The organism is Pseudomonas sp. GLN_2 (genome assembly GCF_043106005.1).
Taxonomy (GTDB): domain Bacteria; phylum Pseudomonadota; class Gammaproteobacteria; order Pseudomonadales; family Pseudomonadaceae; genus Aquipseudomonas; species Aquipseudomonas alloputida.
Genome location: NZ_JBICMC010000039.1, coordinates 1 through 55482, shown reverse-complemented (window position 1 = coordinate 55482; position 55482 = coordinate 1). Strand labels below are relative to the sequence as shown.

Below are 55482 nucleotides of genomic sequence, written 5' to 3'. Positions count from 1 at the left end.
GTCGGAGCGGCCGATGGTGATCGCCGGCAGGTTCTTCAAGTCGATCTTCAGCACCGCCAGGTCGGTTTCCGGGTCGCTGCCGATCACGCGGGCCAGGGTTTCGCGGCCATCCTTCAGGGCTACGACGATCTGGTCGGCGCCGCTGGTAACATGGTTGTTGGTCAGCAGGTAGCCCTCTGGGCTCATGATTACCGCCGAACCCAGGCTTGATTCCCAGCGGCGCTGTTTGGGCAGGTTATCGCCGAAGAAGCGGCGGAACTGCGGGTCTTCGAACAGCGGGTGGGCGCTTTTGTTCACCACCTTGGTGGTGTACAGGTTGGCCACCGCCGGGGCGGCCAGGGTCACGGCGTCGGCGTACGACACCGGGCCTTGCATGATCCGCGTGGTCTGTGGCGCTTGCTGCAGGTTGACGTCCTGGCTGGGCAGCCCGACCCATTGCGGAAAACGCTGGATGATCAGCATGGCGATCAGTATGCCGGTAAGCAGGGGCCAGCCGAAGTAACGCAAAGCCTTGAACATGAACGAATCCTGGAAAGAGCAGGGGCCAGCGGCCTGGCAGTGGGGCATGAGCGCGGGCGATCATACACCGGTTCCCCCAGTGACAGCGACGGCCCATAATGGCCGGCATTATACGGGCGTTCGTCAGGCGTTGTGCCCGAGAAAAGCGCAGTTTTCGAGGAGATTTTCATGGCCGTCGCTCTAAACACCCTGGTCGAGGAAGCCGAGCGTTACCTGGGCAGCGCGAAGATCCAGGATTATTGCCCAAATGGCCTGCAGGTCGAAGGCCGGCCGCAGGTCAGCCGCATTGTCAGTGGTGTTACCGCCAGCCAGGCATTGCTGGATGCGGCCGTCGAGGCCGAGGCTGATCTGGTGCTGGTGCACCATGGTTATTTCTGGAAGGGCGAGAACCCGTGCATCACCGGCATTCGCCAGCGTCGCCTGAAGACCTTGCTGAATAACGATATAAGCCTGTTGGCGTTTCACCTGCCCTTGGACGTGCACCTGGAAGTAGGCAACAACGTGCAGCTGGCGCGGCGACTGAAGATCACTGTCGAAGGGCCGCTTGACCCGGAAAACCCCAAGGTGGTCGGCCTGGTCGGTTCGTTGGCCGAGCCGATGACCGCGCGCGATTTTGCCCGCCGGGTGCAACAGGTGCTGGGGCGTGAGCCGTTGCTGGTCGAAGGCAATCAAATGATCCGACGGGTGGGCTGGTGTACCGGCGGCGGGCAGGGCTATATCGACACGGCGATTGCTGCTGGGGTCGACCTGTACCTGACCGGCGAGGCGTCCGAGCAGACCTACCACAGTGCGCGCGAGAATGGCGTCAGCTTCATTGCGGCCGGGCACCATGCCACTGAACGCTACGGGGTGCAGGCACTGGGCGATTACCTGGTACGACGGTTTGCCGTGGAGCACCTGTTCATCGATTGCCCGAACCCTATCTGATAGCGGTGTCGCCCCCTTCGCGGGTGAACCCGCTCCTACGCGCGGGCCTCCTAGGAGCGGGTTCACCTGCGAAGAGGCCGGCCCTGCCAGCCCAAACCCCCAGTCATATCGTTAGACTTTTTCGATCTAGCCAGCCTCCTAAATAGAAGCAGCCGCTGTGATAAAGTGGCTCGCTCGAACACGGCCCGCAGGCCGTCCATAAGATCGTTTTTCGTGAGTAGCCATGGTCGACAAACTGACGCACTTGAAACAGCTGGAGGCGGAGAGCATCCACATCATCCGCGAGGTGGCCGCCGAGTTCGACAACCCGGTGATGCTGTACTCGATCGGCAAGGACTCCGCCGTGATGCTGCACCTGGCGCGCAAGGCCTTCTTCCCGGGCAAGCTGCCGTTCCCGGTGATGCACGTCGACACCCAGTGGAAATTCCAGGAGATGTACAGCTTCCGCGACAAGATGGTCGAGGAAATGGGCCTGGAGCTGATCACCCACGTCAACCCTGAGGGTGTGGCGCAAGGCATCAACCCGTTCACCCATGGCAGTTCCAAGCACACCGACATCATGAAGACCCAGGGCCTGAAGCAGGCGCTGGACAAGCATGGTTTCGACGCTGCCTTCGGTGGTGCGCGCCGCGACGAAGAGAAGTCGCGGGCCAAGGAGCGTGTGTACTCGTTCCGTGACAGCAAGCACCGCTGGGACCCGAAGAACCAGCGCCCCGAGCTGTGGAACGTGTACAACGGCAAGGTCAACAAGGGCGAGTCGATCCGCGTCTTCCCGCTGTCGAACTGGACCGAACTGGACATCTGGCAGTACATCTACCTTGAAGGCATCCCGATCGTGCCGCTGTACTTCGCCGCCGAGCGTGAAGTCATCGAGAAGAACGGCACCCTGATCATGATCGACGACGAACGCATCCTCGAGCACCTCTCTGAGGAAGAGAAAGCCCGCATCGTCAAGAAGAAGGTGCGTTTCCGTACCCTCGGCTGCTACCCGCTGACGGGCGCTGTCGAGTCGGAAGCCGAGACGCTCACCGACATCATTCAGGAAATGCTCCTGACGCGCACTTCCGAGCGCCAGGGCCGGGTCATCGACCACGATGGCGCCGGTTCCATGGAAGACAAAAAACGTCAGGGCTACTTCTAATTTTCAGGGTTACTCCATGTCGCACCAATCCGATTTGATCAGCGAAGATATCCTCGCTTATCTGGCTCAGCACGAGCGTAAAGAACTGCTGCGTTTCCTCACCTGCGGCAACGTGGATGACGGCAAGAGCACCCTGATCGGGCGCCTGCTGCACGACTCCAAGATGATCTACGAGGACCACCTCGAGGCCATCACCCGTGATTCGAAGAAAGTCGGCACCACCGGCGAAGAAGTCGACCTGGCGCTGCTGGTAGATGGCCTGCAGGCCGAGCGCGAGCAGGGCATCACCATCGATGTCGCCTACCGCTACTTCTCCACCGCCAAGCGCAAGTTCATCATCGCCGACACCCCGGGCCATGAGCAGTACACCCGCAACATGGCCACCGGTGCGTCCACCTGCGACCTGGCGATCATCCTGGTCGATGCCCGCTACGGCGTGCAGACCCAGACCCGCCGCCACAGCTACATCGCGTCGTTGCTGGGTATCAAGCACATCGTGGTCGCGGTCAACAAGATGGACCTGAAGGGCTTCGATGAAGGCGTCTTCGAGTCGATCAAGGCCGACTACCTGAAGTTTGCCGAAGCCATCAACCTGACCCCGAGCAGCCTGCACTTCGTGCCGATGTCGGCGCTCAAGGGTGACAACGTGGTCAACCACAGCGAGCAATCGCCGTGGTACGCCGGCCCGACGCTGATGGAAATCCTCGAAACCGTCGAGGTTTCGGCCGACCGCAACTTCACCGACCTGCGTTTCCCGGTGCAGTACGTCAACCGTCCCAACCTGAACTTCCGCGGCTTCGCGGGTACCATCGCCAGCGGCGTGGTGCACAAAGGTGACGAGATTGTCGTGCTGCCGTCGGGCAAGAGCAGCCGGGTCAAGTCCATCGTCACCTACGAAGGTGAACTGGAAAACGCTGGCCCAGGCCAGGCCGTGACCCTGACCATGGAAGACGAGATCGACATCTCCCGTGGCGACCTGCTGGTACATGCCGACAATGTCCCGCCGGTCACCGACCAGTTCGACGCCATGCTGGTGTGGATGGCCGAGGAGCCGATGCTCCCGGGCAAGAAATACGACATCAAGCGTGCCACCAGCTACGTGCCAGGTTCGATTGCCAGCATCACCCACAAGGTCGATGTGAACACCCTGGAGCAGGGCGCTGCCAGCGCGCTGCAACTGAACGAGATCGGCCGCGTCAAGGTAGCCCTGGACACCTCGATCGCCCTCGACGGTTACGACAGCAACCGCACCACCGGTGCGTTCATCGTCATCGACCGCCTGACCAACGGCACCGTTGGCGCCGGCATGATCATCGCCCCGCCCGTGTTGCCACACGGCAGCACCGGCCATCATGGCAAGCAGGCCCACGTGTCCACCGAAGAGCGCGCCCTGCGCTTCGGTCAGCAGCCAGCCACCGTGCTGTTCAGCGGCCTGTCGGGTGCTGGCAAGAGCACCTTGGCCTATGCCGTGGAGCGCAAGCTGTTCGACATGGGCCGTGCGGTGTACGTGCTCGACGGCCAGAACCTGCGTCACGACCTGAACAAGGGCCTGCCACAGGACCGCGCTGGCCGTACCGAGAACTGGCGCCGCGCCGCCCATGTGGCGCGCCAGTTCAACGAAGCCGGCATGCTCACCCTGGCTGCGTTCGTGGCCCCGGATGCCGAAGGCCGCGAACAGGCCAAGGCGCTGATCGGCAAGGAACGCCTGGTGACCGTTTACGTCCAGGCCTCGCCGCTGGTTTGCCGCGAGCGTGACCCGCAAGGCCTGTACGCTGCCGGTGGCGACAACATCCCGGGTGAGAGCTTCCCGTTCGATGTGCCGCTGGATGCTGATCTTGTGATCGACACCCAGGCCACCAGCGTGGACGAAGGCGTTAAACAGGTGCTGGACGTGCTGCGTCAGCGTGGCGCGATCTAAGCGATAGCCTGTAAGAAAAAACCCGCTTCGGCGGGTTTTTTTATACGCGTAATCCTGGTTTGTGCGGTGCCTGTAAGAGCAACTGCATTGCTGACAATCTGAAAGTTTTCACAATCAGTGTAGGAGAGGCTTTAGCCGCGAACACCGGCAAGGCCGGTGCCTTGCACCGCCGTTCCCAAAGGTTCTTCGCTAGCCTCAGAACTGTATCCAGACCCGGGCGGCTAGCTATCTTTAATTCTGAACACTGCAAGCCCCTTGGAGGCTCTCCATTCCATGATGCGCGCCATGACCTGCTCGGAGCATCTTCCCCGTCCCTTGTCGGGGCTATAGATAAGGTCGGCGCCATCAGGATGCTCAACCACATCGATAAAATGCTCCAGCAATCGGTCCTGCCAATCACGCGAGCCTGTCGCCTGAATCAACGCCCCAACAATCGATCGGAACTCACCGTGGGTGTAGTCGGTGAGGCTGTGCTTCAAGCTGATTACCATGTTGTCTCCGAAGAAAGCGCGTATTGCATAGCGCTCATGATCCGCAGGTTTTCAGCGTCGTACATCAGCCCACCCCACTCGGGCGGGTTCAGGTGGCATATCTGATACGAGCGCAGTCCCTTTGCCGTTTCATGGAATGGCGCGCGAGGGGGCCAGCCTTTCTTGAGGCGGTTGAGTTGGGCGGGGATGAATTGCTGGCTGTAGATCGGATCTTCTGCGATCGCCAGCCAGAAAGCTTGGGAGAAATGGTCGAAGCTGTGGAATGTTTGAGCTGCGAGTTTACGGATGATGAATTCTGGAAGAAGGCTGGCCATGAAGTCGTCCCTGGGTGAAAGGCAGGGAAAGTGTGCCCTGGGACCAGCTTTATGTATGTCAGGGGTAGGTTGTATGCCAGTAGGATCGTTCCTGGTGATTTGTAGGAATAGTCTTGGAGCCTGTTTATCCTCCACCGCTTTGGATGAAAAACTGCCGGGTAAATTTGCCAAATGACTCCGGGTGCGGTGCCAGCATTCTCAGCGGCGCGTCATGGCATCCGGATATGTTGAGATCCTGGGTGATCGAGATAATACGTGTTGTCCCGTGCCATGTAGGTTCTCCTGATCACTACATGGGCTAGGTTTACGTATATCGAATTTGCGGTATGTCAGCTGCAGCCTGTCAATCAGTAGGAAGCTTCGTGTTGCTCGGAAAGATCCGTCTCAGATATGTTTCTCCGACACCGGTATCACCCGTCTTTCCTTCACCGCTTTGTACGAAAAACTCGAATAGATCTCCTTCACCCCCGGCAACCGCTGCAGCACTTCCCGGGTAAATTCGCCAAACGACTCCAGGTCCCGTGCCAGGATCTCCAGCAGAAAGTCATAGCGACCGGAGATGTTGTGGCAGGCGACGATCTCGGGGATTTCCATCAGGCGCTGTTCAAACGCCAGCGCCATGTCCTTGGTGTGCGAGTCCATCATGATGCTGACGAACGCGGTCACACCAAACCCCAGCGACTTGGGCGAGAGGATGGCCTGGTAGCCGGTGATGTAGCCGTTTTCCTCCAGTAACTTGACCCGTCGCCAGCAGGGCGAGGTGGTCAGTGCCACCTGGTCGGCGAGTTCGGCAACGGTGAGACGGGCATTGTCCTGCAAGGCGGCGAGCAGGGCGCGGTCGGTGCGGTCGAGGCTTGAAGGCATTTTTTGCCCTCCTGGTCCGTTGATTATTGTTTTTGTTCCAGCAACCACGTGTATGCGTAGGCTACTTTGGAAAAAATCCGGCAGCTCGGTGGCATAAGCTTATAGCAAACCACAAGAGGCTGTTGCCATGCGCGACTCCCACCACAACACCGGTTTTTCCACGCGGGCCATTCATCATGGCTATGACCCGCTTTCCCATGGTGGCGCCCTGGTGCCACCGGTGTACCAGACGGCTACCTATGCCTTTCCCACTGTCGAGTACGGTGCTGCCTGCTTCGCCGGGGAGGAGCCTGGGCATTTCTACAGCCGCATTTCCAACCCCACGCTGGCCTTGCTGGAGCAGCGCATGGCTTCGCTGGAGGGCGGTGAAGCGGGGTTGGCGTTGGCCTCGGGGATGGGCGCCATTACCTCAACCCTCTGGACCCTGCTAAGGCCTGGGGATGAGCTGATTGTCGGACGCACCTTGTATGGCTGTACCTTCGCTTTTCTGCACCACGGTATTGGTGAGTTCGGGGTGAAAGTTCGCCATGTCGATCTCAACGATGCCAAGGCCCTGAAAGCGGCGATCAGCAGCAAAACACGGATGATCTACTTCGAAACACCGGCCAACCCCAACATGCAGCTTGTGGATATTGCGGCGGTTGTGGAGGCGGTGCGGGGGCATGATGTGCATGTGGTGGTCGATAACACCTACTGTACGCCGTACCTGCAGCGGCCACTGGAGTTGGGGGCGGATCTGGTGGTGCACTCGGCAACCAAGTACCTCAGTGGGCATGGCGATATCACTGCCGGGTTGGTGGTGGGGTGCAAGGCCTTGGTCGACCGTATCCGCCTGGAAGGGCTGAAGGATATGACCGGCGCGGTGCTGTCACCGCATGACGCGGCGTTGCTGATGCGCGGTATCAAGACCCTGGCCCTGCGCATGGACCGGCATTGCGCCAATGCCCAGCAGGTGGCCGAGTTTCTCGCTCGGCAACCGCAGGTGGAATTGATTCATTACCCGGGGCTACCGTCTTTTGCCCAGTACGCGTTGGCCAAGCGACAGATGCGTTTGCCTGGTGGGATGATTGCGTTTGAGCTCAAGGGTGGCATTGAGGCGGGGCGGCGCTTCATGAATGCGCTGCAGCTCTTTGCCCGGGCGGTGAGCCTGGGGGATGCCGAGTCGCTGGCGCAGCATCCGGCGAGCATGACGCATTCCAGCTATACGCCGCAGGAGCGGGCGCATCACGGGATATCGGAGGGGTTGGTGCGTCTGTCGGTGGGGCTGGAGGATGTGGAGGACCTGCTGGCAGATGTCGAACAGGCATTGCAGGCCTGCTGCTAGGTTGCCTGCACTGGCCCCTTCGCGGGCACGCCCGCACAGGTTCAGCGCACGCTCTGAAGCCCGCGCGGCCCCTGTAGGAGCGGGTTCACCCGCGAAGAGGCCGGCATAGTCAGCATCCACAAAAAAGGCCTCTTGCGAGGCCTTTTGCATGTTCAGCAGATCAACGCTTGAGCCCGTAGCTCTCATCCAGCATGCCCGGCGAGTTAGGCACTTTCGGCGCATAGTCGCGCGGCACTTCGGCGGTGTCTTTAGGTGGGGTCAGGCGGTCACGCGGGCCTTGCGGTGCATCGGAGTGCAGCGCAGCCAGCAGGCGTTGGCGGGTGACGTCATCGAGGGCCAGGCTGTTGGCGCCTTCAGCCAGGTGATCCTGTACGTCCTGATAGCTCTGGGTCAGTTTCTTGACCAGCATGGCGGTGCTGTTGAAGTGGGTGACCACTTCGTTCTGGTAGCTGTCGAAGCGCTTCTGGATGTCATCCAGCTGACGCTGGGTGTTGCTCGGGGCTGCATTGGGCAGCAGGCGGGCAACAATGAAACCGACTGCCACACCGATGACCAGGGCCAGGGTTGGCAACAACCAAACAAGGAGCGAGAGTTCCACGAGTCCTTCCTCTATAAACGGCTTTGCTTTACGTTAACGGCTCAGACCTGCGCTGTATACCGCGAGCGATCGCAAATCAGAACAGAATTTCACACCTAGACGAATCGACCCTTCTCGAGGTCACGGAGTAGTGCCTTGCTTGTCCGCGAAACCCCCTTGTTCATCGATGGCCCCAGCGGCCAGCTGGAAGCGTTGTACCTGGACGTGGCGCAAGCCCGTGGCGCGGTGCTGATCTGCCACCCTAACCCGGTCCAGGGCGGCACCATGCTCAACAAGGTTGTCTCGACCCTGCAGCGCACCGCACGTGATGCCGGTTATGTGACCCTGCGTTTCAACTACCGTGGCGTCGGCCAGAGCGCCGGCAGCCACGACATGGGCGCTGGCGAAGTGGCCGATGCCGAGGCCGCTGCAGCATGGCTGCGTGCCAGGCACCCCGGGCTACCGCTGGTGCTGATGGGCTTTTCGTTCGGTGGTTTCGTTGCCACCAGCCTGGCCGGGCGCCTTGAAACGGCAGGCGTCGAGTTGCAGCACCTGTTCATGATCGCCCCGGCGGTCATGCGCCTGACCGCCGAATTCCCGCTGCCGCAGCGCTGCCCGCTCACCGTGGTGCAGCCGGACGCCGATGAAGTCGTCGCGCCGCAACTGGTTTACGAATGGTCCGACAGCCTGTCGCGTCCCCATGAGCTGCTGAAAGTGGCAGAATGCGGACACTTCTTCCATGGCAAGCTGACCGATCTGAAGGATCTGCTGCTGCCGCGCCTTTCGAACTGAGCCAAGCCTGAATAAGCGAACACCCATGACCACGCGCATTCTTACCGGTATCACCACCACCGGCACTCCGCACCTGGGCAACTACGCCGGCGCCATCCGCCCGGCGATCCGTGCCAGCCAGCAGCCCGGTGTCGACTCGTTCTACTTCCTGGCCGACTACCACGCCCTGATCAAGTGCGACGACCCGCTGCGCATCCAGCGCTCGCGCCTGGAAATCGCCGCCACCTGGCTGGCCGGTGGCCTGGACCCGGACAAGGTGACCTTCTATCGCCAGTCCGACATCCCGGAAATCCCCGAGCTGACCTGGCTGCTGACCTGCGTTGCTGCCAAAGGCCTGCTGAACCGTGCGCATGCCTACAAGGCCTCGGTGGACAAGAACGTCGAGAACGGCGAAGACCCGGACGCCGGCGTGACGATGGGCCTGTTCAGCTACCCGGTGCTGATGGCCGCCGATATCCTGATGTTCAACGCCAACAAGGTGCCGGTCGGTCGTGACCAGATCCAGCACGTGGAAATGGCCCGCGATATCGGCCAGCGCTTCAACCACCTGTTCGGCCAGGGCAAGGACTTCTTCGCCTTGCCGGAGGCTGTGATCGAAGAAAGCGTGGCGACCCTGCCGGGCCTGGACGGGCGCAAGATGTCCAAGAGCTATGACAACACCATCCCGTTGTTCACCAGCGCCAAGGACATGAAAGACGCCATCTCGCGCATCGTCACCGATTCGCGCGCGCCCGGTGAGGCGAAAGACCCGGACAACGCGCACCTGTTCACCCTGTACCAGGCCTTCTCGACGCCTGAGCAGTGCGCCGGTTTCCGCGAAGAGCTGCTGCAGGGCCTGGGCTGGGGCGACGCCAAACAGCGCCTGTTCCAGCTGCTGGACGGCCAACTGGCCGAGAAGCGCGAGTACTATCACCAGCTGATCGCCCGGCCGGCGGACCTGGAAGACATCCTGCTGGCCGGCGCTGCCAAGGCCCGCAAGATCGCCACGCCGTTCCTCGAGCAGCTGCGCGAGGCCGTTGGCCTGCGTTCGTTCCGCAGCAGCGTGCAGGCCACCGCCGAAGTGAAGAAAAAAGCCACCAAGAGCGCGCGTTTTGTCAGCTTCCGTGATGAAGACGGCAGCTTCCGCTTCCGCCTGCTGGCCGCTGATGGCGAGCAACTGCTGTTGTCGCGCAGCTTCGCCGACGGCAAGAGTGCCGGCGCCGTGAGCAAGCAGCTGCAGCAAGGTGGCGAGGTTAATGTGCGCGTCGAAGGCCTGAGCTTCGGCCTGTGGCTCAATGGCGAGCAGGTTGCCGACGGGCCGCAGTTCGACAGCGTCGAAGCCCGTGATGCTGCCATTCAGAGCCTGAACGAAGCCTTGGCGCCTCAGCAGGACTGAGGCTGCCAAACGGTGGGAGCGGGCGTGCCCGCGAAACAGGCGCCGCGGTGCATGGCACCGGCTTTGCCGGTGTTCGCGGGCACGCCCGCTCCCACAGACTGATTGCCATTAAGCGGGCCTGTCGCTACAGTGACGGCCCGTTTTTTGTTGCCTCGCTAACGAATCATGACTCCCTTAGAACGCTATCAAGCAGATCTGAAACGTCCCGACTTCTTCCATGACGCGGCGCAGGAAACTGCGGTGCGTCACCTTCAGCGCCTGTACGACGACCTGGTGCACGCGCAGAACAACAAGCCGGGCGTGTTCGGCAAGCTGTTCGGCAAGAAGGAGCAGACCCCGGTCAAGGGCCTGTACTTCTGGGGTGGGGTGGGGCGAGGCAAGACCTACCTGGTTGATACCTTCTACGAAGCGCTGCCGTTCAAGCAGAAGATGCGTACGCACTTCCACCGCTTCATGAAGCGTGTGCACGAGGAGATGAAAACTCTCAAGGGCGAGAAGAACCCGCTGACCCTCATTGCCAAGCGCTTCAGCGAAGAAGCCAAGGTGATCTGCTTCGACGAATTCTTCGTGTCGGACATTACCGACGCCATGATCCTCGGCACCTTGATGGAAGAGCTGTTCAAGAACGGCGTGTCGCTGGTGGCCACCTCCAACATCGTGCCGGACGGCCTCTACAAGGACGGCCTGCAGCGTGCACGCTTCCTGCCGGCCATTGCCATGATCAAGCAGTACACCGACGTGGTGAACGTCGATAGCGGGGTCGACTACCGTCTGCGTCACCTGGAGCAGGCTGAACTGTTCCACTTCCCACTTGATGACGCGGCGCACCAGAGCATGCGCGCCAGCTTCAAGGCGCTCACCCCTGAGTGCACCCAGGCGATCGAAAACGACGTGCTGATGATCGAGAACCGCCCGATCAATGCCCTGCGTACTTGCGACGACGTCGCCTGGTTTGACTTCCGCGCCCTGTGCGACGGGCCGCGCAGCCAGAACGACTACATTGAGCTGGGCAAGATCTTCCACGCCGTATTGCTGAGCAACGTGGAGCAGATGGGCGTCACCACCGACGACATCGCCCGTCGTTTCATCAACATGGTGGACGAGTTCTACGATCGCAACGTCAAGCTGATCATCTCGGCCGAGGTGGAGTTGAAGGACCTGTATACCGGTGGGCGTCTGAGCTTCGAGTTCCAGCGTACCCTGAGCCGGTTGCTGGAGATGCAGTCGCACGAATTCCTGGCGCGCGCGCACAAGCCCTGACGCCCGCGGCAAGCGTCAGGCGACAGGCGACAAGGGAAATTTAGGGCAATGCGCGATCCGCTCTGGTTTTTCTTGTCGCTTGAAGCTCGAAACCTGCCGCTCTGGAAGCCTTTCAGGCTTCCTGCATGAACTGCTGCCGATACTGGTTCGGCGACAACTCGGTGTGCTGGCGGAACAGCCGCGCAAAGAAACTGGCATCGTCATACCCCACCTCGTAACTGATGGTCTTGATGCTCTTGCGCGTACTCGACAACAACCCCTTGGCTGTCTCGATGCGTAACCGTTGCAGGTAATGCAGCGGCTTGTCACCCGTTGCGCCCTGGAAGCGACGCATGAAGTTGCGGATGCTCATGCCGTGGTTGCGGGCCACATCCTCGAAGCGGAACTTGTCGGCGAAGTGCTCCTCCAGCCAGTGCTGGATCTGCAGGATGATCAGGTCCTGGTGCAGCTTCTGCCCGCCAAAGCCCATGCGCCCCGGGGTGTAGTTGCGTTGCACTTCGTAAAGGATATCGCGGGACACCGCACGGGCCACGTTGGCACCGCAGAAGCGTTCGATCAGGTAGATGTACAGGTCGCAGGCTGAAGTTGCACCGCCGGCGCAATAGATATTGTCGGCATCGGTCAGGTGCTTGTCCTGGTTCAGGCGGATCTGCGGGAAGCGTTCGGCAAAGCTGTTGAAGAAGCGCCAGTAGGTGGTCGCTTCCTTGCCATCGAGCAGGCCGGATTCGGCCAGCCAGAACACACCACTGGCCTCGGCGCACAGCACCGCGCCACGCGCGTGCTGTTCACGCAGCCACGGCAGCACCTGTGGGTAACGCTGCAGCAGGTTGTCGAAATCATCCCAGTAGGCCGGGAGGATGATCACATCGGCGTCGTCCAGGCCGCCGTCAACCGGTAACTGCACATTGCTGAAGCTGTCCACGGGCTGGCTGTCGGGGCTCACCAGGCGGATGTCGAACATGGGCTGCAAGCCCAGGCCCAGCTGCTTGCTATAGCGCAGGCTGGCGAGGTGGAAGAAGTCCTTGGCCTGCATCAAGGTCGAAGCGAACACCTTGTCAATGGCCAGGATGCTGACGCGCCGCAGCGACGCTGAGGGTTGGGTAAACATCATTGTCATTGTTCTTATAGGGTAGAGTGGTCAATCACCGGCTGGATCGTCTTATTTTTTGGCGATTGTGTCTACCCCATGTAACAGCGGCGCGAAGCGGGGCGCAGTGTTTGGCTCAAGGCGCCGGGTTGGGCTGCTCCTGATGAATGGCTTCGATCGCTGTCAGCAGATCGGCGCTCAGGTTCAGTTCAAGGCTGGCCAGGTTGCTGTCCAGCTGCTGCAGGCTGGTGGCACCTATGATGTTGCTGGTCACGAACGGCTGTCGGGTGACGAACGCCAGGGCCATTTGCGCCGGGTCCAGGCCGTGCTCGCGGGCCAGCTGCACGTAGCGGCTGCAGGCCGCCACGGTCTGTGGGTTGGAGTAACGGGCAAAGCGGCTGAACAGGGTCAGGCGTGCATTGTCCGGCCGTGCGCCGTTCTCGTACTTGCCCGAGAGCATGCCGAAGGCCAGCGGCGAATAGGCCAGCAGGCCACATTGCTCGCGTATGGCCACTTCTGCCAGGCCCACCTCGAAGCTGCGGTTGAGCAGGTTGTACGGGTTCTGGATCGATACCGCCCGCGGCCAGCCACGACTCTCGGCCAGTTGCAGGAACTTCATGGTGCCCCACGGCGTTTCGTTGGACAGGCCGATGTGGCGGATCTTGCCCGCACGCACCTGCTCGTCGAGCACTTCGAGGGTTTCTTCCAGTGGGGTGAAGTGATCCTGCGGCAGGTGCTGGTAGCCCAGCTTGCCGAAGAAGTTGGTGCTGCGCTCTGGCCAGTGCAACTGGTACAGGTCGATGCGGTCGGTCTGGAGGCGCTTGAGGCTTTCGTCCAGCGCCGCGACGATGTGCTGACGGTTGTGCTTGAGCTGCCCGTCACGGATATGGCTGATGCCGTTGCCCGGGCCAGCAACCTTGCTGGCCAGGACCCACGCGTCGCGGTCGCCATGGTCACGGAACCAGTTGCCGATGATGCGCTCGGTGGCCGCGTAGGTCTCCGGGCGGGGAGGGACCGGGTACATCTCGGCGGTGTCGATGAAGTTGACCCCGGCGGCCTTGGCCCGGGCAATTTGCTCGTAGGCCTCGGCCTGGATGTTCTGCTCGCCCCAGGTCATGGTGCCCAGGCACAGGGCGCTGACGTTGAGGTCGGTACGGCCGAGCTGGCGGTATTCCATCGGTTATTCACTCCTTGGCGATAGAAGCCAATCAAAGCAGGTTGAAATTTTTCGCGCAATCTGGATAATTCAGCCCCTCTCCGCGTGGCGGAAGTGATGCACCATCACGCAGGAAGAACCCCGTCGAACATTGGCGTGCCCGACCCGAGCCCCCAAAAGCGTCTGTGTTCGGCTGCGCGCTTGCCCTTGGCAAGCTGTGCACTATCCAGTAAGATTCGCCGTCTATTTTTCGCTGGGCGGCCTCTGAGGCTTTAGAGAATGAAAACTTTTACTGCTAAACCGGAAACAGTAAAGCGCGAGTGGTTCGTAGTCGACGCCGCTGGCCAGACCCTGGGTCGTCTGGCTACCGAAATCGCTACCCGTCTGCGTGGCAAACACAAACCAGAATACACCCCTCACGTTGACACCGGCGACTACATCGTCGTTATCAACGCCGAGCAGGTTCGTGTGACTGGTGCCAAGTCTTCCGACAAAATGTACTACTCCCACTCCGGTTTCCCAGGCGGTATCAAGGAAATCAACTTCGAGAAGTTGATCGCCAAGGCCCCTGAGCGTGTTATCGAAACTGCGGTCAAAGGCATGCTGCCTAAGAACCCGCTGGGTCGCGACATGTACCGCAAGCTGAAAGTGTACGCGGGTGCTGCTCACCCACACACTGCTCAGCAGCCTCAAGAACTGAAGATCTAACGGGATAGTTCATTATGTCGGCGACTCAAAATTACGGCACTGGCCGTCGCAAGACCGCAACCGCTCGCGTATTCCTGCGTCCGGGTACTGGTAACATTTCCATCAACAACCGTTCTCTGGACGTGTTCTTCGGTCGCGAAACCGCTCGCATGGTTGTTCGCCAGCCGCTCGAGCTGACTGAATCCGTTGAGAAATTCGACATCTACGTCACCGTTTCCGGTGGTGGTGTCAGCGGTCAGGCCGGTGCGATCCGTCACGGTATCACCCGCGCTCTGATGGAATACGACGAAACCCTGCGTGGCGCTCTGCGTCGTGCTGGCTACGTCACCCGCGACGCTCGTGAAGTTGAGCGTAAGAAAGTGGGTCTGCGTAAAGCGCGTAAGCGTCCTCAGTACTCCAAGCGTTAATACCGCTTCGGCAGTCGAAAAAAGCCCGGTTCCTTGGAACCGGGCTTTTTTTTTAGCCTTGAACTAACCTGTCAGCAGTCAGTGGCCGCTTGTCGCATAGACGTAGATCAAGCAAAGCGTGGGTTGTCGCCCTTGCCGGGGTAATCACCTTGTCAGTGTGTGGATTTGTTTCTTACCATGGCGGCCAATTTTTAGTGCCATTGACACAACCTAAGTACAGGCCAGGTCCAACTGGCCAAGCAAGCTGATGGGAGAGGACTGAATGAGCAATGACGGCGTCAACGCAGGCCGGCGCCGCTTCCTCGTAGCCGCGACATCCGTGGTCGGGGCGGCGGGGGCAGTGGGGGCTGCGGTACCGTTCGTGGGGTCATGGTTTCCCAGTGCCAAGGCGAAAGCCGCGGGTGCACCGGTGAAGGTCAACATCGCCAAGGTCGAGGCGGGGCAGCAGATGGTGGCCGAGTGGCGTGGCCAGCCCGTATTCATCGTGCGGCGAACGGAGGAAATCCTTGGCAATCTGAAAAAAATCACGGGTGATCTGTCCGACCCCGAGTCCAAGGCCTCGGTACAGCCAGCGTACGTCGACCCTGAGGTTCGCTCGATCAAGCCGGAAATTCTTATTCTCGTCGGCCTGTGCACGCACCTGGGCTGTTCGCCCACCTTCCGACCAGAAGTGGCGCCCGCCGACCTTGGGCCGAAGTGGGTAGGTGGTTACTTCTGCCCGTGCCACGGCTCTCACTATGACCTGGCTGGCCGTGTCTACAAGTCCCAGCCAGCGCCTCTCAACCTGCCCGTGCCACCGCACTCTTATGAGTCGGACGAGATCATCGTCATTGGCGTCGACCAGGAGAACGCATGATGAGCAAGTTCATGGACTGGATTGATGCTCGCTTCCCCGCCACCAAGATGTGGGAAGACCACCTCAGCAAGTATTACGCACCCAAGAACTTCAACTTCCTGTACTTCTTCGGCTCCCTGGCATTGCTGGTGCTGGTCAACCAGATCGTGACCGGCGTGTGGCTGACCATGAGCTTCACGCCGTCGGCGGAAGAGGCGTTCGCCTCGGTCGAGTACATCATGCGTGACGTGGAATACGGCTGGATCCTGCGCTACCTGCACTCCACGGGGGCGTCGGCGTTCTTCATCGTGGTCTACCTGCACATGTTCCGTGGCCTGCTTTATGGCTCCTATCAGAAGCCACGCGAGCTGGTCTGGCTGTTCGGCATGCTGATCTATCTGGCGCTGATGGCTGAAGCGTTCATGGGCTACCTGCTGCCATGGGGGCAGATGTCGTACTGGGGCGCCCAGGTGATCATCTCGCTGTTCGGTGCCATCCCGGTGATCGGTGATGACCTTACCCAGTGGATCCGTGGTGACTACCTGATCTCGGGCATTACCCTGAACCGCTTCTTCGCCCTGCATGTGGTTGCCCTGCCCATCGTGATTCTTGGCCTGGTGGTATTGCACATCCTCGCCCTGCACGAAGTGGGTTCGAACAACCCTGATGGCGTCGACATCAAGAAGAAAAAGGACGAAAACGGTATTCCGCTGGATGGTATTCCGTTCCACCCGTACTACACCGTCAAAGACATTGTCGGCGTGGTGGTGTTCCTGTTCGTGTTCTGCGCCGTGGTGTTCTTCTTCCCTGAAATGGGCGGTTACTTCCTGGAGAAACCTAACTTCGAGCAGGCCAACGCCTTCAAGACCCCAGAGCACATCGCGCCGGTGTGGTACTTCACACCGTTCTACGCAATCCTGCGTGCGGTGCCTGACAAACTGATGGGCGTCATTGCCATGGGGGCGGCCATCGCCGTGCTGTTCGTACTGCCCTGGCTCGACCGCAGCCCGGTGCGTTCCATGCGTTACAAGGGCTGGATCAGCAAGGTCTTCCTGCTGGTGTTCTGCGTGGCCTTCGTCATCCTCGGTGTGCTGGGCGTCCTGGCACCGACACCTGGGCGTACCTTGTTGTCGCAGGTGTGCACGGTGTTGTACTTCGCCTACTTCCTGCTGATGCCGTTCTACACAAGGCTTGAGAAGACCAAACCGGTTCCGGAAAGGGTGACTGGCTGATGAAAAAGTTGATTGCAGTATTTTTGCTGGCAGTGATGCCTGCCTTTTCCTTCGCTGCCGAAACTGGCCTGGAGCTGGACAAGGTCGATATCGACCTGACTGACAAGGCCGCCATGCAGGATGGTGCACGTACCTTCGCCAACTATTGCATGGGGTGTCACAGTGCCAAGTTCCAGCGTTACGAGCGTGTGGCTGATGACCTGGGTATCCCGCATGAGTTGATGCTCGAGAAGCTGGTGTTCACGGGCGCCAAGATTGGTGACCACATGCAGATCGGCATGAAGCCCAGCGACGCCAAGACCTGGTTTGGTGCTGCGCCGCCCGACCTGACCCTGGTCGCCCGCGTGCGCGGTACCGATTGGCTTTACACCTACCTGCGCAGCTTCTATGAGGACCCATCGCGCCCTTACGGGGTGAACAACAAGGTGTTCCCGAACGTCGGCATGCCTAACGTGCTGGTTGGTCTGCAAGGTAACCAGGTGGTGGGTTGCAAGCAGGTGCAGACGGTGGTCGAGGGCAAGAAGCAATTCGACCCGTTGACCGGCAGCCCGTTGACCCATGAAGCTTGCGATCAGCTGACCATCACGCCGAATTCCGGTACCCTGACGACTGAGCAGTTCGACGAGAAGGTCAAGAACCTTGTGACCTTCCTGGCCTATTCGGCCAACCCAGTCAAACTGGAAAGCCAGCGCATCGGCACCTATGTGTTGCTGTACCTGGCTTTCTTCTTCGTATTCGCCTACTTGCTCAAGCGTGAATATTGGAAGGACGTGCACTGATCACGCAGTAGTTTCTGGTTGTTGAACGCGCCCGGGGTGGCCTAGCAGTATTGCCAGGCCACCCCGGGCGCGTTTTCATTTAAAGTTGCACAAGCATCCGTGCGAGGAGCCGCTACATGGGCGCAACCAACAGGTTAGCCTGCTATTCCGATCCCGCTGATCACTATTCTCATCGGGTGCGCCTGGTTCTGGCCGAGAAGGGCGTCAGCGTGCAATTGATCGATGTCGATCCCGCCCGCCTGCCGCCGAAGCTGGCCGAGGTCAACCCTTATGGCAGCGTGCCGACCTTGGTCGACCGTGACCTGGCGTTGTATGAATCGACCGTGGTGATGGAATACCTCGAGGAGCGTTACCCGCACCCGCCGCTGATGCCGGTATACCCGGTTGCGCGTGGCAACAGCCGTCTGCTGATGCACCGCATCCAGCGCGACTGGTGTGCCTTGGCCGATACCGTGCTTGACCCGCGTAGCAGTGAAGCTGCCCGAACCGAAGCGCGCAAGGCCTTGCGCGAAAGCCTGACCGGGGTCTCGCCGTTGTTTGGCGAGTTCGCCTGCTTCATGAGTGATGAGCAAAGCCTGGTCGATTGCTGTCTATTGCCCATACTCTGGCGTTTGCCGGTGTTGGGTATCGAATTGCCGCGGCAAGCCAAGCCGCTGCTGGATTACATGGAGCGCCAGTTCGCCCGCGAGCCTTTTCAGGCGAGCCTGTCCTCCGTAGAACGTGAAATGCGCAAGCTTTAAGGAGCCGTTGATGAACTCCAGTCGCCCCTATCTGGTTCGAGCACTGTACGAGTGGATCGTCGACAACGATTGCACGCCCCATATGCTGGTCAATGCCGAATTCCCGAAAGTTCAGGTGCCGGATGGTTTCGCCAGTGATGGCCAGATCGTCTTGAATATCTCGCCAAGTGCCGTGCGTAGCCTGCACATGGACAATGACGCAGTCAGCTTCGAGGGCCGCTTCAGTGGCGTGGCTCACTCGCTGTTCGTGCCGGTTGGTGCAATCCTGGGTATCTACGCCCGCGAAAATGGCCAGGGTATGGTCTTCGAGCTGGAGCCGTCTTCGATGGATGGCGACGAGCTGGAAGACGATGATGTGCAGCCGGATGACGATGGCCCGCCAGACGATGGAGGGCAGCCGCCGCGTCCGACTGGCCGGCCAAGCCTGAAAGTGGTCAAGTAACAAAAAAGGCGATCCAGATGGATCGCCTTTTTTGTTTGGCCTTTCCAGGCAATCACTGAGTCAATCGATGTACTCGAACAGCTTGACGATCTTCTGCACGCCCGACACGCCCTGCACCACGGCAGTGGCCGAGTTGGCTTCTTGGCGGGTGACCAGACCCAGCAGATAGACGATGCCGTTTTCGGTAATCACCTTGATGCGCGAGCTGGGCACGGCGTTGTCGGTCAGCATCTGGGTCTTGATCTTGGTGGTCAGCCAGGCGTCGTTGTTGCGCGCCAGAATGGAGGAGGGCTGCATCACTTGCAGCTCATTGTGTACTTTCTTGACCCGTTGGACCTGGCTGGCCGTTTGCTCCGCGAGGCTCTTGAGGTCGGCGCGTGGGGTCTGCCCGGCCAGCAGGACGATACCGTTGTAGCTGCTGACAACGATGTGCGAGCCCTTGTCCAGGTCTGGGTTGGCTTTGGAAATGTTCACGGCAGCCTTGGTCTCGATCAGCGAGTCGTCGATCTTGCTGCCGATGGTGCGCGTGCCGCGATCGTCCTCGATCGGCGAATTGCGGGTAGAGGTGAGTACCGAGCTGCAACCAGTGACGCTCAGGCACAGGGTCAGGGCCATCAGGCCGAGGCGCATAGGGGTCATTCTTCACTCCCGAACAGTTGGCTGTCGATCAGATCGCACAGGCAGTGGATCGCCAGCAGGTGGACTTCCTGGATACGCGCGGTAACTGTCGAAGGCACGCGGATTTCCACGTCCTCGGGCAGCAGCAGCGAAGCCATGCCGCCGCCATCGCGACCCGTCAATGCTACGACAATCATTTCACGGTCATGTGCGGCCTGGATTGCCTGGATTACGTTGGCCGAATTGCCGCTGGTGGAGATCGCCAGCAGAACGTCACCGGGCTGGCCCAGGGCGCGGATCTGCTTGGAAAAGACTTCGTTGTAGCTGTAGTCGTTGGCGATCGAGGTCAGGGTCGAGCTGTCGGTGGTCAGCGCGATGGCTGGCAGGCTGGGACGCTCGCGCTCGAAGCGGTTGAGCAGCTCCGATGAAAAGTGCTGGGCATCGCCGGCCGAGCCGCCGTTGCCGCAGGCGAGCATCTTGCCCTCGTTGAGCAACGCATTGACCATGACCAGACTGGCCTGCTCGATGTGCGGTGCCAGGATGTCCATTGCCTGTTGCTTGGTTTCGATGCTGGCCTCGAACAGCCGGCGAATTCGGGATTGCATGTCCATCTGGTGACCTTAAATGGGGCGGTGGCCTTTGCTACGCGCAACAACGACCAGCCCGCGATACATAGAGCAAAAAAAACGAAGTGGGTTCAGCATTCGAAGGCGTTTTTCAGCCATTGAAGCGGTCTGCCTGCATGGTGGCTACCCTGCAGGGCGACTACGTCGAAGCGGCAGGGGTAGTTGCCCCAGTGGGCCTCCTTCTGCAGGAACAGGCTGGCGGCAAGCACCAACCGTTTCTGCTTGCGCCCGTCGATACTGTCGAGGGCGCCTCCGAAGCCCGCGTGCAACCGGTAGCGGACTTCGACGAATACTACTGTATCGGCGTCGAGCATGACCAGATCAAGCTCGCCGCCTTTGCATCGCCAGTTGCGCGCCAGCAACTGCAGCCCTTGCCCCTGAAGGTACTCAAGGGCTTGGGTTTCTGCCGCTTGCCCGGCACGGGTAGGCGATGCTGCGGCCATCAGCGCGCGGTATCAGGCAGGCGCTTGACTTGGCCGCCGCTAAACTCGGCCCATGGCAGCTGGCGCTCGACGCGCTGGTTGGCATTGATGCTCAGGCTGCCCGAAAGGCCCAGGATGCGGTTGTCTGGTAGCGCTTTCAGTTGGCCCAGGCGCGGCGCCAGGCTGTAGGCGTCGACGCCCATGGCATACAGGCGGCCGAGGCTGCCAGCGGCTTGCGGCCACTGCTGTACAACCTGTTGACGCAGGCTGTTGCTGGTGTCGAGCAGCCACGGTGTTTCGCAGAAGCGGATGCCGTTCATGTCATTGTACTGGTTGATGTCACCGCTGGCGCTGTACAGGTTCGAGGTGGCATAGACCGGCACATCACCGGCGTACTGGAAGTTCAGGGTCGGCTTGATCTGCTGCGCCTGTTGTGGGGTCGAGGCGAGGAAGATGAAGTCGATGTCCTGGCGGCGCGACGGTTGTGCAGCGATGCTGCCGCCCACCGTGCTTTGCAGGCTCTTGGCGCGGCCTTCGCTCTGGCGCAGCTGGAACAGGTCGGCAATCTGCTGGGCCAGGGCGACCGGTTGGGCGATGCGCTGGGCGGCGAGCAGGGTTCCGCCATTGCCTTCCCAGTCCTGGCGGAAGGCGGCCAGGACACGGTCACCCCATTCGCCGCTCGGCACCAGGGCTACGGCGCGGACCATGCCATCGGCGCGGGCGCGGCGGGCCACTTCACGGGCTTCGTCTTCGGCCGCCAGGCCGAACTGGAACAGTTGTGGCGGCGCTTTCTGGCCAGCGTCGGCGTAGTTCAGGGCCAGCGTGGTGATCGGCAGCTGGGGTTTGGCGGCCAGTTGTTTGACCAATGGTTTTTCAAGCGGGCCGATGACCAGTTGCACGCCGGCGGCTTGCGCCTGGCGATAGAAGTCGTCCAGCGAGCCGATACGCGAGCTGTCGAACACCTGCACCGCAGGCGCCGGCTGGCCGCTTTGCTGGGCCTGGAAGTGGGCGGCCATGAAGCCATCGCGCAGGGCGCGGGCTACACCGGCCAGCGGACCTTCCTGAGGCAGCAGCAGGGCGATCTTGGTCAGCGGCTGGCTGGCCAGTTCCTTGAGTTTGGTCAGGGCCAGCGGCAGTTGCTGGGCGGCAGGGTAGTCCGGGTGCTGTTTGACCCAGGCTTCGATGGCCGCTTGCTGCTGCTCCAGGGTGCCAGCGCTTTTCACGGCGAAGGCCAGGCTGGTCCAGCCAGCCAGGGTCTGATCGTTGGTTGGCTGCTGCAGTTGCTCTGCCGGAAGCGATGCAACCAAGGCCCAGATGGCGTCATTGTTGGTGCTGGCAGCCTGGCCGCCAAGCAGCGGGGCCAGTAGAGTGCGCTGCTGTGCGGCAGCCAGGGCCTGGCCGTCGGCTTCGAGCGCGGCGGCGTGCACGCTGTAGGTGCGCACTTGCTGTTCTGTCGGCAGCTCGGCAAGGCGCTGCAGGCTCGGGTGGGCCAGGGCGGTCAGCGCTGCTTTGGGCTGGTTGCGGCTCATGGCCAGTTCCGCCGCGAGGGTGCTGGCGAACACTTGCTGGGCCGGCTTGAGCGTGTCCAGCGGGACCTGCTCGAGAATGCGTGCGGCGCGTGGGAAGTCCTTCTGCTTGTAGGCCAGGTCGGCCGCGCTCAGGCGCAGCAGGGCGGCGTCTTCTGCAGACTTGCTGGAAGCGGCCTTTTCGAGCAGTTGCTCGATGCTGGCATCCGGGGTGCGTGGCAGTTCGCCCAGGCTGGATGAGGGCGAGCTGGCGCAGGCTGCCAGCAGGGCGGCGAGGCAGAGGGCTGTGAGCAGCCGCAGGCAAGCGATCATGTAAAGGTCCTGTTACTCGATCAAGTTGGCCGGCAATTGTACCCAAGCACTGGCCGGGGCGCGATGTTGCTGTGTCGATCCTTCACTATAGGTGGTGTGTTCCTGATCGCCGGCGAGTTTCTTTGCGCCCTGTTGCAGGCGCTCGGGCTACAATGGCGCCTTTGATCCGAATGACAGGTGTGCGCAGTGACTGATGTGGCAGGGGCTTCGAAATCCGCGGTGGGGACGCTGTATGTGGTGGCAACCCCCATCGGCAACCTCGACGACATGAGCGCCCGGGCGCTGAAGGTGCTGGCGGACGTGGCGCTGATCGCCGCCGAAGACACCCGTCATTCGATCCGTCTGCTGCAACACTTTGGCATTGATACGCCGTTGGCCGCTTGTCATGAGCACAACGAGCGTGACGAGGGCGGGCGTTTTCTCTCCAAGCTGCTGGCGGGTGAAAATGTGGCGCTCGTCTCTGATGCCGGCACGCCTCTGATTTCCGACCCGGGCTACCACTTGGTGCGTCAGGCGCGGGCCGCAGGGGTGAGCGTGGTGCCGGTGCCGGGCGCCTGTGCCTTGATCGCCGCGCTATCGGCGGCAGGCCTGCCATCGGACCGCTTCATCTTCGAAGGCTTCCTGCCGGCCAAGCAGGCAGGGCGCCGGGCGCGCCTGGAGCAGGTGAGGGAAGAACCGCGCACGTTGATCTTCTATGAAGCCCCGCATCGCATCCTGGAGTGTCTTGAAGACATGGAGGCGGTATTTGGTGGCGATCGTCCTGCGTTGCTGGCGCGCGAACTGACCAAGACCTTCGAGACCCTCAAGGGTTTGCCGCTGGCTGAGTTGCGTGCGTTCGTAGCCGGCGACAGCAATCAGCAGCGCGGTGAGTGCGTGGTGCTGGTCGGCGGTTGGAGTGCGCCGGAGGGCGAGCAGGCCATCAGTGCCGAAGCACAGCGCGTGCTCGACCTGCTGTTGGCTGAGTTGCCACTGAAGCGGGCGGCGGCGCTTGCAGCTGAAATTACCGGGGTGCGCAAGAACCTCTTGTATCAACTTGCCCTGGAAAAGCAGAAAGCCGAGTAGTGGCATTTTGATATAAATGTCGGTGGCGCTTGTTCTTGCGCGCGCGTGCCGGTAACCTTGGCGGCGGAGAGTCGATCGGACAGTCGCTGCCTGTTTTTGTTCCGCAACTTTTTGTTGTGTGAGCAGCAGGGGGAGGAAAGTCCGGGCTCCATAGGGCAGAGTGCCAGGTAACGCCTGGGAGGCGTGAGCCTACGGAAAGTGCCACAGAAAATAACCGCCTAAGCACTTCGGTGCCGGTAAGGGTGAAAAGGTGCGGTAAGAGCGCACCGCACGGCTGGCAACAGTTCGTGGCTAGGTAAACCCCACTCGGAGCAAGACCAAATAGGGTTCCATCAGGCGTGGCCCGCGTCGGAACCGGGTAGGTTGCTAGAGGCGTCCAGTGATGGCCGTCGTAGAGGAATGACTGTCCTCGACAAAACCCGGCTTACAGATCGACTCTCCACCTTTCTTTCCCTGCTTGAATCGATAGCAGATCCTCTCTGGTAATACCGAAAAAATCTTACTCTTAATAAATTACTTTAACTTCGAACTCCATTCGTTTGCGTGGGTTTGATTTTTCTCGTGTTTTTCTCTCGCTGGCAGTCCTTCCACATTCCCTTGTTGAGCTAAATCTCGGTCCTGTAAGGCTTTTCCTTATGAACGTGCCTTGACGGTGCTGCGGGCGGATTCCTATAGTGTGCGCAAGTGGCAGAAAGTGGGATGAAGTGGGTTTTCTGACACAAAAAAGCTAACATTGTGGGGAATCACAGCCGTGTTCCGCGGAGCCAACGCCGTCAGCCTCGATGCCAAGGGCCGTCTCGCCATGCCGAGTCGGTACCGTGACGAGCTCGACTCACGTTGCAATGGCCAACTGATCGTGACCATTGACGCCGTAGACCCCTGCTTGTGTGTTTATCCCCTCGATGAGTGGGAACAGATAGAAGCCAAGTTGCGTGCCTTGCCATCGTTGCGTGAGGAAAACCGCCGCCTGCAGCGTTTGCTGATTGGCAATGCGGTTGACCTGGAGCTCGATGGCAGTGGGCGCTTCCTGGTGCCGCCCCGCCTGCGTGAGTACGCCAAGCTCGACAAGAAGGCGATGCTGGTGGGGCAACTGAACAAATTCCAGCTGTGGGATGAAGATGCCTGGAACGCGGTTTCGGCAGCTGACCTTGCAGCTATTCAACAACCGGGCGCCATGCCCGACGAATTGCGTGACCTGATCCTGTGACCATAGATAGCGGCTTCAACCACATCACCGTCCTGCTCGACGAAGCTGTCGAGGCATTGGCCCTGCGCGCCGACGGTTGCTATCTGGACGGCACTTTCGGCCGTGGCGGACACAGCCGTCTGATTCTCAGCAAGCTCGGGCCGCAAGGGCGGCTCTTGGGCTTCGACAAAGATCCACAGGCGATTGCCACGGGGCAAGCGCTGGCGGCCGAAGACGGCCGCTTTGTCATTGTGCAGCGCAGTTTTGCCGAGCTGGGTGCGGAAGTCGCAGCGCGCGGCCTGCACGGCAAGGTCAGTGGTGTGTTGCTGGACCTGGGCGTGTCCTCGCCGCAGCTGGATGACCCAGAGCGTGGCTTCAGCTTCCTCAATGATGGCCCGCTGGACATGCGCATGAACCCGGACCAGGGCATCAGTGCCGCCGAGTTCATCGCCACTGCGCCCGTGGAAGAAATCGCCCGTGTCTTCAAGGAGTACGGCGAAGAACGCTTTGCCGGGCGCATGGCGCGTGCAGTGGTCGAGCGCCGTGAAAAACAGCCCTTCACCCGTACCGCCGACCTGGCGGAGGTGCTCAAAGTGGCCAACCCGGCATGGGAAAAGGGCAAGAACCCGGCTACCCGTGCCTTCCAGGGCCTTCGCATTCACGTCAACAACGAACTGGGCGACCTGGAGGCCGGCCTTGAGGCTGCGCTCGATGCGCTCGAAGTCGGTGGTCGCTTGGCGGTGATCAGTTTCCACTCGCTGGAAGATCGTATCGTCAAACTGTTCATGCGCAAGCTGGTGAAGGGTGAGGCTGACAATCTGCCACGCAACCTGCCGGTTCAGCACAAGGTCTTCGAGCCGAAAATCAAGCTCATCGGCAAGGCTCAGTTCGCCTCCGAGGCTGAGCTCAAGGCCAACCCGCGGTCGCGTAGCGCCGTGATGCGCGTGGCGGAGAAGCTGCGGTGAGCAGGCTACTTGCCAAACCCTTGCCAGGCGGAAGCTTCCTGATGCTTCTGCTGTTTGTCGGCGTGCTGGTTTCGGCCATTGCCGTGTCCTACAGTGCGCACTGGAACCGTCAACTGCTCAACACCTTGTACGGTGAATTGAACGAGCGCGACAAGGCTCAGGCCGAATGGGGCCGGCTGATTCTTGAGCAGAGTACCTGGACTGCTGCCAGCCGCATCGAGAGCCTGGCCTCCGAGCAGTTGAAGATGCGCGTGCCATCAGCTGACGAAGTCCGGATGGTGGCGCCATGATGAAGCTCGAAGGCGCACTCTACCCGTGGCGCTTCCGCGTAGTGATCGGCTTGCTGGCGATCATGGTCGGCGCCATTTGCTGGCGCATCATCGACCTCCAGGTGGTTGACCGTGACTTCCTCAAGGGCCAGGGCGATGCACGCAGCCTGCGTCACATCCCCATCCCGGCGCACCGCGGCTTGATTACCGACCGCAACGGTGAGCCGTTGGCCGTGAGTACCCCGGTCACCACCTTGTGGGCCAACCCCAAAGAGATGCAGGCCTCCAGGGAGCGCTGGCCGCAATTGGCCGCTGCGCTGGGGCAAAACCCGCAGCAGTTGATCGAGCGCCTGACCCAGCAGGCCAACAAAGAGTTCATCTACCTGGTCCGGGGGCTGACCCCCGAGCAGGGCCAGCACGTGCTCGACCTTAAAGTGCCTGGTGTGTACGGCCTGGAAGAATTCCGCCGCTTCTATCCGGCCGGTGATGTGACTGCACACATGGTCGGCTTTACCGACCTCGACGACCACGGTCGTGAAGGGGTGGAGCTGGCCTATGACGAGTGGCTGGCCGGTGTGCCCGGCAAGCGCCAGGTGATCAAGGACCGGCGCGGCCGGCTGATCAAGGACATTCAGGTAACCAAGAACGCCAAGGCCGGGAAGACCTTGGCGTTGTCGATAGACCTGCGCCTGCAATACCTGGCTACCCGCGAGCTGCGCAATGCCATTGCCGAACAGGACGCCAAGGCCGGCAGCCTGGTGATCATGGACGTCAAGACCGGTGAGGTCCTGGCCATGGTCAACCAGCCGACCTACAACCCCAACAACCGCCGTAGCATGTTCCCGGCGGCCATGCGCAACCGGGCGATCATCGACGTGTTCGAGCCGGGCTCCACGGTCAAGCCGATCTCCATGAGCGCGGCGTTGCAGAGCGGCCGCTGGAAGCCTACCGACAAGGTCGAGGTGTACCCCGGCAGCCTGCAGATCGGTCGCTACACCATCAAGGACGTGTCGCGCAGCGAGGGCCCGATTCTTGATTTGACCGGCATCCTGATCAACTCCAGTAACGTTGGCATGAGCAAGATCGCGTTCGACATCGGCGGCGAAGCCATCTACCGGGTCATGTCCCAGGTCGGCCTGGGCCAGTACACCGGTCTTGGCTTCCCGGGTGAGCGTGTCGGCAACCTGCCCAACCACCGTGAGTGGCGCAAGGCCGAGACCGCAACCCTGTCCTATGGCTACGGCGTATCGGTGACTGCCCTGCAGCTGGTGCATGCCTACGCGGCGCTCGCCAACGACGGCAAGATGGTGCCGCTGTCGATCATCAAGGTCGACAAGGCGCCGGAAGCCGTGCAGGCCATTCCGAAGGATGTCGCCGAAACCGTTCAAGGCATGCTGCAGCAGGTGATCGAAGCGCCGCGCGGCGTCTTCCGTGCCCAGGTGCCGTTCTATCACGTGGCCGGCAAGTCCGGCACCGCGCGTAAGGCCACCGTGGGTGCCAAGGGATACACCGAAAACGCCTACCGCTCGCTGTTCGCCGGCTTCGGGCCAATGAGCGACCCGCGCTACGCCATCGTTGTGGTCATCGACGAGCCGGGCAAGGGCGGCTACTTCGGTGGTCTGGTATCGGCGCCTGTATTCAGCAAGGTCATGTCCGGCACCCTGCGCCTGATGAACGTGCCGCCAGACAACCTGCCGCCACCTGCACCTGCACCCGCCGTGCAATCGCAAGTCAATGCAGCAGCCGCCAAGGGAGGGCGTGGATGATGACAATGCCATTAAGCAAACTTTTCGCCCACGCCAGCCGTGATCCATTGATTCGTGAGCTGACCCTGGACAGTCGTAATGTGCGCCCGGGTGACTTGTTCCTGGCGGTGCCGGGTGCCAAGGTCGATGGCCGCGAGCATATCGCCGATGCCCTGGCCCGTGGCGCTGCCGCCGTGGCCTACGAAGAGCAGGGCGCCAACGTGCTGCCGCTGACCGATGCGCCACTGATTCCGGTCAAAGGCCTGATCGCTCAGCTGTCAGATATCGCCGGGCGCTTCTACGGTGAACCGAGCCGCCAGTTGAATCTGGTCGGCGTGACCGGCACCAACGGCAAGACAAGCGTGACCCAACTGGTAGCCCAGGCGCTCGACCTGCTTGGCCAGCGCTGCGGTCTGATTGGCACCCTGGGGACCGGTTTCTACGGCGAGTTGCAGAGCGGCCGCCTGACCACGCCCGACCCGATTGCCGTGCAATCGACCCTCAACGACCTCAAGAAAGGCGGCGCCAAGGCCGTGGCCATGGAAGTGTCTTCCCATGCCCTGGAGCAAGGCCGGGTTGCCGCACTGGAATTCGACATCGCGGTGATGACCAACCTGTCCCGCGATCACCTCGACTATCACGGCAGCATGGAAGCCTATGAGGCCGCCAAGGCCAAGCTGTTCGCCTGGCCGAGCCTGCGTTGCCAGGTGGTCAACCTGGATGACGACTTTGGTCGTCGTCTGGCGGCCGACTTCGCGCGTCGCCCAAGTGTCGACCATATCGAAACCCGGCTGCTGAGCTACAGCCTGGAAAACCCGGAAGCCTCGCTGTTCTGCCGCGAAGCCGTATTCAGTGACGATGGCGTGCGCGCCACCCTCGTCACCGCCCAAGGTGAGCGTATCTTGCGCAGCCAACTGCTGGGTCGCTTCAACCTGAGCAACATGCTTGCCGCTGTGGCGACCCTGCTGGCGCTGGACTATGCGCTGGACGAGATCCTCAAGGTCACGCCGCAACTGCAGGGGCCGGTAGGCCGCATGCAGCGCCTGGGTGGCGGCGACAAGCCGCTGGTGGTGGTCGACTATGCACACACGCCGGATGCACTTGAAAAAGTACTCGAGGCCCTGCGCCCGCACGCTCATGGCAAGCTGTTGTGCCTGTTCGGCTGCGGCGGGGACCGTGATCGCGGCAAGCGCCCGCTGATGGCCGAAGTGGCCGAGCGCCTGGCCGACCGCGTACTGGTCACCGACGACAACCCGCGTACTGAAGATCCGTCGCGCATCTTCGATGACATTCGCCCCGGTTTCACCAAGCCTGACGACGTCGAGTTCGTCGCCGGGCGTGGCGAAGCCATTGCGCACCTGATTGCCACCGCCGCAGCCAACGATGTGATCGTGCTGGCCGGCAAGGGGCACGAGGATTACCAGGAGATCAATGGCGAGCGCCATGATTTCTCCGATTTGACCGAAGCCGAAAAGGCACTTGCAGCCTGGGAGGCTCCACATGCTTAAGCCGTTGTCACTCAGCCAGCTGACCACAGCACTGAAGGGTCAGCACATCGGTGGCGACGCCACGTTCACCGGCGTCAGCATCGATAGCCGCAGTGTCAGCGCCGGGCAACTGTTCGTCGCCCTGGCCGGCCCGCGTTTCGATGGTCATGACTACCTGGCGGATGTGAAAGCCAAAGGCGCAGTGGCTGCCCTGGTCGAGCGTGAAGTGGCCGGTGTCGACCTGCCGCAGTTGCTGGTCAAGGATTGCCGTGTAGCACTGGGTCAGCTCGGCGCCCTGAACCGCGCGGCTTTCGACAAATCTGTAGTGGCCATTACCGGTTCCAGCGGCAAGACCACGGTCAAGGAAATGCTCGCCAGCATCCTGCGTACCCGTGGCCTGGTGCACGCTACCCGCGGCAACTTGAACAATGATCTCGGTGCGCCGCTGACACTGCTGGAGATCGCACCGGAGCACAGCGCAGCAGTGATCGAGCTGGGCGCTTCGCGCATTGGCGAAATCCGCTACACCGTGGGCCTGACGCAACCGCAGGTGGTCATTATCAACAATGCCGGTACTGCCCACGTTGGTGAATTCGGCGGCCCGGAAAAGATCGTCGAAGCCAAGGGCGAGATTCTCGAGGGCCTGGGCGAAGGCGGTATTGCCATTCTCAACCTGGACGACAAAGCCTTTGATATCTGGAAGGCGCGTGCCGGTGCGCACAAGGTTGTCAGTTTCGCACGCAGCAACCCGAAGGCCGATTTCCACGCGTCAGACATTGGTCGCGATGCCCGTGGCTGCCCGTCCTTCACCCTGCATGGCGCCGGTGAAACGGTAGACGTGCAACTCAATGTGCTGGGTGAACACAACGTCAGCAATGCCTTGGCCGCCGCCGCCGCTGCACATGCCGTTGGTCTGAGCCTGAGCGGCATTGCCGCCGGCCTGGCTGCGGTGCAACCGGTCAAGGGGCGTACCGTGGCGCAGATCGCGCCGAACGGGGTACGGGTAATCGACGACAGTTACAACGCAAATCCCACCTCTATGTGCGCAGCCATTGATATACTCGCCGGCTTTTCCGGACGCACCGTTCTGGTGCTTGGGGATATCGGCGAATTGGGGCAATGGGCGGAAGAAGGCCACCGTCAGGTGGGTGACTACGCGCGTGGCAAGGTCGACGCCCTGTACGCAGTGGGTTCCAACATGACACATGCGGTCAAGGCGTTCGGCGCCAATGGCCGCCATTTCGCGACTCAAGCTGAGCTGATCGATGCAGTTAGCGCCGAGAATGCCAGTGACACCACTATCTTGATCAAGGGCTCGCGCAGCGCTGCGATGGAAAACGTCGTGGCGGCATTGTGCGGTGCCAGCGGGGAGAAACATTAATGCTGCTGCTGTTGGCCGAGTATCTGCAACAGTTCCACAAAGGCTTTGCGGTCTTTCAGTACCTGTCCCTGCGCGGGATTCTTGGCGTACTGACCGCATTGTCCCTGGCGCTGTGGCTGGGCCCCTGGATGATCCGTACCCTGCAAATTCGCCAGATCGGCCAGGCCGTGCGTAACGACGGCCCGCAATCGCACTTGTCCAAGTCCGGCACCCCGACCATGGGTGGTGCGCTGATCCTGTCGGCCATCGCCGTCAGCACCTTGCTGTGGGCCGACCTGAGCAATCGCTATGTTTGGGTTGTGCTGATCGTCACCCTGGCGTTCGGTGCCATTGGCTGGGTCGATGACTACCGCAAGGTGATCGAAAAGAACTCGCGTGGCCTTCCGAGCCGCTGGAAGTACTTCTGGCAGTCGGTGTTCGGCCTGGCGGCGGCGGTGTTCCTGTACAAGACGGCGCCAACCAGCGTCGAGACCACGCTGATCCTGCCGTTCATCAAGGATGTCACCATTCCGCTGGGCGTCGGCTTCGTCGTACTGACCTACTTCGTCATTGTCGGCTCGAGCAACGCGGTCAACCTCACCGATGGCCTTGACGGCCTGGCAATCATGCCGACGGTGATGGTCGGCGGCGCGCTGGGCATCTTCTGCTACCTGTCGGGTAACGTGAAGTTCGCCGAGTACCTGCTGATCCCCTACGTGCCGGGCTCGGGCGAGCTGATCGTGTTCTGCGGCGCGCTGATCGGTGCCGGCCTGGGCTTCCTGTGGTTCAACACATACCCGGCGCAAGTGTTCATGGGTGACGTCGGCGCGCTGGCGCTGGGCGCCGCGCTGGGCACCATCGCCGTCATCGTGCGCCAGGAAATCGTGCTGTTCATCATGGGCGGCATCTTCGTGGTGGAAACCCTGTCGGTGGTCATCCAGGTCGCTTCCTTCAAGCTGACCGGCAAGCGCGTGTTCCGCATGGCGCCGATCCACCACCACTTTGAACTCAAGGGCTGGCCAGAGCCCCGGGTGATCGTCCGATTCTGGATCATCACCGTGATCCTGGTACTGATTGGCCTTGCAACCCTGAAACTGAGGTAGATGAGCGTGTCTTTGATCGCTTCCGACCAATTCCGCATCGTTGTCGGCCTCGGCAAGAGCGGCATGTCCCTGGTTCGCTTCCTGGCGAGCCGGGGCATTGCCTTTGCGGTCGCCGATACCCGCGAGCAACCGCCGGAACTGGAAACCCTGCGCCGTGATTACCCGCAGGTGGAAGTGCGCTGTGGTGAACTGGATGTGGACTTCCTGTGCCGCGCCAACGAGTTGTACGTGAGCCCCGGTCTGGCCTTGGCCACGCCGGCCTTGCAGCAGGCGGCCGCGCGTGGCGTGAAGCTGTCTGGCGACATAGAGCTGTTTGCTCGCCATGCCAAGGCGCCGATCGTTGCCATCAGCGGTTCCAACGCCAAGAGCACCGTCACGACGCTGGTCGGTGAAATGGCCACCAAGGCCGGCAAACGCGTGGCCGTGGGCGGTAACCTCGGTACCCCGGCACTCGACCTGCTGGCCGATGACATCGAGCTGTACGTGCTGGAGCTTTCCAGCTTCCAGCTGGAAACGACTGACCAGCTCAACGCCGAAGTGGCGACTGTTCTGAACATCAGCGAAGACCACATGGACCGCTATAGCGGCCTTCCGGCCTACCACCTGGCCAAGCACCGGATTTTCCGCGGTGCCCGCCAGGTGGTGGTCAACCGCCAGGACGCCCTGAGCCGGCCGCTGCCGGTGGAAGGCCGACCATGCTGGACCTTCGGCCTCAACTCGCCCGACTTCAAAGCGTTTGGCCTGCGTGAAGTGGACGGTGAAAAATACCTGGCGTTTGAGTTCCAGACGCTGATGCCGGCGCGTGAACTGAAGGTTCGCGGTGCTCACAACCAGAGCAACGCCCTGGCGGCGCTGGCCCTGGGGCATGCTGCCGGCCTGCCGTTCGAGCCCATGCTTGCGGCCCTGCGCGAGTTCGGTGGCCTGGCCCACCGGTGCCAGTGGGTACGCGAGCGTAATGGCGTGAACTGGTACGACGATTCCAAGGCCACCAACGTCGGTGCTGCCCTGGCCGCCATCGAAGGCCTGGGCGCCGATATCGAAGGCAAGTTGGTGCTGATCGCCGGTGGTGACGGCAAAGGTGCTGAATTCACTGCGCTGCGCGAGCCGGTCAAGCGTTTCTGCCGCGCCGTGGTATTGCTCGGCCGTGATGCCGAGCGCCTGGCCGAGGCCTTGGGCGATGCCGTGCCACTGGTTCGGGTCAAGACGCTTGACGATGCCGTACAGCAGTGTGCCGAGCTGGCCCAGGCCGGCGATGCCGTGCTGCTGTCGCCAGCATGCGCCAGCCTCGACATGTTCAAGAACTTCGAGGAACGGGGGCGTCTGTTCGCCCAGGCAGCGGGAGGTCTTGCATGATCTTCGGCATCTTCAAACCTTACCCGTCGCCGCTGATCAGCGGCCGTGGCGTCGACCTGGACTTCCCGATGCTCGCCGGTTGCCTGGCCTTGCTGGGCCTGGGCCTGGTGATGATCACTTCGGCCTCTTCGGAAGTGGCTGCTGTACAGTCCGGCAACCCGCTGTATCACATGTTCCGCCACCTGGTGTACGTGTTCCTCGGCCTGGTGGCCTGCGGTGCAACCATGCTGGTGCCGATCGCCACCTGGCAGCGCATGGGCTTCATGATGCTGCTTGGCGCCTTCGGCCTGCTGGTACTGGTACTGGTGCCGGGTATCGGCCGTGAGGTTAACGGCTCCATGCGCTGGATCGGTTTCAGCTTCTTCAACGTGCAGCCTTCGGAAATCGCCAAGGTGTTCGTGGTCATCTACCTGGCCGGCTACCTGGTACGCCGACAGACCGAGGTGCGCGAAACCTGGATGGGCTTCTTCAAGCCGTTCATCGTACTGCTGCCCATGGCCGCCTTGCTGCTGATGGAACCGGACTTTGGCGCCACGGTGGTGATGATGGGCGCGGCGGCGGCCATGTTGTTTCTGGGTGGGGTGGGGCTGTTCCGCTTCAGCCTGATGGTGGTGCTGGCGGTGCTGGCGGTATTTGTCCTGGTCCAGGCGCAGCCCTACCGGATGGCGCGCCTTATTACGTTCACCGACCCCTGGGCCGATCAGTTCGGCTCCGGCTACCAGCTGACCCAGGCACTGATCGCCTTCGGCCGTGGCGAGTGGCTGGGCGTTGGCCTGGGCAACAGCGTGCAGAAGCAGTTCTACCTGCCTGAAGCGCACACCGACTTCGTGTTCTCCGTCCTGGCGGAAGAACTGGGCGTGGTCGGCTCGCTGCTGACCGTTGCGCTGTTTGTGTTCGTCACCGTGCGCGCCCTGTACATCGGCCTGTGGGCCGAGAAGGCCAAACAGTTCTTTGCCGCCTACATGGCGTTCGGCCTGGCTTTCCTGTGGATTGGCCAGTTCCTGATCAACATCGGTGTGAACGTCGGCCTGCTGCCGACCAAGGGCCTGACCCTGCCGTTTCTCAGTTACGGGGGGAGCTCGCTGGTGATCTGCTGCGCCTGCGTAGGCCTGTTGCTGCGCATCGAGTGGGAAAGTCGCACGCATCTGGGCAGTGAGGAGCACGAATTCAGCGAAAGCGATTTTGCCGAGGAGACCAGTCATGGCCGCTGAAGGCAAAAATGTATTGATCATGGCCGGCGGCACCGGGGGGCACGTATTCCCGGCGCTGGCCTGCGCCCGTGAGTTCCAGAAGCGCGGTTACAGCGTGCACTGGTTGGGCACCCCGCGTGGCATCGAGAACGAGTTGGTGCCACAGGCAGGTTTGCCATTGCATCTGATTCAGGTCAGCGGCTTGCGCGGCAAGGGCAAGCTGTCGTTGCTCAAGGCGCCTTTCACGTTGGTCAAGGCCGTGCTGCAGGCACGGCGCATCATTCGCCAGCTCAAGCCCGTATGTGTCCTGGGCTTTGGCGGCTATGTGACCGGCCCCGGCGGCGTGGCCGCGCGGCTGTGCGGCGTGCCACTGGTAATCCATGAGCAGAACGCCAGGGCCGGTACCGCCAATCGGTTGCTGGTGCCACTCTCGGCGCGGGTCTGCGAAGCTTTCCCGAACACCTTCGAGGCCAGCGACAAGCGTCGCACCACCGGCAACCCGGTGCGCCCGGAACTCTTCATGGACGCGCAACGCGTGCCCTTGGGCGAGCGCCGCGCACGCCTGTTGGTGCTCGGTGGCAGCCTGGGTGCGGAACCATTGAACAAATTGTTGCCTAAGGCCCTGTCTGAAGTGCCCGCGGCGCTGCGGCCAGAGGTGTTCCACCAGGCTGGCAAGCAGCACGCACCGATCACCGCCGAGCGTTATCACGAGGTGGGCGTCGAGGCTCAGGTAGAGCCCTTCATCAACGACATGGCCCAGGCCTATGGCTGGGCCGACCTGGTGGTGTGCCGAGCCGGTGCCCTGACTGTCAGCGAACTGGCGGCAGCAGGCCTGCCTTCGATGCTGGTGCCTTTGCCCCACGCGATCGACGATCACCAGACCCACAACGCCCAATATCTGGCCCGCGAAGGCGCTGCCTTCCTGATGCCACAAGCGACAACTGGCGCAGCGCAACTCGCTGAACGCCTGAACGAGGTGCTGATGCAACCCGAGAAACTCAACGTCATGGCTGGCACCGCACGGCGCCTGGCCAAACCTGCTGCAACCAGCACCGTGGTCGATATCTGCCTGGAGGTGGCCCATGGTTGAGAGCCAGAAAGCCATGCCCCAGCCGAAGATGGGCCGTATTCGCCGCATTCATTTCGTCGGCATCGGCGGCGTGGGCATGTGCGGTATTGCCGAAGTGTTGCTGAACCTGGGCTATGAAGTGTCCGGCTCGGACCTTAAAGCCTCGCCGGTGACCGAGCGCCTGGAGTCCTTTGGCGCTGAGATCTTCGTCGGCCACCGCGCCGAGAACGCTGCCACCGCCGATGTGTTGGTGGTGTCCAGCGCCATCAACCCGGCCAACCCGGAAGTTGCCACCGCCCTGGAGCGGCGCATTCCGGTGGTGCCGCGTGCCGAGATGCTCGCCGAGCTGATGCGTTACCGCCATGGCGTGGCCGTTGCCGGTACTCACGGCAAGACCACCACGACCAGCCTGCTGGCTTCAGTGTTCGCCGCCGGTGGCCTGGACCCAACCTTCGTTATCGGTGGCCGCCTTACCGCTGCCGGTACCAATGCGCAGCTGGGCACCAGCCGCTACCTGATCGCTGAAGCAGACGAAAGCGATGCCAGCTTCCTGCACCTGCAGCCGATGGTCGCGGTTGTCACCAACATCGACGCCGACCACATGGCGACCTACGAAGGTGACTTCAACAAGCTGAAGAAAACCTTCGTCGAGTTCCTGCACAACCTGCCGTTCTATGGGCTGGCGGTGATGTGCCTGGACGACCCGGTGGTTCGCGAAATCCTGCCGCAGGTCAAGCGTCCTACCGTGACCTACGGCTTCAGCGAAGAGGCCGACATCCGCGCCATCAATGTGCGTCAGCAGGGCATGCAGACCCACTTCACCGTGCTGCGCCGTGACCGCGAGCCGTTGGAGGTTTCGGTGAACATGCCGGGCAACCACAACGTGCTCAACGCCCTGGCGACCATCGCCATCGCCACTGACGAAGGCATTACTGACGAGGCCATCGTTCAGGGCCTGTCCGGCTTCCAGGGTGTCGGTCGTCGCTTCCAGGTATACGGCGAGCTGCCGGTCGAGGGCGGCAGTGTGATGCTGGTCGACGACTACGGCCATCACCCCACCGAAGTGGCGGCGGTGATCAAGGCTGTGCGCGGTGGCTGGCCAAGCCGCCGCCTGGTGATCGTCTACCAGCCGCACCGCTACAGCCGCACCCGCGACCTGTACGACGATTTCGTCCAGGTGCTGGGCGATGCCAACGTGCTGCTGCTGATGGAGGTCTACCCGGCCGGCGAAGAGCCGATCCCCGGTGCCGACAGCCGTCAGCTGTGTCACAGCATCCGCCAGCGCGGCAAGCTGGACCCGATCTACATCGAGCGCGGCGCCGAGCTGGCACCGCTGGTCAAGCCACTGCTGCGCGCTGGCGACATCCTGCTCTGCCAGGGTGCCGGTGATGTCGGCGGCCTGGCCCCCCAGTTGATGAAAAGCCCGCTGTTTGCAGGCGCCAAGCAGGAGAAGTCGAAATGACCAGCGCCTACGACAAGCTGCACTCGACCCTGGACGTCAAGGCGTTCGGCCGCGTCGCCGTACTGTACGGTGGCAAGAGCGCCGAGCGTGAAGTGTCGCTGAAATCCGGCGCGGCAGTGATCGATGCGCTGAGCACTGCCGGTGTCGACGTGGTTGCCATCGACGTCGGTGACGACCTGCTCGCACGCCTGCAGAGCGAAAAGATTGACCGCGCCTTCATCATCCTCCACGGCCGTGGCGGTGAAGACGGGAGCATGCAAGGTTTGCTGGAGTGCCTGGGCATCCCCTACACCGGCAGCGGCATCCTGGCTTCGGCGCTGGCGATGGACAAGCTGCGCACCAAGCAGGTGTGGCAGAGCCTGGGCATTCCCACGCCACGCCACGCGGTGCTGGCGAGCGAAAGCGATTGTTTGCAGGCCAGTACGGAACTGGGCTTCCCGCTTATCGTCAAACCCGCCCATGAAGGCTCTAGCATCGGCATGGCCAAGGTGAACAGCGCCCAGGAACTGGTCGCCGCCTGGCAGGACGCCGCCAAATACGATTCCCAGGTACTGGTGGAGCAGTGGATCCACGGTCCGGAGTTCACCATCGCGGTACTGCGCGGCCAGGTGCTGCCGCCGATCGCCCTGGGTACGCCGCACGTGTTCTACGACTACGACGCCAAGTACATCGCCAACGATACCCAGTACCGCATCCCGTGCGGGCTGGATAGCGTCAAGGAACAGGAACTGATCGACCTGACCGCGCGCGCCTGCGATGCCATTGGCATCGAAGGCTGGGGGCGGTTGGACGTGATGCAGGACGAGCAGGGCCAGTTCTGGCTGCTCGAAGTCAACACCGCACCAGGCATGACAGATCATAGCCTGGTGCCCATGGCGGCCCGCGCGGCTGGCCTGGACTTCCAGCAACTGGTGCTGGCAATCCTGGCCGAAAGCGTGGCGACGCGAGGTTAATAACCATGCAAGGCGCGATGATACGTCAGCAGCAACCCGTTACCGGCCGTAGCAAGCCGGTGCCGCGTGGTGCCAGCCGGCTGGTGGCCGACGAGCCCGTATCGGCGCGCCTGCCCCGGCCAAGCCTGGGCGGCCTCAAGCGCTTGCTGTGGCCGGTGTTGCTGGTGGCGGCCGGCTTTGGTGCCTACGAGGGCGCCATTCGCCTGATGCCGTACGCCGACCGCCCGATCACCAAGATCGATGTGCAGGGCGACCTCAGCTACATCAGTCAGCAGTCGGTGCAGCAGCGTATCGCGCCCTACGTGGCGGCGAGCTTCTTCAGCGTCGACCTGCCGGCGATGCGCGCCGAGCTCGAGCAGATGCCGTGGATCGCCCATGCCGAAGTGCGCCGGGTGTGGCCCGACGAGGTGGTGATCCGCCTTGAAGAGCAGCTGCCGGTGGCACGCTGGGGGGACGCAGCCCTGCTCAACAACCAGGGTCAGGCTTTCACCCCGCGCGAGCTGGCCAACTATGAGCACCTGCCGCAGCTGGCCGGGCCGCAGCGTGCTCAGCAACAAGTCATGCAGCAGTATCAGGTATTGAGCCAGATGCTGCGCCCCCTGGGCTTTTCCATCGCTCGCCTGGAGCTGCGCGAGCGAGGCAGCTGGTTCCTGACCACCGGTGCGAGCAGTGCCGGGCCAGGCATCGAGTTGCTGCTGGGGCGCGATCATCTGGTGGAGAAGATGCGCCGTTTCATCGCCATTTACGACAAGACACTCAAAGACCAGATCACCACTATCGCCCGCATTGATCTGCGTTATTCCAACGGACTTGCCGTTGGTTGGCGGGAACCGATTGCACCGACGACGGCCCAACCCGCCGTTGCGAAGAATTAGAGAGAGGCAGGACCATGGCAAACGCGCATAGCGGCAAAATGATCGTCGGGCTGGACATTGGCACCTCCAAGGTGGTGGCGCTGGTGGGCGAAGTGGGCGAAGACGGCACCCTGGAAATCGTCGGGATCGGCACCCATCCGTCCCGTGGCCTGAAAAAAGGCGTGGTGGTGAACATCGAGTCCACCGTGCAGTCGATCCAGCGCGCCGTGGAAGAGGCGCAGCTGATGGCCGGCTGCCGTATCCACTCGGCGTTCGTCGGTGTGGCCGGTAATCACATCCGCAGCCTGAACTCCCACGGCATCGTTGCCATCCGTGACCGCGAGGTCAGCCTGGCCGACCTGGAGCGCGTACTCGACGCCGCCCAGGCCGTGGCGATTCCGGCCGACCAGCGCGTGCTGCACACCTTGCCGCAGGACTATGTGATCGACAACCAGGAAGGCGTGCGCGAGCCGCTGGGCATGTCTGGCGTGCGTCTGGAAGCCAAGGTTCACGTGGTCACTTGCGCCGTCAACGCCGCCCAGAACATCGAGAAGTGTGTGCGCCGCTGCGGCCTGGAAATCGACGACATCATCCTCGAACAGCTGGCTTCGGCCTACTCGGTGCTGACCGATGATGAAAAAGAACTGGGCGTGTGCCTGGTGGACATCGGTGGCGGCACCACCGACATCGCCATCTTCACCGAGGGTGCCATCCGCCACACGGCGGTCATCCCGATTGCCGGCGACCAGGTGACCAACGACATCGCCATGGCCCTGCGTACACCGACCCAGTACGCCGAAGAAATCAAGATCCGCTACGCCTGTGCCTTGGCCAAACTGGCTGGCGCTGGCGAGACCATCAAGGTGCCAAGCGTGGGCGATCGCCCACCGCGCGAGCTGTCGCGCCAGGCCCTGGCCGAGGTGGTGGAGCCACGTTACGACGAGCTCTTCACCCTGATCCAGGCCGAACTGCGCCGCAGCGGCTACGAAGACCTGGTGCCCGCCGGCATCGTCCTCACTGGCGGCACCGCGAAGATGGAAGGCGCCGTGGAACTGGCCGAGGAAATCTTCCACATGCCGGTACGCCTGGGCGTGCCGCACAGCGTTCGGGGGCTGAGCGACGTGGTGCGCAACCCGATCTATTCCACCGGTGTGGGCTTGCTCACCTACGGCCTGCTGAAGCAGTCCGAGGACTTGGCCCTGACCGGTAACAGCAACAGCAGCAGCAACAGCTATGGCGATGAACCGAAGGCCCCAGTGCTTGAACGCTTCAAGAAGTGGGTCCAGGGCAACTTCTAAGTTTCAAAGCAGTAGTGGTAGGCGCAACAACTAGAGAACTGTAAGGAGAGGGAAAATGTTCGAGCTCGTAGACAACGTCCCGCAAAGTCCGGTCATCAAAGTGATCGGCGTAGGTGGTGGTGGCGGCAACGCCGTCAATCACATGGTCAAGAGCAGCATCGAAGGCGTGGAATTCATCTGCGCCAACACCGATGCCCAGGCGCTGAAAAACATTGGCGCGCGCACCATCCTGCAATTGGGCACGGGTGTGACCAAGGGCCTGGGTGCTGGTGCCAATCCGGAAGTCGGCCGTCAGGCCGCGCTGGAAGACCGTGAGCGCATCGCTGAAGTGCTGCAGGGCACCAACATGGTGTTCATCACCACCGGCATGGGTGGCGGTACCGGTACCGGTGCAGCGCCAATCATTGCCGAAGTGGCCAAGGAAATGGGTATCCTCACCGTTGCAGTGGTGACCCGTCCGTTCCCGTTCGAAGGCCGCAAGCGCATGCAGATCGCCGATGAAGGCATCCGCATGCTGGCTGAAAGCGTCGACTCGTTGATCACCATCCCCAACGAGAAGCTGCTGACCATCCTGGGCAAGGATGCCAGCCTGCTGTCCGCCTTCGCCAAGGCTGACGATGTACTGGCCGGTGCCGTACGCGGTATCTCCGACATCATCAAGCGCCCAGGCATGATCAACGTCGACTTCGCCGACGTGCGCACCGTGATGGGTGAAATGGGCATGGCCATGATGGGTACTGGCTGCGCCAGCGGCCCGAACCGTGCACGTGAAGCCACCGAGGCAGCTATCCGTAACCCGCTGCTGGAAGACGTCAACCTGCAGGGCGCCCGCGGTATCCTGGTGAACATCACCGCAGGCCCGGACCTGTCGCTGGGTGAGTACTCCGACGTGGGTAGCATCATCGAAGCCTTCGCCTCCGACCACGCGATGGTCAAGGTCGGCACCGTGATCGACCCGGACATGCGTGACGAACTGCACGTGACCGTGGTGGCCACTGGTCTGGGCGCACGCATCGAGAAGCCTGTGAAGGTGGTCGACAATACCCTGCAGACTGCCCAGCAGGCGTACGAAGCGTCCAATCCTGCGCCGGTGCGCCAGGAGCAGCCAGCGGTCAACTACCGCGACCTGGAGCGCCCGACCGTCATGCGCAACCAGGCGCATGCAGGTGCTGCCGCAGCCGCTAAACTGAACCCTCAGGATGACCTGGACTACCTCGATATCCCGGCATTCCTGCGTCGTCAGGCTGATTAATGGAATTTATCAGGGGTATAAAGGTGATTGGTATTCATCAAAGGTTGGGTCTGTTATCATCCCCAGCCTTTGTTGATACCTGTTCGCAATTTGCGCTGAAGCGGCCAATGCCATGATTAAACAACGCACCCTGAAGAATACCATCCGTGCCACAGGTGTCGGTCTGCACTCCGGGGAGAAGGTTTACCTGACCCTCAAGCCTGCACCTGTTGACACCGGCATCGTCTTCCGCCGCGCCGACCTCGACCCTGTGGTCGAGATCCCTGCGCGTGCGGCCAACGTCGGCGAGACAACCATGTCGACGACGTTGGTCAACGGTGACGTCAAGGTCGATACGGTCGAGCACCTGCTCTCCGCCATGGCGGGCCTGGGCATCGATAACGCCTACGTCGAGCTCTCCGCCTCGGAAGTGCCGATCATGGATGGCAGCGCCGGTCCTTTTGTATTCCTGATTCAGTCTGCCGGCCTGGAAGAACAGGACGCAGCCAAGAAGTTCATCCGCATCCTGCGTGAGGTAACCGTGGAAGAGGGCGACAAGCGCGCCACGTTCCTGCCTTTCGAAGGTTTCAAGGTGAGCTTCGAGATCGATTTCGATCACCCGGTGCTTCGCAACCGGACCCAGAGCGCCAGCGTCGACTTTTCCAGCACGTCGTTCGTGAAGGAAGTCAGCCGCGCGCGTACTTTTGGCTTCATGCGTGACATCGAGTACCTGCGCAAGCACAACCTTGCGTTGGGTGGCAGTGTCGAGAACGCCATCGTGGTCGATGAGGACGGCGTGCTCAACGAAGACGGCCTTCGTTACGAAGACGAATTCGTCAAGCACAAGATCCTCGACGCCATCGGCGATCTGTACCTGCTGGGCAACAGCCTGATCGGCGAGTTCAAGGGCTTCAAGTCCGGCCACGCGCTGAACAACCAGCTGTTGCGCAAGCTGATTGCTGAAACCGATGCCTGGGAAGTGGTCACTTTCGAAGATGCCAGCACGGCACCGATCTCGTACATGCGCCCTGTTGCGGCCGTGTAAGTTCGAACACTCTCTAGTTCATTAAGGCCACCTTCGGGTGGCCTTTTTTATGGCTTGCCCTGAGCGTGGGCAGCCAACCGTTCCAGTGCGGCGCGCAGTTTGGGGTCGGTAATGCCCTCGGCGGTGTCGCGCAGGCTCTCGGCCGCGCTGTTCGAAAGCTCGGCCGCATGCCCGCCACGCTTGGCCGGTACCAGCGGCGGCTGTACCTTGTACAGGATGCGCCTGAGGTTGCCGAATGCTTCCATGGCCTGCAGGGCCGCCAACAAGCGCTTCTGCTGGTAGCGCAGGCGGGTTGCCCAATGGCCGTCGGTAACCACCAGCAACAAAGTACCATCGCGCCAGGACGCCACATGGCAGTGCTCGCGGGCAGCCGGTTGCAACTGGCTTTCCAGCAGCCGCTGCAAGTGCTCCAGGCGCTCGGCCTGGTTCAGCAGCAGGCGCAGCGGGCGCACCTGGCGCAGCAGGGCGGAAGGTGGCTGGGCGGGGGAGGGTTTGTAGGCCATGGGGGTACGCGTGAGGTGACGTGGGCACAGTCTAACATCTCCGTTGCCTGTGCCGGCCTCTTCGCGGGTGAACCCGCTCCTGCCAGGGTTGTCGGTATCTTGTAGGAGCGGGTTCACCCGCGAAGAGGCCGGCACAGGCAGCCAAAGACAAGACTGGTTCTCGATAGCTTTCATGTTGCCAAGCCTTGAACTCAGTGAAAATGCCCCTATCTAAAACAGGCCCCTGCCAAAACGCTGTATCAGCATCGTGGAAATCCACCACTTTCCTCACCATCGTTTCCGGGTAGAATGCTCGTTCGCATGCGGCCTATGGGCTGCACGGGCGACTCATGGGGCCGCCCTCCATCCCTACGTGTGGAAGATCCTGCCGATATGTTTGCGCCTTTGTTAAAAAAACTTTTTGGAAGCAAGAACGAGCGTGAAGTCAAACGCATGCTCAAGACGGTGAGTATCGTCAATGCCTTCGAAGAGAAGATGGTGGCCCTCTCCGACGAGCAACTGCGGGGCAAGACTGCAGAGTTCAAGGAACGCCTGGCCAAAGGCGAGACACTGGACCAATTGCTGCCCGAAGCCTTCGCCGTGGCCCGCGAGGCCGGCAAGCGTGTAATGGGCATGCGCCATTTCGATGTGCAGTTGATCGGCGGCATGACCCTGCACGAGGGTATGATCGCAGAAATGCGCACCGGTGAAGGCAAGACCTTGGTCGGTACCCTGGCCGTCTACCTCAACGCATTGTCCGGCAAGGGCGTGCATGTGGTCACCGTCAACGACTACCTGGCGCGCCGTGACGCCAACTGGATGCGCCCGCTGTACGAGTTCCTCGGGCTGTCGGTCGGTATCGTCTCGGCCTTCCAGCCGCCGGAAGAAAAGCGCGCCGCCTATGCAGCCGACATCACCTACGGCACCAACAACGAATTCGGGTTCGACTACCTGCGCGACAACATGGCGTTCAGCCAGGACGAGAAGTTCCAGCGTGAACTGAACTTCGCCGTGATCGACGAAGTCGACTCCATCCTCATCGACGAAGCGCGTACCCCGCTGATCATTTCCGGTCAGGCCGAGGACAGCTCCAAGCTGTACATCGAGATCAACCGCCTGATCCCGCGCCTCACCCAGCACATCGAAGAGGTCGAAGGCCAGGTCACCCAGGAAGGCCACTTCACCATCGACGAGAAGAGTCGCCAGGTGGAGCTGAACGAAGCCGGTCACCAGTTCATCGAAGAGATGCTGGCCCAGGCGGGCCTGCTGGCTGAGGGCGAGAGCCTGTACTCCGCGCACAACCTGGGCTTGCTGACACACGTCTACGCCGGTCTTCGTGCACACAAGCTGTTCCACCGCAACGTCGAGTACATCGTCCAGGACGGCCAGGTTCTGCTGATCGACGAACACACCGGCCGTACCATGCCGGGCCGTCGCCTGTCCGAGGGCCTGCACCAGGCCATCGAGGCCAAAGAGAACCTGAACATCCAGGCCGAGAGCCAGACCCTGGCTTCGACCACCTTCCAGAACTACTTCCGCCTGTACACCAAGCTGTCCGGCATGACCGGTACCGCCGACACCGAAGCATTCGAGTTCCAGTCGATCTACGGCCTGAACGTGATGGTCATTCCGCCGAACAAGCCACTGGCGCGTAAGGACTACAACGACCTGGTGTACCTGACCGCTGACGAGAAATACGCCGCGATCATCGCCGACATCAAGGAAAGCATGAAGCTGGGCCGTCCGGTGCTGGTAGGTACCGCGACCATTGAAACTTCCGAGCACATGTCCAACCTCCTGAAAAAGGAAGGGATCGACCACAAGGTGCTCAACGCCAAGTATCACGAGAAGGAAGCCGAGATCATCGCGCAAGCAGGCGCGCCAGGTGCACTGACCATCGCCACCAACATGGCTGGCCGTGGTACCGACATCCTGCTGGGCGGTAACTGGGAAGCCGAAGTGGCTGCCCTGGAAAACCCGACAGCCGAGCAGATCGCCCAGATCAAGGCCGACTGGCAGAAGCGTCACCAGCAAGTGATCGAGACGGGTGGCCTGCATGTAATCGCTTCCGAGCGCCACGAATCGCGCCGTATCGACAACCAGCTGCGTGGCCGCTCCGGTCGTCAGGGCGACCCGGGTTCCAGCCGCTTCTACCTGTCGCTGGAAGACAGCCTGATGCGCATCTTCGCCTCTGACCGGGTGAAGAACTTCATGAAGGCACTGGGCATGCAATCGGGCGAGGCCATCGAGCACCGCATGGTCACCAACGCTATCGAGAAAGCCCAGCGCAAGGTCGAAGGCCGCAACTTCGACATTCGTAAGCAATTGCTCGAATATGACGACGTCGCCAACGAGCAGCGCAAGGTGATCTACCACATGCGCAACAGCCTGCTGGCGGCCGAGAACATTGGCGACACCATCGTCGAATTCCGCAAGGAAGTACTGGACGCTACCATCAGCCAGCACATTCCGCCGCAGTCGCTGCCAGAGCAGTGGGACGTAGCCGGCCTGGAGGCTTCGCTGGCCAGCGATTTCGCCATCAAGTTGCCGATTCAGCAATGGCTCGACGAGGATGATCACCTCTACGAAGAGACCTTGCGCGAGAAGCTGCTGAACGAGATCACCACTGCCTACACCGAGAAGGAAGACCAGGCCGGTCTCGACGCCCTGCGAACCTTCGAGAAGCAGATTCTGCTGCGCGTACTGGACGACCTGTGGAAAGACCACCTGTCGACCATGGACCACCTGCGTCACGGTATTCACCTGCGTGGTTATGCGCAGAAGAACCCGAAGCAGGAGTACAAGCGCGAGTCGTTCAGCCTGTTCCAGGAGCTGTTGGAGTCGATCAAGCGCGACACCATCCGCGTGCTGTCGCACGTACAGGTTCGCCGCGAAGACCCGGCCGAAGAAGAAGCCCGCCTGCGCCGCGAAGCCGAAGAGCTGGCGAGTCGCATGCAATTCCAGCACGCCGCTGCACCGGGCCTGGAAAGTGAGCAACTGAGCGAGGAGGGTGCCGAAGTAGCGGTAGCCTCGGCGCCAGTACGCAATGACCAGAAGCTGGGCCGCAACGAGCCGTGCTGGTGCGGTTCGGGCAAGAAGTTCAAGCATTGCCATGGTCAGATCGAGTGATCTGAACCTTACGTTGTACAAGCCTGGGGCCGCTTTGCGGCCCTTTCGCGACACAAGGCCGCTCCCACAGGTACCGCGCTCGTCCATGAACGGGCGCGATCCTTGTGGGGGCGGCCTTGTGTCGCGATGGGGCGCGAAGCGGCCCCTTTTTCGACATCATCGTTTTTTCTAGGAGCGCTCTAATGGCTGTTGGTCTTGGTCCTTTGCCCACCCTGCACCCGGTTCCGGGTTTTGAACTCGGTATCGCTTCTGCCGGTATCAAGCGCCCGGGGCGCAAGGATGTGGTGGTCATGCGCTGTGCCGAAGGCTCCAGCGTGGCTGGCGTGTTCACCCTCAACGCCTTCTGCGCAGCGCCGGTGATCCTGTCCAAGCAGCGTGTACAGGGCACCGTGCGCTACCTGCTGACCAACACGGGTAACGCCAACGCCGGCACCGGCGCGCCAGGCCTGGCCGCCGCCGAGCGCACCTGCGCCAAGCTGGCCGAACTGGCTGGCGTACCGGCAGAGTCGGTACTGCCGTTCTCCACCGGCGTGATTGGCGAGCCGCTGCCGGTCGAAAAGATCGAAGGCGCGCTGCAGGCCGCCCTCGACAACCTGTCGGAAAACAACTGGGCTGAGGCCGCTACCGGCATCATGACCACCGACACCCTGCCCAAGGGGGCCAGCCGCCAGTTCCAGCACGATGGCGTGACCGTTACCGTCACCGGTATCAGCAAGGGTGCAGGCATGATCCGCCCGAACATGGCGACCATGCTGGGCTACATCGCTACCGACGCCAAGGTGGCGCCCAGCGTCCTCAAGGACCTGATGCTGGACGGCGCCAACAAGTCGTTCAACCGCATCACGATCGATGGTGACACTTCGACCAACGATTGCTGCATGCTGATCGCTACCGGCAAGGCCGACCTGCCGGAAGTGACCGAAGCCAGCGGCGCGCTTTTCGAAGCGCTGAAAAAGGCCGTGTTCGAAGTGTGCATGGAAGTGGCCCAGGCCATCGTCCGTGACGGCGAAGGTGCGACCAAGTTCGTGACCGTGCAGGTCAACGGTGGTGGCAACCACCAGGAGTGCCTGGACGTCGGCTACGCCGTGGCCCACTCGCCGCTGATCAAGACCGCGCTGTTCGCTTCCGACCCGAACTGGGGCCGTATCCTCGCTGCCGTAGGTCGTGCCGGTGTACCGGAGCTGGATGTGAGCCTGATCGATGTTTACCTGGACAGCGTTTGCATTGCGAGCAAAGGCGGCCGCAGCCCGAGCTATACCGAAGCGCAGGGTTCGGCAGTGATGGCCCAGGAAGAGATCACCATCCGAATCGAACTGGGCCGTGGCCAGTGCAGCGAAACCATCTGGACGACCGACCTGTCCCACGAGTACGTGAAGATCAACGCCGAGTACCGTACCTGATCTACTGATCCGAAGGCCTCTTCGCGGGCACGCCCGCTCCCACAGGTGTTGCAATGCCTGCAGGAGTGGTGCGGTCCCTGTAGGAGCGGGCTTGCCCGCGAAAGGCCGCGCAGCGGCCTGCGGGTTTTGCAAGACAAACCTGATGGAGCCGAACCATGAGCTATCACCTGATCATCGGCGACAAGCTGTACTCCTCCTGGTCGCTGCGTGGCGCCCTGGCCCTCGAGCTGGCTGGCGTGCCCTACGAAGAAACCCTGATCAAGCTGAACCAGCCTGATACCCGCCAGCGCATCCTCGCTTTCTCCTCCACCGGCAAGGTGCCGCTGCTCAAGAGCGAGCACGGTGTGATCGCTGACTCGCTGGCCATTGCCGAATACCTCAACGAACGCCACCCCGAAGCCCAGCTGTGGCCTGCCGATGTGGCGGCGCGTGCCCAGGCCCGTTCGGCCTGTGCGCAGATGCATAGCGGCTTCCTTGCCCTGCGCGGCGCCATGCCGTTCGACTTGTCGCGCGACCAGGCGCTGGACAGCGTGCCGCTGGACGTGCAAATCGACATCGACCGCATCGTTGCGCTGTGGTCCGAATGCCGTCTGGTGGCCAAGGACAGCGGCCCGTTCCTGTTCGGCAAGGCAAGCCTGGCCGATGCCTTCTTTGCCCCGGTAGCCGTGCGCCTGCGCACCTACCGCGTAGAAGTCCCCGCCGAGGCGGCAGCCTACATCGAGACCATTTATCAATGGCCAGCCTTCCAGGCATGGCAACAGGCAGGCCTGGAGGAGCGTGAAGCGTGAAACGGATTCATGTAGTAGCTGCCGTGATTCGCGGCGCTGATGGCCGTATTCTGATCGCACGTCGTGCCGATACCCAGCACCAGGGCGGCTTGTGGGAGTTCCCCGGTGGCAAGGTGGAAGAAGGCGAAAGCGTCGAAGCGGCGCTTGCCCGCGAGTTGCGCGAGGAGCTGGGCATCGAGGTAAGCCATTCGCGTGCGCTGATCAAGGTCAGCCATGACTACCCGGACAAGCAGGTGCTGCTGGAGGTGCGCGAGGTCGAAGTGTTCACTGGCGAACCGCATGGTGCCGAAGGCCAGCCGCTGGAGTGGGTTGCCCCGCGCGATTTGCCGCAGTACGAATTCCCCGAGGCCAACAAGCCGATCGTCGCCGCTGCGCGCCTGCCGGACCAGTACCTGATCACCCCGGACGGCCTGGAAGTGCCGCAGCTGCTCAAGGGTATCCAGAAGGCGGTGGCCAATGGTATTCGCCTGATCCAGTTGCGTGCCCCGGACATGTACGACCCCAAGTACCGCGACGTGGCGGTGGATGCGGTCGGGCTGTGTGCGGGCAAGGCGCAGCTGATGCTTAAAGGTCCACTGGAATGGCTGGGTGATTTCCCGGCGGCCGGTTGGCACCTGACGGCCGCGCAGCTGCGCAAGTACGCCGCCAGGGGCCGGCCGTTCCCCAAGGAGCGCTGGTTGGCGGCATCCTGCCACAGTGCCGAAGAGCTGGCGCTGGCTGAGCAGATGGGCGTGGACTTTGTCACCCTGTCGCCAGTGCAGGCGACCCAGACTCACCCAGAGGCGGTGCCGTTGGGATGGGATGAGGCGCAGCGGTTGATTGCCGGGTTCAACAAGCCGGTTTACCTGCTGGGTGGGGTAGGGCCGGGTGAGCGCGAGCAGGCCTGGGAAGCCGGGGCACAGGGTGTAGCCGGGATCCGGGCGTTCTGGCCCGAGGTTTGAGTCCCCTGTAACAGTGGCCGCTGCGGGGCCCATTCGCGGGGCCCGCTCCCACAGGAAACTCACGCGCTTCAAGCCTGCTCGAAACCTGTGGGAGCGGGCAAGCCCGCGACTGGGCTGCAAAGCAGCCCCAGAAGTATCAGCCTTTGGGTTTCTCGGCGGGCTGCCACAAAACCTCAGCCACCCCCTGGCGCCGCCCGATGATCCGCGCCGCCACGAACAATAGATCGGAAAGCCGGTTGATATACGCCAAACCAACGCCTTCCAGCGGCTCCATGGCATTCAACTGCTGGCACCGGCGCTCTGCGCTGCGCGCCAGACTGCGGCACACGTGCGCCTGCGCCACCAGCGCCGAACCACTGGGCAGAATGAAGTTCTTCAGCGGCCCCAGCTCTTCGTTCCACACATCGATGGCCGCCTCCAGGCGTTCCACTTCCGCCAGGTTCAATGCCTGGTAACTGGGCATCGCCAGCTCGCCACCCAGGTCGAACAAGCGGTGCTGACACGGCGCCAGCACTGTGGTCACTTCGTTCAGCCCCTGCTCGGCGAGCCCCGCCAGCAGCAACCCCAACTGGCTGTTCAGGCTGTCCACCTCGCCAATCGCTTCGATCCGCGGGTGGTCCTTGGGCACCCGACGGCCGTCGCCCAGGCCGGTTTCGCCTTTGTCGCCGGTGCGGGTATAGATCTTCGAAAGGCGGTAGCCCATGTCATTGCTCCGTTCTGGCCGGCACCGCCGCTGCCGGCTGGGTGAGGGGCAGGCGTAGGGTAAAGCAGGTGCCTTGGCCTGGCGTGGATTGCACTTCCATCTGCCCCTTGTGGTTGTTGGTGATGATGAAGTAGGAGACCGACAGGCCCAGCCCGGTACCCTGGCCGATTTCCTTGGTGGTGAAGAACGGCTCGAAGGTGCGCTTGCGCACCGCCTCGGGCATACCGACGCCGTTGTCCTCGACCTGGATTTCTGCCCATGGCGGGTTTAGCCGGGTGCGCAGTGTGATGCGTCCGGGCTCGCTGGGTTGCGGGCGTTGGTGGATGGCCTGGGCTGCATTCTTCAGCAAGTTGAGCAGTACTTGTTCCAGCTCGTTGGCGGTGCATGGCACCGGCCCCAGGTCGGGGTCGAACTGGCGCACGATGGCTTGCCCCTTGAAGTCGAAGCCGATGGCCAGATCGAAGTCATTGCCGGCAATTTCAAGCGCCTGATCGATCAGTGCCGGCAGCTCGCATGGCACCAGCTGGCGGTTACTGCGGCGGCTGAAGCTGAGCATGTGGGTGACGATCTTCGCCGCCCGGGCGCCGGCCTGCTGAATGCCGTCGAGCAGTTGCGGCACCTCGCGGCTGTCCAGGTAGCGGTTGATCGTGGCCAGGTCGATGCCCAGCTCTTCGGCCTGTTCCTGGTTGCGCGGCAGGTCGGACGACAGGCGCCGGCGAATGTTCTGCACGTTGTGCAGGATAGCGCCCAGCGGGTTGTTGATTTCGTGCGCCATGCCGGCAGCCAGCCCCCCGACCGAGAGCATTTTTTCTGACTGCACCATCATCTCTTCCAATGACAGACGCTGGGTGATGTCGTCGATACGAATGACCACGCCGCGCCCGCCGCCGCCCGTCAGTGGGTAGAAGGTCAGGGCGTAGTGGCGCAGGTCGTCGCCTTTGGGCCAGGTTACCCGCTCGATCTTCGCCACTCGATGTTTTTCCACGGTTTCCTTCAGTTGCGGGAGGAACGGCTTCAGCGGCTCGAACGCAATGAACACCGGCTGGTTGAGTGCCTCGTCCAGTGGCGTGCCGGAAAGCACCGTGGCTTCGTGGTTCCATTGGGTCACGTAGAGCTGTTCGTCGAGGGCGATCAGTGCCGAGGGCATCGAGTCGATGATGCTGTTGAGGTAGTTCTGAAAACCGGTGAGCTTTTTCTCGATCTTGCTGCGTACCTGTACTTCCAGTTCCAGCTTGCGGTTGGTGTGGCGGGTTTCTTCGGCAAGGCCCTGAGCCTGGTCGTAGGCACTCTGGAACTCGTCGCGGGCGCTCTTGAGCTGCTGCTCGCGGGCCTCGATGCGCGACAGCATGGTGTTGAAGGCCTCGGCCAGGCTGCCGATTTCATCGTCATTGCCGCGCTGGGCACGCAAGGCGTAGCTCTCTTCGCGGGTAACCTGGCGGCTGAGCTCCTCAAGCTGGTTGATCGGCTGGGTGATCAGGCGTTTGATCTGCCGGGCGATGACGATCCATAGCAGGACACTGAACACCAGGATGCCCAGGCTGGCGCTGAGTGTGCCGGTGTAGAAGGCCGTGGGCAGTTCGCTGCTGGCTACCAGCAGCAAATGTGCCGGTGGGTTGGCATCGCGGGGGATGCGGATCAACTGAGTGCTGCGAAACTCCATCAGGCGCCAGCCGTCAATGTTGCGAAAACGCTTGGGCAGGGCCAGCGGCTCGCCATGCTGCAACTGCGCCAGCATTCGGCCGTCGCCACCGTAGATGGCGGCGGCGCGCAGCGGTGTGTAACTGTCCAGCTCCTTGAGCAGGGCACGGGCCGTGTCCGGGGTGTCGCCGGCGCGGGCTGCAAGCTGTGGATTGGCCACCAGCCGGCCGATGGTGTGCATAGCCTGCGGCGCCATGCTTTCCTGGGTGATCCAGTAGGCGGCGCTGATGAAGGTGAGGTTGGCCATCAGCAAGATGGTCACCAGCAGTACCAGCAGGGCCGCCAGCAGCTTCTGCCCGACCGGGAGGTTTTCCAGGCGTTGGCGCAAGGTCATGGGCAAGGCAATGTCCGTATCCGGTGGAAGGGCCGCGTCAGTCGCAAGGCAAGCCACGCACGCGCAGGTTTTCGACCAAGCGCTGCAGCAGGTGTTCCAGCTGCGGCAGTTGCAGGCCATGACGGCCCGCAGCGCGGCAAGCATGGCCGAGCAGGTAGTGCAACTCGGTGCGCCGTCCTGCATGCACGTCCTGGTACATGGAAGAGTAGTTGGCTGCGGTGGCGAGGATTACCCGCTGAACTTCTTCGTCCAGCCCCTCGGCTGCTTGCGGCTGGCCGCAACGGCGCAGCAGTCGGGCCAGTTCGACGCACAGGGCTTGCACTTCACCCAGGTGCCCCAGCAGCCCGCCATTCTGGCAATCGTGAAGCACGGTCAGCGGGTTGATGGCGCAATTGAGCGCCAACTTGCGCCACAGGCGGGTCAGTATGTCTACTGTCCACTCAGCGGGGATACCGGCCTCGTGCAGGTCACCGAACCAGGCGGGGAGCAGGGGGCTTCGAGGGTCGCCTAGCCAGTTGAAGCCATGGCCGGCAAAACGCACTTGCCAGTCCCCCTCGCGGAAGGCGCCTTCGGTGCTGGAGGCGAAGATGCAGCGAGCGTGCGGCACCAGGTCGGCGACTTCATCCTGGCTGCCCAGGCCATTCTGCAACAGCAGCACTTCGGCGCTCTCGGCCAGCCGAGGCGCTAGACCGGCAATCGCGGGGGCAGCGTCATAGGCCTTGCAGGCCACCAGCAGCCGGTGGATCGGGCCTTGCGCTTGCGCCGTTTCGGCCGGTATGGCGTAGCGCCGGGTTTGGTCCTGCTCGACCAGGGTCAGGCCACCGGCCTGCTGATAGGCCTGCAGCCGTTGCCCGTCACGCAGGATCAGGCGCACAGCCTTGCCGGCGCGTGCCAGCCGGCAGGCCCACAGACTGCCAAGGCTACCGGCGCCGAGAATATGCCAGGTGCTGCTCATATGCGTTTCGCAACCCGTTATAATGAGCCCGCATTTTAACCTTCAAACCCAGCGCGCTCCATCTTCAGCCTGAGCGCGCTTTTATTTTGGGAGAACAACCATGCCTTCGTTCGACGTGGTATCGGAACTGGACAAGCACGAAGTGCAGAACGCGGTCGACAACGCCATCAAGGAACTGGACCGCCGCTACGACCTCAAGGGCAAAGGCACCTTCGAGTTCAAGGACAAAGAGCAGACCGTGATGCTCACTGCTGAGGAAGAGTTCCAGCTCGAGGCGATGCTGGAGATCCTGCGCCTTGCACTGGTCAAGCGCAAGATCGACGTGAAGTGCCTGGAAACCAAGGACCCCTACGCCTCCGGCAAGGAAAAGAAACAGGAAGCCAAGTTCCGCGAAGGCATCGACAAGGACCTGGCAAAAAAGATCGTTGCCACCATCAAGGATGGCAAGCTGAAAGTACAGGCCGCCATCCAGGGTGAGCAGGTACGGGTAACCGGCAAGAAACGTGACGATCTGCAGGAAGCGATTGCCCTGCTGCGCACCAAGGAATTCGACATGCCGCTGCAGTTCAACAACTTCCGCGACTGATGCGGGGGGGCCGGAACCCCGATGGCCAAATGATGTCCATGGGGGCCGGGGTTGCGTAATAACACGCGCGGCCTGTTCTACCGTGTACTTGCCACTCGGCATCAGGAGATGAATATGGATTTGAACGCTGAGGTCGACCAGCTCGTCCGCCAATCCCAGACGTGGATCCCTTTGATCATGGAATACGGCAGCCGTGTGCTGCTGGCACTGCTGACCTTGGCGGTTGGCTGGTGGATCATCAACAAGGTCAGCGCCCGCCTCGGCAAGCTGGTTGGCCTGCGCAACGCCGACCTGGCGCTGCAGGGCTTCATCAGCACCCTGGCGAACATTGTGCTGAAGGTGCTGCTGTTGGTCAGCGTGGCCTCGATGATCGGCATCGAGACCACCTCGTTCGTCGCCGCCATCGGTGCCGCAGGCCTGGCCATCGGCCTTGCCTTGCAGGGCAGCCTGGCGAACTTCGCCGGTGGTGTGCTGATCCTGATGTTCCGCCCGTTCCGTATCGGTGACTGGATCGAGGCGCAGGGCGTTGCCGGCACCGTCGACAGTATCCAGATCTTCCACACCGTGCTGCGCACCGGTGACAACAAGACGGTCATCATGCCCAATGGCAGCCTGTCCAACGGCATCATTACCAACACCAACCGCCAGCCGACGCGCAAGGTGGTGTTCGATGTGGGCGTTGACTACGAGGCGGACCTGCAGAAGGCCCGCAATGTGCTGCTGGAGCTGGCAAAGGACCCGCGTGTTCTGCAAGACCCTGCACCGCAGGCGGTCGTGTCAACGCTGGGCGACAGCTCGATCACCGTATCGCTGCGCTTGTGGACCAAGACCTCCGATTACTGGGATGTGATGTTCATGCTCAACGAGTACGCGCGTGACCGGTTGAAAGCCGAAGGGATCGACATTCCGTTTCCGCAGCGGGTTATTCGCGTGGTGCAGGAGACTGCAACGCAGTAATACCGCGTTGAAGCCGGGGCCGCTTTGCGCCCCTTCGCGGGCAAGCCCGCTCCTACACAGGACACGCATGTCCTCGGAGGGGCGGGCTTGCCCGTGAAGGGGCGCAAAGCGGCCCCAGCTTTTTCCTACCCTGATTACACTTGCTCACAGCAATTTCCAACAATTTCTGGCATATAGCGTGATCCCGCCTGTCACACCCGATACGCCATCATGAAACCACTGCTGTATGTCACCCCTCTGCGTGCCTTGCTGTTCGGCCTGACCTTGGCCCTGTTCGAACTGCTGACCTACCTGGCCAGCGACGCGGTCATGCCGGCGATGCCGGTCGTGGTCAGTGACCTCGACGCCAGTCCCGAATACATACCCCATGCCCTCAACCTGTACCTGCTGGGCGGCGTGGTACTGCAATGGCTGATCGGCCCGTTGGCCGACCGTTATGGACGGCGCCCGCTGCTGCTGGTCGGTTGCGCATTCTTTGGCCTGGCCTGCCTGGCGACCTTCTGGGTCCAGGACATCGGCCTGTTCAACCTGTTGCGCCTGTTGCAGGGCATTGGCCTGGGCTTTGTGGTCACCGTCAGCTACCCGGCCCTGAACGAGGCTTTCAGCGAGGCTGATGCTGTACGCATGATGGCCCTGTTGGCCAACATCGCCTTGCTGTCGCCCCTGCTCGGGCCGCTGGTGGGCACCTTGCTGCTGCAATGGCTGGACTGGCGCTGGCTGTTCGTGGCGTTCGCCATCGGCGCGGTGCTGGCCTGGCTGCTGCTGTACCGGCTGATGCCGGAAACCCTGGGCGTGGAGCGCCGTGACGGCTCGCGGCTGGCGTTCACGCCGATTCACCTGCTGCCACTGTTGGCGGGCTATGGCCAACTGCTGGGCAACCGCCGCTTCGTTGCAGGCAGCGCCGCCCTTGGGTTGGTCGGATTGCCGCTGATTGGCTGGATTGGCCTGTCGCCGGTGCTGCTGATTCACGATGAGGGATTGAGCACCCTGGAGTATGCCTTGTGGCAGTTGCCGGTCTTTGGCGGGCTGATTCTCGGTAACCTGATCATCAACCGTATTGCCGATCGCTACCCGCTGCCAGCCCTGGTGCGTGGCGCGCTCTGGCCATACCTGGCGGGCCTGTGCCTGATGGTGCTGGCGACCTGGTACCGGCCGAGTGTGACCAGTGTGGTGGCTGGCATGTCGCTGTATGCGCTGGGGTTGGGCGTGGCCAATGCGGTGCTGTACCGCCTGACGCTGTTCTCCAGTGAGCAGAGCAAGGGGCTGGTTTCGGCCATGCTGGGGATGATCACTATCGCCTTGCTGGGGCTCGGCGGTGCGCTGCTGGCGATGATTGGCGCCGGTGCCAGCTTGCTGCATTTTGCCCTCGCGGCGGGTGTGGCGGGGGCGTTGGCGCTGTGGCCGCTGTGGTTTGTGGTGGGTGGGCGGCCTGGGGAAGGGGCTGTTGCTTGATAAGCGGTATTGCCTGTGCCGGCCTCTTCGCGG

The 55482-nt window shown here is 62.0% G+C and carries 53 protein-coding genes and 1 other RNA gene (1 of these 54 only partly in view); 39 read left to right on the top strand and 15 right to left on the bottom strand.

Annotation, left to right across the window (positions count from 1 at the left end):
• Positions 1-519, bottom strand: the 5' end (the start) of a protein-coding gene (algW, locus tag ACF8Q6_RS10425) for a Do family serine endopeptidase AlgW (RefSeq protein WP_003251794.1). The gene continues 642 nt to the left of window position 1, outside the view; the window shows 519 of its 1161 coding nt (coding positions 1-519); the start codon lies at positions 517-519; the stop codon falls past the left edge of the window.
• A gap of 168 nt (positions 520-687) precedes the next feature.
• Between algW and ACF8Q6_RS10420 the strand changes: the two genes are divergently transcribed.
• From ACF8Q6_RS10420 to cysN, 3 genes are all read left to right on the top strand, one after another.
• Positions 688-1446 (top strand): Nif3-like dinuclear metal center hexameric protein, encoded by a 759-nt coding sequence (locus ACF8Q6_RS10420; RefSeq protein ID WP_392493757.1) that lies wholly within the window; start codon positions 688-690, stop codon positions 1444-1446.
• A gap of 223 nt (positions 1447-1669) precedes the next feature.
• A complete protein-coding gene (gene cysD / locus ACF8Q6_RS10415; RefSeq protein ID WP_003251799.1) occupies positions 1670-2587 on the top strand; it encodes a sulfate adenylyltransferase subunit CysD in 918 nt (305 codons plus the stop codon).
• Between the two features lie 16 nt (positions 2588-2603).
• On the top strand, positions 2604-4505 hold the full coding sequence (gene cysN, locus ACF8Q6_RS10410; RefSeq protein ID WP_003251801.1) for a sulfate adenylyltransferase subunit CysN: 1902 nt from the start codon (positions 2604-2606) through the stop codon (positions 4503-4505).
• A gap of 221 nt (positions 4506-4726) precedes the next feature.
• Here the strand turns inward: cysN and ACF8Q6_RS10405 are convergent, their stop codons facing one another.
• The 3 genes from ACF8Q6_RS10405 to ACF8Q6_RS10395 all read right to left on the bottom strand — a co-directional run bounded on the left by ACF8Q6_RS10405 (position 4727) and on the right by ACF8Q6_RS10395 (position 6174).
• Positions 4727-4996 carry a bacteriocin immunity protein gene (locus ACF8Q6_RS10405; RefSeq protein ID WP_392493756.1) on the bottom strand — a complete coding sequence of 90 codons (270 nt, stop codon included), beginning with the start codon at positions 4994-4996 and terminating at the stop codon, positions 4727-4729.
• Positions 4990-5310 (bottom strand): S-type pyocin, encoded by a 321-nt coding sequence (locus ACF8Q6_RS10400; RefSeq protein ID WP_392493755.1) that lies wholly within the window; start codon positions 5308-5310, stop codon positions 4990-4992. The genes ACF8Q6_RS10405 and ACF8Q6_RS10400 overlap by 7 nt, the downstream gene beginning before the upstream one ends.
• 384 nt (positions 5311-5694) lie before the next feature.
• Positions 5695-6174, bottom strand: coding sequence for an Lrp/AsnC family transcriptional regulator (locus tag ACF8Q6_RS10395; protein WP_003251803.1), 480 nt, complete (start codon positions 6172-6174; stop codon positions 5695-5697).
• 127 nt (positions 6175-6301) lie between these two features.
• On the opposite strand from ACF8Q6_RS10395, the gene ACF8Q6_RS10390 reads away from it, so the two are divergent.
• The gene (locus tag ACF8Q6_RS10390; protein ID WP_100773968.1) at positions 6302-7498 is read left to right on the top strand and encodes a methionine gamma-lyase; all 1197 of its coding nucleotides are present in this window, start codon (positions 6302-6304) and stop codon (positions 7496-7498) included.
• Between the two features lie 160 nt (positions 7499-7658).
• Here ACF8Q6_RS10390 and ACF8Q6_RS10385 read toward each other — a convergent pair whose 3' ends face one another.
• Entirely contained in the window at positions 7659-8096 is a 438-nt protein-coding gene (locus ACF8Q6_RS10385; protein WP_003251807.1) for a YhcB family protein, read from the bottom strand.
• A 135-nt stretch (positions 8097-8231) separates the two neighbouring features.
• Between ACF8Q6_RS10385 and ACF8Q6_RS10380 the strand changes: the two genes are divergently transcribed.
• The 3 genes from ACF8Q6_RS10380 to zapE all read left to right on the top strand — a co-directional run bounded on the left by ACF8Q6_RS10380 (position 8232) and on the right by zapE (position 11502).
• On the top strand, positions 8232-8867 hold the full coding sequence (locus ACF8Q6_RS10380; RefSeq protein ID WP_004575116.1) for an alpha/beta hydrolase: 636 nt from the start codon (positions 8232-8234) through the stop codon (positions 8865-8867).
• A 25-nt stretch (positions 8868-8892) separates the two neighbouring features.
• Positions 8893-10242: a tryptophan--tRNA ligase gene (locus ACF8Q6_RS10375; RefSeq protein WP_088513326.1), complete on the top strand. Its 1350-nt coding sequence runs from the start codon at positions 8893-8895 to the stop codon at positions 10240-10242.
• 165 nt (positions 10243-10407) lie between these two features.
• The gene (zapE, locus tag ACF8Q6_RS10370; RefSeq protein WP_003251813.1) at positions 10408-11502 is read left to right on the top strand and encodes a cell division protein ZapE; all 1095 of its coding nucleotides are present in this window, start codon (positions 10408-10410) and stop codon (positions 11500-11502) included.
• Between the two features lie 112 nt (positions 11503-11614).
• On the opposite strand, the gene ACF8Q6_RS10365 is transcribed toward zapE, so the two are convergent.
• Positions 11615-12535 (bottom strand): GlxA family transcriptional regulator, encoded by a 921-nt coding sequence (locus ACF8Q6_RS10365; protein WP_010952436.1) that lies wholly within the window; start codon positions 12533-12535, stop codon positions 11615-11617.
• Positions 12536-12725: 190 nt separating this feature from the next.
• Positions 12726-13766 carry an NADP(H)-dependent aldo-keto reductase gene (locus ACF8Q6_RS10360; protein WP_392490489.1) on the bottom strand — a complete coding sequence of 347 codons (1041 nt, stop codon included), beginning with the start codon at positions 13764-13766 and terminating at the stop codon, positions 12726-12728.
• A 258-nt stretch (positions 13767-14024) separates the two neighbouring features.
• On the opposite strand from ACF8Q6_RS10360, the gene rplM reads away from it, so the two are divergent.
• The 7 genes from rplM to ACF8Q6_RS10325 all read left to right on the top strand — a co-directional run bounded on the left by rplM (position 14025) and on the right by ACF8Q6_RS10325 (position 18888).
• Positions 14025-14453, top strand: coding sequence for a 50S ribosomal protein L13 (gene rplM, locus ACF8Q6_RS10355; protein ID WP_003251819.1), 429 nt, complete (start codon positions 14025-14027; stop codon positions 14451-14453).
• 14 nt (positions 14454-14467) lie between these two features.
• Complete coding sequence (gene rpsI / locus ACF8Q6_RS10350; protein ID WP_003251821.1) at positions 14468-14860, top strand: 30S ribosomal protein S9; 393 nt, start codon at positions 14468-14470, stop codon at positions 14858-14860.
• A 262-nt stretch (positions 14861-15122) separates the two neighbouring features.
• Entirely contained in the window at positions 15123-15716 is a 594-nt protein-coding gene (petA, locus tag ACF8Q6_RS10345) for a ubiquinol-cytochrome c reductase iron-sulfur subunit (RefSeq protein ID WP_003251823.1), read from the top strand.
• Complete coding sequence (locus tag ACF8Q6_RS10340; protein ID WP_003251825.1) at positions 15716-16927, top strand: cytochrome bc complex cytochrome b subunit; 1212 nt, start codon at positions 15716-15718, stop codon at positions 16925-16927. Before petA ends, ACF8Q6_RS10340 begins: the two co-directional genes overlap by 1 nt.
• Entirely contained in the window at positions 16927-17706 is a 780-nt protein-coding gene (locus ACF8Q6_RS10335; protein WP_003251826.1) for a cytochrome c1, read from the top strand. Before ACF8Q6_RS10340 ends, ACF8Q6_RS10335 begins: the two co-directional genes overlap by 1 nt.
• A 116-nt stretch (positions 17707-17822) precedes the next feature.
• Positions 17823-18446 carry a glutathione S-transferase N-terminal domain-containing protein gene (locus ACF8Q6_RS10330; RefSeq protein ID WP_003251828.1) on the top strand — a complete coding sequence of 208 codons (624 nt, stop codon included), beginning with the start codon at positions 17823-17825 and terminating at the stop codon, positions 18444-18446.
• 10 nt (positions 18447-18456) lie between these two features.
• Positions 18457-18888, top strand: a complete 432-nt coding sequence (locus ACF8Q6_RS10325; RefSeq protein WP_003251830.1) for a ClpXP protease specificity-enhancing factor — start codon at positions 18457-18459, stop codon at positions 18886-18888.
• Between the two features lie 60 nt (positions 18889-18948).
• Here the strand turns inward: ACF8Q6_RS10325 and ACF8Q6_RS10320 are convergent, their stop codons facing one another.
• From ACF8Q6_RS10320 to ACF8Q6_RS10305, 4 genes are all read right to left on the bottom strand, one after another.
• Positions 18949-19527: a BON domain-containing protein gene (locus tag ACF8Q6_RS10320; RefSeq protein ID WP_003251832.1), complete on the bottom strand. Its 579-nt coding sequence runs from the start codon at positions 19525-19527 to the stop codon at positions 18949-18951.
• Positions 19524-20117, bottom strand: a complete 594-nt coding sequence (locus tag ACF8Q6_RS10315; protein ID WP_012053657.1) for a phosphoheptose isomerase — start codon at positions 20115-20117, stop codon at positions 19524-19526. The genes ACF8Q6_RS10320 and ACF8Q6_RS10315 overlap by 4 nt, the downstream gene beginning before the upstream one ends.
• A gap of 86 nt (positions 20118-20203) precedes the next feature.
• On the bottom strand, positions 20204-20575 hold the full coding sequence (locus tag ACF8Q6_RS10310; protein ID WP_003251836.1) for a YraN family protein: 372 nt from the start codon (positions 20573-20575) through the stop codon (positions 20204-20206).
• On the bottom strand, positions 20575-22392 hold the full coding sequence (locus tag ACF8Q6_RS10305) for a penicillin-binding protein activator (protein ID WP_392490488.1): 1818 nt from the start codon (positions 22390-22392) through the stop codon (positions 20575-20577). The genes ACF8Q6_RS10310 and ACF8Q6_RS10305 overlap by 1 nt, the downstream gene beginning before the upstream one ends.
• Positions 22393-22578: 186 nt before the next feature.
• Between ACF8Q6_RS10305 and rsmI the strand changes: the two genes are divergently transcribed.
• The 18 genes from rsmI to lpxC all read left to right on the top strand — a co-directional run bounded on the left by rsmI (position 22579) and on the right by lpxC (position 42024).
• A complete protein-coding gene (rsmI, locus tag ACF8Q6_RS10300; RefSeq protein WP_003251840.1) occupies positions 22579-23454 on the top strand; it encodes a 16S rRNA (cytidine(1402)-2'-O)-methyltransferase in 876 nt (291 codons plus the stop codon).
• A gap of 67 nt (positions 23455-23521) precedes the next feature.
• Positions 23522-23897, top strand: an RNA gene (gene rnpB / locus ACF8Q6_RS10295) — RNase P RNA component class A.
• Between the two features lie 308 nt (positions 23898-24205).
• Complete coding sequence (mraZ, locus tag ACF8Q6_RS10290; RefSeq protein ID WP_004575120.1) at positions 24206-24661, top strand: division/cell wall cluster transcriptional repressor MraZ; 456 nt, start codon at positions 24206-24208, stop codon at positions 24659-24661.
• Complete coding sequence (gene rsmH, locus ACF8Q6_RS10285; protein WP_003251843.1) at positions 24658-25605, top strand: 16S rRNA (cytosine(1402)-N(4))-methyltransferase RsmH; 948 nt, start codon at positions 24658-24660, stop codon at positions 25603-25605. The genes mraZ and rsmH overlap by 4 nt, the downstream gene beginning before the upstream one ends.
• Positions 25602-25895, top strand: coding sequence for a cell division protein FtsL (gene ftsL, locus ACF8Q6_RS10280; RefSeq protein ID WP_003251845.1), 294 nt, complete (start codon positions 25602-25604; stop codon positions 25893-25895). Before rsmH ends, ftsL begins: the two co-directional genes overlap by 4 nt.
• A complete protein-coding gene (locus ACF8Q6_RS10275) occupies positions 25895-27640 on the top strand; it encodes a penicillin-binding protein 2 (protein WP_192907711.1) in 1746 nt (581 codons plus the stop codon). Before ftsL ends, ACF8Q6_RS10275 begins: the two co-directional genes overlap by 1 nt.
• The gene (locus ACF8Q6_RS10270; RefSeq protein ID WP_256804412.1) at positions 27640-29127 is read left to right on the top strand and encodes a UDP-N-acetylmuramoyl-L-alanyl-D-glutamate--2,6-diaminopimelate ligase; all 1488 of its coding nucleotides are present in this window, start codon (positions 27640-27642) and stop codon (positions 29125-29127) included. The genes ACF8Q6_RS10275 and ACF8Q6_RS10270 overlap by 1 nt, the downstream gene beginning before the upstream one ends.
• The gene (murF, locus tag ACF8Q6_RS10265) at positions 29120-30487 is read left to right on the top strand and encodes a UDP-N-acetylmuramoyl-tripeptide--D-alanyl-D-alanine ligase (RefSeq protein WP_392490487.1); all 1368 of its coding nucleotides are present in this window, start codon (positions 29120-29122) and stop codon (positions 30485-30487) included. Before ACF8Q6_RS10270 ends, murF begins: the two co-directional genes overlap by 8 nt.
• Positions 30487-31569, top strand: a complete 1083-nt coding sequence (mraY, locus tag ACF8Q6_RS10260) for a phospho-N-acetylmuramoyl-pentapeptide-transferase (protein WP_003251852.1) — start codon at positions 30487-30489, stop codon at positions 31567-31569. Before murF ends, mraY begins: the two co-directional genes overlap by 1 nt.
• Before the next feature lie 6 nt (positions 31570-31575).
• On the top strand, positions 31576-32922 hold the full coding sequence (gene murD / locus ACF8Q6_RS10255) for a UDP-N-acetylmuramoyl-L-alanine--D-glutamate ligase (protein ID WP_392490486.1): 1347 nt from the start codon (positions 31576-31578) through the stop codon (positions 32920-32922).
• Complete coding sequence (gene ftsW, locus ACF8Q6_RS10250; RefSeq protein ID WP_003251856.1) at positions 32919-34133, top strand: putative lipid II flippase FtsW; 1215 nt, start codon at positions 32919-32921, stop codon at positions 34131-34133. The genes murD and ftsW overlap by 4 nt, the downstream gene beginning before the upstream one ends.
• Positions 34123-35202: an undecaprenyldiphospho-muramoylpentapeptide beta-N-acetylglucosaminyltransferase gene (murG, locus tag ACF8Q6_RS10245; RefSeq protein ID WP_003251858.1), complete on the top strand. Its 1080-nt coding sequence runs from the start codon at positions 34123-34125 to the stop codon at positions 35200-35202. Before ftsW ends, murG begins: the two co-directional genes overlap by 11 nt.
• Positions 35195-36643 carry a UDP-N-acetylmuramate--L-alanine ligase gene (murC, locus tag ACF8Q6_RS10240; RefSeq protein ID WP_010952455.1) on the top strand — a complete coding sequence of 483 codons (1449 nt, stop codon included), beginning with the start codon at positions 35195-35197 and terminating at the stop codon, positions 36641-36643. The genes murG and murC overlap by 8 nt, the downstream gene beginning before the upstream one ends.
• Complete coding sequence (locus tag ACF8Q6_RS10235; protein WP_180689296.1) at positions 36640-37596, top strand: D-alanine--D-alanine ligase; 957 nt, start codon at positions 36640-36642, stop codon at positions 37594-37596. Before murC ends, ACF8Q6_RS10235 begins: the two co-directional genes overlap by 4 nt.
• 5 nt (positions 37597-37601) lie before the next feature.
• Complete coding sequence (locus ACF8Q6_RS10230; protein WP_003251865.1) at positions 37602-38471, top strand: cell division protein FtsQ/DivIB; 870 nt, start codon at positions 37602-37604, stop codon at positions 38469-38471.
• 14 nt (positions 38472-38485) lie between these two features.
• The gene (ftsA, locus tag ACF8Q6_RS10225) at positions 38486-39748 is read left to right on the top strand and encodes a cell division protein FtsA (protein ID WP_003251867.1); all 1263 of its coding nucleotides are present in this window, start codon (positions 38486-38488) and stop codon (positions 39746-39748) included.
• A gap of 55 nt (positions 39749-39803) precedes the next feature.
• A complete protein-coding gene (gene ftsZ, locus ACF8Q6_RS10220) occupies positions 39804-41000 on the top strand; it encodes a cell division protein FtsZ (RefSeq protein WP_003251871.1) in 1197 nt (398 codons plus the stop codon).
• 112 nt (positions 41001-41112) lie between these two features.
• Complete coding sequence (gene lpxC, locus ACF8Q6_RS10215) at positions 41113-42024, top strand: UDP-3-O-acyl-N-acetylglucosamine deacetylase (RefSeq protein WP_003251873.1); 912 nt, start codon at positions 41113-41115, stop codon at positions 42022-42024.
• 47 nt (positions 42025-42071) lie between these two features.
• Here lpxC and ACF8Q6_RS10210 read toward each other — a convergent pair whose 3' ends face one another.
• Positions 42072-42527 (bottom strand): DUF721 domain-containing protein, encoded by a 456-nt coding sequence (locus tag ACF8Q6_RS10210; protein ID WP_003251875.1) that lies wholly within the window; start codon positions 42525-42527, stop codon positions 42072-42074.
• A gap of 372 nt (positions 42528-42899) precedes the next feature.
• On the opposite strand from ACF8Q6_RS10210, the gene secA reads away from it, so the two are divergent.
• From secA to ACF8Q6_RS10190, 4 genes are all read left to right on the top strand, one after another.
• On the top strand, positions 42900-45635 hold the full coding sequence (secA, locus tag ACF8Q6_RS10205) for a preprotein translocase subunit SecA (RefSeq protein WP_003251877.1): 2736 nt from the start codon (positions 42900-42902) through the stop codon (positions 45633-45635).
• 182 nt (positions 45636-45817) lie between these two features.
• A complete protein-coding gene (argJ, locus tag ACF8Q6_RS10200) occupies positions 45818-47035 on the top strand; it encodes a bifunctional glutamate N-acetyltransferase/amino-acid acetyltransferase ArgJ (protein WP_003251879.1) in 1218 nt (405 codons plus the stop codon).
• A 155-nt stretch (positions 47036-47190) separates the two neighbouring features.
• Positions 47191-47823, top strand: a complete 633-nt coding sequence (locus tag ACF8Q6_RS10195; RefSeq protein ID WP_012053649.1) for a glutathione S-transferase family protein — start codon at positions 47191-47193, stop codon at positions 47821-47823.
• A complete protein-coding gene (locus ACF8Q6_RS10190) occupies positions 47820-48764 on the top strand; it encodes a Nudix family hydrolase (RefSeq protein ID WP_392489853.1) in 945 nt (314 codons plus the stop codon). Before ACF8Q6_RS10195 ends, ACF8Q6_RS10190 begins: the two co-directional genes overlap by 4 nt.
• A 136-nt stretch (positions 48765-48900) precedes the next feature.
• Here the strand turns inward: ACF8Q6_RS10190 and ACF8Q6_RS10185 are convergent, their stop codons facing one another.
• From ACF8Q6_RS10185 to ACF8Q6_RS10175, 3 genes are read right to left on the bottom strand one after another with little or no spacing between them, the layout of a single operon-like run.
• Complete coding sequence (locus ACF8Q6_RS10185) at positions 48901-49467, bottom strand: cob(I)yrinic acid a,c-diamide adenosyltransferase (RefSeq protein ID WP_012053648.1); 567 nt, start codon at positions 49465-49467, stop codon at positions 48901-48903.
• A gap of 1 nt (position 49468) precedes the next feature.
• Positions 49469-51499 (bottom strand): ATP-binding protein, encoded by a 2031-nt coding sequence (locus ACF8Q6_RS10180; protein WP_012053647.1) that lies wholly within the window; start codon positions 51497-51499, stop codon positions 49469-49471.
• A gap of 37 nt (positions 51500-51536) precedes the next feature.
• Positions 51537-52454, bottom strand: coding sequence for a putative 2-dehydropantoate 2-reductase (locus tag ACF8Q6_RS10175; protein WP_392489852.1), 918 nt, complete (start codon positions 52452-52454; stop codon positions 51537-51539).
• Between the two features lie 100 nt (positions 52455-52554).
• Here ACF8Q6_RS10175 and ACF8Q6_RS10170 point away from each other — a divergent pair, with 100 nt between their 5' ends.
• The 3 genes from ACF8Q6_RS10170 to ACF8Q6_RS10160 all read left to right on the top strand — a co-directional run bounded on the left by ACF8Q6_RS10170 (position 52555) and on the right by ACF8Q6_RS10160 (position 55449).
• Entirely contained in the window at positions 52555-53040 is a 486-nt protein-coding gene (locus tag ACF8Q6_RS10170) for a YajQ family cyclic di-GMP-binding protein (RefSeq protein ID WP_003251890.1), read from the top strand.
• Between the two features lie 114 nt (positions 53041-53154).
• Positions 53155-53997, top strand: a complete 843-nt coding sequence (locus tag ACF8Q6_RS10165; protein ID WP_003251892.1) for a mechanosensitive ion channel family protein — start codon at positions 53155-53157, stop codon at positions 53995-53997.
• A 210-nt stretch (positions 53998-54207) separates the two neighbouring features.
• Positions 54208-55449, top strand: coding sequence for an MFS transporter (locus ACF8Q6_RS10160; protein ID WP_392489689.1), 1242 nt, complete (start codon positions 54208-54210; stop codon positions 55447-55449).
• Positions 55450-55482 lie beyond the last annotated feature (33 nt).

What these genes read in the sequence shown, in the direction of transcription:
- ACF8Q6_RS10420 (WP_392493757.1), top strand. Translation starts at nt 688, where the DNA reads ATGGCCGTCGCTCTAAACACCCTGGTCGAGGAAGCCGAGCGTTACCTG.
- cysD (WP_003251799.1), top strand. Translation starts at nt 1,670, where the DNA reads ATGGTCGACAAACTGACGCACTTGAAACAGCTGGAGGCGGAGAGCATC.
- cysN (WP_003251801.1), top strand. Translation starts at nt 2,604, where the DNA reads ATGTCGCACCAATCCGATTTGATCAGCGAAGATATCCTCGCTTATCTG.
- ACF8Q6_RS10405 (WP_392493756.1), bottom strand. Translation starts at nt 4,996, where the DNA reads ATGGTAATCAGCTTGAAGCACAGCCTCACCGACTACACCCACGGTGAG.
- ACF8Q6_RS10400 (WP_392493755.1), bottom strand. Translation starts at nt 5,310, where the DNA reads ATGGCCAGCCTTCTTCCAGAATTCATCATCCGTAAACTCGCAGCTCAA.
- ACF8Q6_RS10395 (WP_003251803.1), bottom strand. Translation starts at nt 6,174, where the DNA reads ATGCCTTCAAGCCTCGACCGCACCGACCGCGCCCTGCTCGCCGCCTTG.
- ACF8Q6_RS10390 (WP_100773968.1), top strand. Translation starts at nt 6,302, where the DNA reads ATGCGCGACTCCCACCACAACACCGGTTTTTCCACGCGGGCCATTCAT.
- ACF8Q6_RS10375 (WP_088513326.1), top strand. Translation starts at nt 8,893, where the DNA reads ATGACCACGCGCATTCTTACCGGTATCACCACCACCGGCACTCCGCAC.
- zapE (WP_003251813.1), top strand. Translation starts at nt 10,408, where the DNA reads ATGACTCCCTTAGAACGCTATCAAGCAGATCTGAAACGTCCCGACTTC.
- ACF8Q6_RS10365 (WP_010952436.1), bottom strand. Translation starts at nt 12,535, where the DNA reads ATGCAGGCCAAGGACTTCTTCCACCTCGCCAGCCTGCGCTATAGCAAG.
- ACF8Q6_RS10360 (WP_392490489.1), bottom strand. Translation starts at nt 13,766, where the DNA reads ATGGAATACCGCCAGCTCGGCCGTACCGACCTCAACGTCAGCGCCCTG.
- rplM (WP_003251819.1), top strand. Translation starts at nt 14,025, where the DNA reads ATGAAAACTTTTACTGCTAAACCGGAAACAGTAAAGCGCGAGTGGTTC.
- rpsI (WP_003251821.1), top strand. Translation starts at nt 14,468, where the DNA reads ATGTCGGCGACTCAAAATTACGGCACTGGCCGTCGCAAGACCGCAACC.
- petA (WP_003251823.1), top strand. Translation starts at nt 15,123, where the DNA reads ATGAGCAATGACGGCGTCAACGCAGGCCGGCGCCGCTTCCTCGTAGCC.
- ACF8Q6_RS10340 (WP_003251825.1), top strand. Translation starts at nt 15,716, where the DNA reads ATGAGCAAGTTCATGGACTGGATTGATGCTCGCTTCCCCGCCACCAAG.
- ACF8Q6_RS10335 (WP_003251826.1), top strand. Translation starts at nt 16,927, where the DNA reads ATGAAAAAGTTGATTGCAGTATTTTTGCTGGCAGTGATGCCTGCCTTT.
- ACF8Q6_RS10330 (WP_003251828.1), top strand. Translation starts at nt 17,823, where the DNA reads ATGGGCGCAACCAACAGGTTAGCCTGCTATTCCGATCCCGCTGATCAC.
- ACF8Q6_RS10325 (WP_003251830.1), top strand. Translation starts at nt 18,457, where the DNA reads ATGAACTCCAGTCGCCCCTATCTGGTTCGAGCACTGTACGAGTGGATC.
- ACF8Q6_RS10320 (WP_003251832.1), bottom strand. Translation starts at nt 19,527, where the DNA reads ATGACCCCTATGCGCCTCGGCCTGATGGCCCTGACCCTGTGCCTGAGC.
- ACF8Q6_RS10315 (WP_012053657.1), bottom strand. Translation starts at nt 20,117, where the DNA reads ATGGACATGCAATCCCGAATTCGCCGGCTGTTCGAGGCCAGCATCGAA.
- ACF8Q6_RS10310 (WP_003251836.1), bottom strand. Translation starts at nt 20,575, where the DNA reads ATGGCCGCAGCATCGCCTACCCGTGCCGGGCAAGCGGCAGAAACCCAA.
- ACF8Q6_RS10305 (WP_392490488.1), bottom strand. Translation starts at nt 22,392, where the DNA reads ATGATCGCTTGCCTGCGGCTGCTCACAGCCCTCTGCCTCGCCGCCCTG.
- ACF8Q6_RS10275 (WP_192907711.1), top strand. Translation starts at nt 25,895, where the DNA reads ATGAAGCTCGAAGGCGCACTCTACCCGTGGCGCTTCCGCGTAGTGATC.
- ACF8Q6_RS10270 (WP_256804412.1), top strand. Translation starts at nt 27,640, where the DNA reads ATGACAATGCCATTAAGCAAACTTTTCGCCCACGCCAGCCGTGATCCA.
- murF (WP_392490487.1), top strand. Translation starts at nt 29,120, where the DNA reads ATGCTTAAGCCGTTGTCACTCAGCCAGCTGACCACAGCACTGAAGGGT.
- mraY (WP_003251852.1), top strand. Translation starts at nt 30,487, where the DNA reads ATGCTGCTGCTGTTGGCCGAGTATCTGCAACAGTTCCACAAAGGCTTT.
- ftsW (WP_003251856.1), top strand. Translation starts at nt 32,919, where the DNA reads ATGATCTTCGGCATCTTCAAACCTTACCCGTCGCCGCTGATCAGCGGC.
- murG (WP_003251858.1), top strand. Translation starts at nt 34,123, where the DNA reads ATGGCCGCTGAAGGCAAAAATGTATTGATCATGGCCGGCGGCACCGGG.
- murC (WP_010952455.1), top strand. Translation starts at nt 35,195, where the DNA reads ATGGTTGAGAGCCAGAAAGCCATGCCCCAGCCGAAGATGGGCCGTATT.
- ACF8Q6_RS10235 (WP_180689296.1), top strand. Translation starts at nt 36,640, where the DNA reads ATGACCAGCGCCTACGACAAGCTGCACTCGACCCTGGACGTCAAGGCG.
- ACF8Q6_RS10230 (WP_003251865.1), top strand. Translation starts at nt 37,602, where the DNA reads ATGCAAGGCGCGATGATACGTCAGCAGCAACCCGTTACCGGCCGTAGC.
- ftsA (WP_003251867.1), top strand. Translation starts at nt 38,486, where the DNA reads ATGGCAAACGCGCATAGCGGCAAAATGATCGTCGGGCTGGACATTGGC.
- ftsZ (WP_003251871.1), top strand. Translation starts at nt 39,804, where the DNA reads ATGTTCGAGCTCGTAGACAACGTCCCGCAAAGTCCGGTCATCAAAGTG.
- lpxC (WP_003251873.1), top strand. Translation starts at nt 41,113, where the DNA reads ATGATTAAACAACGCACCCTGAAGAATACCATCCGTGCCACAGGTGTC.
- ACF8Q6_RS10210 (WP_003251875.1), bottom strand. Translation starts at nt 42,527, where the DNA reads ATGGCCTACAAACCCTCCCCCGCCCAGCCACCTTCCGCCCTGCTGCGC.
- secA (WP_003251877.1), top strand. Translation starts at nt 42,900, where the DNA reads ATGTTTGCGCCTTTGTTAAAAAAACTTTTTGGAAGCAAGAACGAGCGT.
- argJ (WP_003251879.1), top strand. Translation starts at nt 45,818, where the DNA reads ATGGCTGTTGGTCTTGGTCCTTTGCCCACCCTGCACCCGGTTCCGGGT.
- ACF8Q6_RS10195 (WP_012053649.1), top strand. Translation starts at nt 47,191, where the DNA reads ATGAGCTATCACCTGATCATCGGCGACAAGCTGTACTCCTCCTGGTCG.
- ACF8Q6_RS10185 (WP_012053648.1), bottom strand. Translation starts at nt 49,467, where the DNA reads ATGGGCTACCGCCTTTCGAAGATCTATACCCGCACCGGCGACAAAGGC.
- ACF8Q6_RS10180 (WP_012053647.1), bottom strand. Translation starts at nt 51,499, where the DNA reads ATGACCTTGCGCCAACGCCTGGAAAACCTCCCGGTCGGGCAGAAGCTG.
- ACF8Q6_RS10175 (WP_392489852.1), bottom strand. Translation starts at nt 52,454, where the DNA reads ATGAGCAGCACCTGGCATATTCTCGGCGCCGGTAGCCTTGGCAGTCTG.
- ACF8Q6_RS10170 (WP_003251890.1), top strand. Translation starts at nt 52,555, where the DNA reads ATGCCTTCGTTCGACGTGGTATCGGAACTGGACAAGCACGAAGTGCAG.
- ACF8Q6_RS10165 (WP_003251892.1), top strand. Translation starts at nt 53,155, where the DNA reads ATGGATTTGAACGCTGAGGTCGACCAGCTCGTCCGCCAATCCCAGACG.
- ACF8Q6_RS10160 (WP_392489689.1), top strand. Translation starts at nt 54,208, where the DNA reads ATGAAACCACTGCTGTATGTCACCCCTCTGCGTGCCTTGCTGTTCGGC.